The sequence below is a fragment of the Leuconostoc inhae genome, assembly GCF_019656015.1.
GTDB classification, from domain to species: Bacteria; Bacillota; Bacilli; order Lactobacillales; family Lactobacillaceae; genus Leuconostoc; species Leuconostoc inhae_A.
Window position 1 is genome coordinate 1 of record NZ_BPKW01000014.1, and the last position, 40,682, is coordinate 40,682.

The following is a 40,682-nucleotide window of genomic DNA, read 5'->3' on the forward strand; positions in this document are numbered from 1 at the left end:
TATTTAACCCCAGTGGCCTTTGAACAAAAATAGCAAATCAAAGTAGAATGCGTGTCCGATTTATTGACGTAGATCCAATAGTTGGTGTGACATATCTAATCGCTGTATCTACATTCTCTTTGATAACTTTAACATCTTGATTCAACAATTTATTGTTTACTATTACAGCTTGATTATTAGAATCATCAATTAAGACATCTGAGTTTTGGCTACTTCTATTTTGCCAGTCTAATGCATAAGAATTACCATTCGAAATCATGTTAGTGTAAAGCAAAATATCATCATCAGAAATAAATGCACCAGCGTGATTATCTTTATATATTGGAATATAATCATTATCATTTAACATAGTATCTAGCAGTGCATAATACTGTCTAGGTTCTAACTGTGTGTCACTCATGTTTTTGAATGACACTTTATGAACAATATATCCAGAATCGTTGACTAATAATTTCTCTGATACCTGGATACTGCTACTTTCAAATGAATGTTTCACTAAAATAAAATTATTATTTTTAGATACACTGTAATCTTCATCAGTTCCTGTGCTGTCTATCTCTACTGGTGTTGTATCAATGTAACCAAATCCAGATGTCTGGGCGCTCCCTCTCGTATAACTATATGTGTTATCTGTATTCGATGTTATATCTATTACATGATTTGCTACCATTAAATTGTCTGAAGAGTTTGGTGCATTCAAATTAATCTTATAATTAACGTCATTTCTCAAAAATACATATTCATCGAGTTCATTAGCGTTAACAGAATACCAATTGGCTTGGTTCATTAATTTATTAATTTTATCTATAATATTTTGCTGACTGACACTATTAGTTAGTTTATTTTGATTAACATGGCGACTGACACTACTGTCGATTAGATCGTCATTTGTAGTTGGGCTACTAATGTTACTGTCGGTTAAATCGCCGTTTGCATTTGGACTACTGACACTACTGTCGGTTAGATCGTCATTTGTAGTTGGGCGACTGACACTACTGTCGGTTAAATCGTCACTTGCAGTTGGGCGACTGACACTACTGTCGGTTAAATCGTCACTTGCAGTTGGGTGGCTGACACTACTGTCGGTTAAATCGTCACTTGCAGTTGGGTGGCTGACACTACTGTTTGTCAAATCGTCATTTTCAGATGGGCGACTAATATTACTGTCGGTTAAATCGCCGTTTGTATTTAGGTTACTACTATTACTGTCGATTACATCGCCGTTTGCATTTGGACTACTGACACTATTGTCGGTTAAATCGTCATTCGCAGTTGGGTGGCTGACACTATTGTCGGTTAAATCGTCATTTGTAGTTGGGTGGCTGACACTGCTGTCGGTTAAATCGTCATTTGTAGTTGGGCGGCTGACACTACTGTTTGTCAAATCGTCATTTTCAGATGGGCGACTAATATTACTGTCGGTTAAATCGCCGTTTGCATTTGGACTACTGACACTATTGTCGGTTAAATCGTCATTCGCAGTTGGGTGGCTGACACTGCTGTCGGTTAAATCGTCACTTGCAGATGGGCTACTGGTGGTTCCCCCACTACTAAATACTTTAATTTCAGTATTATTAGAATTCGAAATATCGGCTTGCACCGTTCCTAATCCACCTAGTAATGCCATACTAGCGGAACTCGTCATAACGCATAGAAATAATATATGTTTTCCTTTTTTATACATTTTATAATGATTTTTTATCTGTTCCATATTTTTCTCCCTCAATCCCTATATATTCTTTTATTGTGAATTCATAGCTGCTTACACTGTAGATGTAGTCATCCCAATAAGAACCAAACCTGCTCCTGAAATAACCGCCATTGAAACTACTGTTTCTTTTATAATTCTTTTCTCCTTTTTTCTTCTTAAAATCCAAACTAGTGGCTAGATTTATAAGAGGCGTTTATTACAGTCTATTGTTCTTGTAATAAACGCCTCTTATATGATATCATATAACTTTGCGGCTTACCTCAAAAATAATGTGAACCAAAAATCTACTTTTAATAGTAGGCTTTAATAATAAGGAGAACATGGGAGATTTTAAAATGACATTGAAAGATATCGTGAACACGTTGCAGAAGCTAATCAAGCAAAAGCCTAAATTGGTTGGCGGCATTGCTGCCATCTTAATTTTAGTAGGTGGTATTGGACTAACACAGAAAAGCCATACACAATCACAACAAATTGAAACACCACAGTCTCAGCCCAGTGAATCAACTAGTGACCTGGGTACTGTTCCAAAATCAAATGATAACAGTGAACCACTTAAACCTGATTCAAAGTCAGGCAGCCACGCGTATACTGGGAAATATATGTTGGACACAGACGGAAAAGAAACCACAACCGTTGATCCTAGCTATCACGAGTGATAGCCTCGGTCCGTTCTTTAATACACAAACAACACAAAAGGAATCACATATGAAAACTAAAACATTGTATACGACACTATCTGCTGGCACTGTTGGCGTAGCGGTTATCGCAGGTGTTACATTTTACTCTGGACATCAAGACAATAAAAGCCAGCAGGCAAGCAGCGCTGTAACAACTAAAAAAGCCACCAGCGCGACTTCAAAAAAAGCAAAATCATCAACAACAAGTAGTGCAATAACAGAACAAGTAAGTAGTAGCAGTAGTGCGCCAAAAGAACGTGTTTTGGTAGCTAGCGGTACTGATTATCATATCGTTATACAAACTGGTGGTCTGGGTGGTGCATTCGGTCACATCACACCAATAACGCAATTACTTGATGAAAATAGTATTTTAGACGTTGCCGCATCAGTCCCCAACTTAAACAATTCAACTTTAATTAGCATTGTGCCTAACGATAATAGCTGGAAAATCAGCTTAAAACACAATGACAAGACTTATAATTTAACGATTATTAGAGCCACCCCAAAGTACGGTATGATTACCGTTGCATCTGATGGGCAAGCCGACGCACCATATCTATTCAACATTCCTGCGTCAATAGTAGACGCGGACACAAAAGCTACGCAAGACATTACCGAAGAAGAAGCCATTAAAATTGCTAATAAATATGGTCAAGTATCTGAGCCATTCACATTAAACACAACGCATGTCAACGATAAATCAGAAACAGAGTTCTATCTCAACACACCACTAAGAAAAGGTACCGCTAAGGATGTCAATGATTTGAGTGGTACACCTGATGCTCGTGAATATGCTGTCGTGTCACCAGTTGATCGTGGGCACGCCCACCTTAAAGTTGGTAACTGGACATCTAGAACAGCAACCCATTCGCCATTTTTTGATGAAGACGTCGTCAGATAAATGATACTCAAGCACGCCAACTGGTTTAGTGGTCAAGAACGTTTTGAAATTAGAAAAGAAAATTAAAAAGCATTATGATCTGCGCACAAAAAATTGTAGCGCATCGCTTGATACATCAAAAAGGCTACGCATCGTTAATATACCGATGCGTAGCTTTTTAATTTTATCTATTATTTAACAATACGATCGACGATCGCACGCCAAATTTTAGGATGATTACGTGCAATATAAACCGTTAGACGATCTGCTATTGAATTGAAATAACGTTGTTTAGGCTTCACGTCTGTTGCTGCACGATAAAATACCTTCGCTAAATCAGCCGACGTTGCACCAGAACTGGCACGCTTAAAGAATTGGCTGACTTTACCAATTAATTTTTCGTAAGGCGAGTTTGGTTTCAGATTATTTCTGGCATTAGTAAACGCAATATCACTCCACGATGACTTAGTCAATCCTGGTTGAACCACGACTGACCGCACACCAAATGGTTTCATTTCAGCATCTAACACATCGCTCCAAACACTCAAACCAAACTTAGTCACATGGTACCAGCCACCCAAAGGGGTATACATATTTGCACCGATACTAGAGATATTAACAATGCGACCTGATTGTTGCTGACGCATACTAGGCAACACAAGTTGTGCTAAATCAGCGGCCCCGAATAAATTTGTATCGAGTTGTTTTCTCGCAGTATCTAACGAAACTTCTTCAAGCGGGCCATATTCACCATAACCGGCATTATTAATCAATACATCAATGTGCCCTTGCTCCTTTAAGGCACGTGCGACAAAATCAACATTAGATTGATGATCCGTCACATCTAAGATTGACGTTTTGACCCCACTGTTTTCTAAAGGTGCCATTTTTTCTAGTCGACGTGCCCCTGCGTAGACAATCCAATTGTTTGCCGCAAATATCTTTGCCGCTTCAAACCCCATGCCATTTGATGCACCAGTAATTAAAACTACTTTTTCCATTCGTGTTACTCCTTTATCTATTAAATGAACGTTCACTTTTAAATAATAACTAAAAACCAATTAGTAAATCAAGCGATCAACAATGTGATCAACAAACACTGCCACATTTGCACCACCATTTTGTAGATAATCTGATAAACTGCCAAAAGTTAACGCCTGTAATTCCAAGATATCACTTGTAATCAATAATTCTTCTCGAATCGCAGTGCTAATTAGCTCGACAACAACGGCCGCACGCTGACGACAAAATTCATTTGCTTCGTCACTGACTTCCGTAGAATTATGTAACATTGTCCACATAAATAAAATTTCTTTAGGATGCTTTTCATAATATTTAGCAAAGTGCAGTAATGCCAACTTGAGCTTACTAGTCACGTCAATGCCTTGGTCTAATGTTTCTGTCAAACCTTGATCCAGTGATGACTTAACAGACATATACATTTGCGACAATAAATCCTTTTTATCAGCGTAATAAATGTAGATCGTTGCTGGACTGACATGTGCGTTTTCAGCGATTTTACTCATACTCAAATTAGTTAATCCATCTGCATCTACAAGATCATACACAGCTTGTTGAATAGCTTGTTGTTTTTTCGTGTCAATTTTCCTCATGCTTTAATAATAAATGATCATTCATTTAATGTCAAGAAAACATAAATTTGTAAGCAAACTTAAAACAGTATATACTTACTTAAAGTAAAACAAATAAATTATTTTAAGGTGGTTCTTATGAAAATAACAATTATTGGCGCAAGTGGTTTTGTCGGCAAAGCCACTGTTCAAGCGGCATTAAAAAATCATCATCAAGTTTACGCTGTTTCACGAAATGGCGTGTTTGATAGTCACGAAAATTTAACTGTTATTCATCATGATATCAATGATGTTGACGGTCTAGCTCATAAAATTAAAGACACTGATCTCATTATTTCTACCTTCAATTCTGGTTGGCAGAATCCAAATCTTTACGCTGATTTCATTAGAGGTGCACATGCTATTAACACACTCGCACAAAAATTAGCAAAGCGTGTCATTATTGTTGGCGGTGCTGGTAGCTTGTTTGACCGCAAAACAAACCGGCAATTGTTTGTGGACGCGGATGAATCATTTCAAAACATGGTGCGCGGTGCCTATGAACTTTATGAGAAACTAATTAATGATCATTCTTTCGACTGGACATTTGTTAGCCCAGCAGTCAATTTGAACGACAAAACACCGAAGTATAATTATAATATCGGTGGCGACTATGTCCTTTATAATGCTCAAGGTGAAAGTCAAGTTAGTATTTATGATTTAGCGGATTTATTGGTTAACGTTGCCCCAACAGCAGCAATGTTACATAAGCGAATTACTTTAGCTGACAAATAGTTTACCAAAACAAACCATTAAATAATATTAAAGTGTTTCAAACCTTCCAAAACACCATAATTTGTTGTTGCTGTATACGCAGCAACTTTTTTTAGTTCGGGTATCGCATCTTTCATAGCAACGCCATAATCAACTGTCTCAAACATTGATAAATCATTATTTTGATCGCCAAAAGCATAGGTTGGTATATCTGACAAGTTATTATTTATAATCATTTTTTCAATGGCTTGTGATTTGGAAATGCCTCGTGGCAAAATATCAATTGCTAAAGGCGCATAACGTATAATATTAAGCTGCTTATTAAACAAATCATGATATATCTGCTCTTGTGTCTCATTTAAATAAATGTTTAAAAAATTAGTCGTGTGATTTTGGTAAAAAAGTGGGTCAATGCGCGTGTGTGCTAAATGCATGGTAGTCATATGGCTTTGTGTCACAGCATTCATACCGGTCACAGCGTACTCTGACTGATTAAAAAAGCCCACATCATGCTGGTGCTCGCCAGCTACATGTAAGATTGATTGAATAAGCTCAGTAGGCATTTGATAATCTTGTACGACCTGTCCTTGAGATACAACATAACAACCATTAGATAAAATAAAAGAGTCAACTTGTAATTGCTCTAACAATGGCTCAACTTCATAGAAACTACGGCCGCTGGCAATCACTGGTAACGTTCCTTCATTTTTAAATTCTTGAAATAAAGGAATCAATTCTGGTGAAACTTGCATATCTTGATTCGGACATAACGTCCCATCTAAATCGAAAAATAAAATTCTCTTAATTCTCATGTTAATTATCTCCTAAATAACCATGCACAATACACCTAACGACTTGATATTTTAATTATACGCCAAAAAAAGCTAGCCATTGTCACGTTATTTTGACTAATGATGGTGTACAAACATCTTTTAACGTGTTAGCATGAAGTCAAAATCATAGAAAGAGGTTTCACTATGGCAGCAACTTTTTTAATCGGCGCGCACGGTCAAATCGGCCAACAACTCGTACCAAAACTAATCAACAAAGGCATCACAGTTCATGCAGGTTTAAGAGATTTAAACCAAATAACAGATTTTTCTGAGAACAATTCATTGATACCTGAATTGTTTGATTTAACGGTATTACCCGAAACAATGGCTAAACAATTTAAGGCCGCAAACGTTGATTCAATCATTTTTTCAGCCGGTTCTGGTGGTAATACTGGTGATGATGCAACCTTGATGATTGATTTAGATGGCGCTGTTAAAGCCATGGAAGCCGCACAATTAGCTGGCATCAAACGGTTTATCTTAGTGAGCTCAGCAGCTAGTAATGATCGTAGCGCCTGGGATCAAACAGGTATCAAACCCTACATGATTGCTAAATATTATGCGGATAAACTATTGATACAATCACACTTAGAGTATACAATTTTACGCCCAGGTGCCTTGCAAAATAAACCTGGAACGGGTCATATTGCCCTTGTAACTGATGGTCAAACAAACTTGGGGCACTTAATGATTTCACGTGAAGATGTGGCGGAAGTCATTGCCACAATTATTGATATGCCAACGACTTATCGTCAAGCATATACGTTAGGTAGCGGTTCTCAAGTGATTGCAACTGCTTTCTAACTAACTATTGTCCCTCAGTAATTTTCAAGTACTATTACACTAAAAAAACGACTCTTTCTGAAACATATTTCAGAAAGAGTCGTTTTTAGCATTTATGCCCAATACTTAAAAACGTGGCTCACCAAGTGCATGTTGTGCAGCTAAATTCAATAAACTCCACTGTCTGTCAAAACCTGGTTGGAAAAAGAAATCAGCTTGCGCCAAATCCTCCAAAGAAATTTTTTGTTGAATGGCTAGAGATAAAACATTCCCTTGGGCTGTGATATCGTGCGTTGAAAGAACTGCCCCACCTAATAGACGATGTGTTTGTGGATCATAAGCTAGACTAACATAAACATTGGGATTACCCATCTGATTTGGCACATAATCAGGGCGCAATGTATCCTGATAAAAGGCTGTTTTGATTGTCACACCAACTTTTTTAGCAGTTGTCGTATTTAAGCCAGCAGTGGCAAAATGATAATCAAAGACGCTCAACGCTGAAGAACCAACAACGCCACTAAATGGTACTGCAGGTGTCTTTTCAAATAAATGAGCAGCTATATAGCGCGCCTCACGACGAACAACTGAAGCCAAAGCAATGGGCATTTTAGTTTGCGCTGGAATCGAGTAAGCTAGAACGGCATCCCCAACAGCATAAACATCTGGTACGTTAGTTTTAAGGTACTCATCTGTCTTAATCCAACCCTGCTCATCTAAATCAATTGTGCCTTTTAACCAATCCGTATTTGGTTTGATTCCCGCAGCTTGAATCACCAAATCACTTGGATATTCGCCTTCATTCGTCTGAACTGAAACCACTTGATTATCTGTATCGCCTTCGTAACGTTCAATCTGAACATCAGTGACTACCGTGACACCTTTATCAAGTAATTTTTGACTGATAAGATGCGTCATATCTGAATCCAAATAATTACCTAAAGGTCGATCAATCATATCAATTAAGGTCACATGTTTCCCAGCCTTGACACTCGCTTCAACAGCCTCAACGCCGATATATCCTGCACCTACAACCGTTATATTTTTAACTGTGGGATCTTCCAATTTAGCTTTTATCTTTGTTGCCCAATCTTTACCACGCATGAGATAGACGTTCTCTAACTCATTGCCTGGTACTGGTAAATGATTAGGCGTGACACCTGAACTAAGAATTAACTTGTCATAGTCGTAATTTTTGGCGTTACCTGTTGTCACATCTTTAACCGTAACGGTTTTATTGTCTGAATTAATTGCCGTGACTTCATGGTTATTATAAATTTCTGCCCCAAGTTTTTCAACATCTTCAGGCCGAAAATTACGTACATCATTCACATCCGTAACACTGTTTTCGAGATAAAGTTCCATGCCGCATGACATGAATGAGATAAAGTCGCCAGCTTCAAATAATTTAATATCAATGTTTTGATACTGACGCGTTAACTCCAAAATAGACTGATGGCCACCATGTGACGCACCAACAATAATAATTTTTGTTTTTAACACTGCTATTCCTCCTTGTTCATTCGCAATTAGCAACAAGTGGATAGCTATTATCTTTTTATATGACAATAGCTATTCATCTTCTATTCTATTTTAGAACAATTCTAAACAATAATCAAATATTTTATAGTCACCTAAGTTAAATACAGTAAAAATCGATATCTTTTAGTTTTTTTGATATGAAAAAAAGCACAACTTCAGGGAAGAGTTGTGCTTTTCAACTGTAAGTACAGAACACAAAATCAAGGGAGATTTTGTAACAAACTTATTATAAGTTAAAACTATCGTGTGATATTATCAGATTTTCTTAAAAAATGACGATTACATGATACTCACTGATTAACTGCCATTAAAAAAATTTATTTCAGGACATAACAGTCAGTTTATCTATCATGTTAACTTAATATATTGCGACAATATTAATTTTACATTTTCAGCATCGTGAATCGGATCATATTTTTTGACTTAAATCACCATCCCGCAAATTTTTCGCCTTCTCAAAATCATCTGTAAATAAACCACCTAAATGCTGTTGAAATGCCATATTCATGTCACTTTCAGAATTAACCGTCCAAATACGTTGAAAAACAGGCGCTTCTGACCTAACTGTGCGATCTAAATGCAAGGCTTTTAAATGATTATCCGTCATAAATTGCTGTGGTTTATTAATCTTATTACTGCTTAAAAATGCCAAATTTTGAGTATGATCTAGTTGATATAAACGTTGTAATGTGAATATATTAAACGATGACAATACAACTCGCCGACTTAAATCGTATTTTTTAAGCAAATTTAATACGATTTTTTCGATGCCAGGATATGATAAATAATCTGTTTTTAACTCAACATTTAAAAAAATATTAGTATGGTTAAAAATTTCAAAAACTTCTTCTAACGTTGGGATACTCTCATGTTGACTGACAAGTTGCTGATGTCTGTTACTATCATTAATCAGCTGAACCTTCTTTAAATCTCTGATATTAAAGTTTTTAATATAGCCTGTGCTGTTCGTTGTGCGATCTAATTGTTCATCGTGCATGATCACAGGTACATTGTCCTGAGTTAAATGGACATCAAACTCAACAGCTTCGCCATTTTGAGCTAAATATTCAAATCCGGTCCTTGAATTTTCGACAAATTTTACAGGAATACCTCGGTGTCCAAAAATGGTTGTCTTCATTTTACGTTATTCCCCAGATTGTTCATTAGCATCTTTAATATCAGCCGTTGTTTGCTTGACGGCTTTACTTAGTTCAGAATCGACATCTTTACCGTTGATAACATTTTCCATTGCATTTTGCGTGTTCACACGTTCCTTAGGCATAGATGTAATCAAGGCACCAGCACTAGCAGCATTAATTTTTGTGGCCTTCAATTGCTCAACTGGTGCTGCCAGAATAGGTGTGTTTTTGAAAGCATCTTTCAAAATTTTAGTATCATAAGATTTGTTATTAATCGCAAAGTAACCCGTGTCGATGGACCATTGTGCTTGTTCTTTAGCTGATGTCGCAAATTTTAGAAAATCAAATGATCCCTTCTGTGCTTTAGTAGACTTACCCTTAGAAAGCCAAATGCTAGCACCGCCAATGACAACGCCGTTAGCTTTAACGTTTTTAGGACGAGGCAAGTAAGTCACGCCAACATTAAATTTAGCATCTTTTTTAATGTTACCTAATGACGCTGATGAATTCATAAACATGTCAATTTGATTAGATGTAAAGGCCGACAATTCTGTGTCTCCCGCATTAGCACCCGTCCCATAATCAACCAGTGTCCCGGCGTCAGCATTTGTTTTAATCCAATTTAAGATATTCTTACCAGCTTTATTATCAAAAATTGCTTTAGTCGCTGTTTTTTTACGACCATTGCCATGATTCACCAAAGTCTGATTTTGATTGGCTAGTAACTCTTCAAAAGTCCAACCATAAGGCAGAATCGACAACTTTGCACGACCACTCTTTTCCTTTAGTTTTTTGGCAGCATCGGTTACCTGTTCGTATGTGGGACTTGTAGGTAAGTCAGCAATGCCAGCATCTTTAAAGGCGTCTTTATTATAATATAGGACTGGTGCACTCGAGTTGAAAGGCATAGAATATAATTTACCATTAATTGTATAGTAGTTTAAAATATTTTTACGCAAATTTTTTGTACTGAAGTTATATTTTTTTATGAGCGTTTGCATCGGCTCAATCATGCCTGATGTTGATAATTGTTTTGTCGAAATTTCGTTTGATTGAAATAAATCAGGCGCTTTACTCGTGCCACCTACTGAAAGAAATTTTGGTAATGCTTCAACATATTGCCCCTGAAACTCAGGTATCACTTTATATTTCGTTTGTGAGGCATTATAATCATTAACAACACGATCAATAGCCTGTGCGTTCTGGCCTGTCATCGAATGCCAAAACACAATATTTTGACGTTTAGTATCAGCAGCATGAACTTGCGTTAGTGGCAACACTGCTCCCAAACCAATTGTTGCCAGTGCCACATACTTCGTTGTATTTCTAAACATGTGATATTCTCCCGTTTGTATAATGTGTCATCATTATTTAATAACACCGTTTGTTAGGCCATTTTTAAAGTATTTTTGACCCAAGAAAATGATCAATAGTGTTGGTATAACTGAAACTATCGTAGCGGCCATAATGAGGCCCCAATTGCTTGCAGTGTCTTGCGAACGTAATTGTCGCAAACCAATTTGTACGGTTCTAACATTGTCATTCGTTGTTGCAATGAGTGGCCATAAATACATATTCCAGTTCGTTAAAAAGCTGTATAAAGCAAAGGTAATAATATTTACTTTGGTATAAGGCATAACAACACGCGTCGCAAACTGCCAGTGATTTAATCCCTCAATGTCACTTAGATGTTTGAGTTCAATCGGCACTTGTTCAAAACTGGTCTTCATCATGAACGTACCAAATGCCGAAGCCAAAAATGGCAAGCCGATTGAGGCATAAGTATTTAGTAAATTTAGGTCACGAATAGTCGCGAAATTAGGAATTATTTGTGCTTCAAATGGCAACATCATGGTGCTTAAAAATAAAATGAATAGCGTCTTTTTAAATCTGAAATTCAAAAATACAAACGCATAAGCAGCCATAATCGACAGTGCTATTTGGCCAACCATCACCATACCGGATACAATCAGACTGTGTAGCAAAAAACTAGCCATTGGCGTGTTAGTGAATACCTTGATATAATTACCAAATTCTAAGTGCCGTGGTAAAAGATTACCTTGCGCAATTGACTGACTGGATGACAAGCTCAACGATATACCTAAAAATAACGGTAATAACAATAGTATTGCGACTATCAACAATAATACAAAACGGCAATTTTTTTGAAGACGACTATTTTGCATTGCGACCTTCTCTCTTGTTTTTCACATAAAATTGAATCATCGTGAACAACATGATAATTAGCGTTAAAATAACCGATTGCGCACTCGCACGACCAACACTGTGATTAACAAACGCATCTTGATAAATGGCATACACAAGTAGATTAGTATGATAATCCGGTCCACCTGAAGTTAAGATATCAACCTGCCCAAACGTCTGAAAAGCATTAATCAAAGTCACAACAGTGACGAAAAAAATAGTGGGCCGCGTGGCAGGCAGCGTTATTTTTCGTAATCTTAACCACCAAGAGGCACCATCTAAATCAGCAACTTGGTATAAATCTTGTGGAATTGCTTGAATGGCGCCTAGCAAGACTAAAAATGCAAAACCAAGATTCATCCAGACTGTTGTGCCAATGATTGCGACTAGTGACCAAGTCGGATCAGATAACCAATTAATTTGCGGCAAATGCAATATTGTCAGTATTTTACTAAATAAACCAATTTGAGGATTAAACATGAATAGCCATAAAATGGAGGCCACCGTAACTGATACGCCCATCGTGGATGAAAACATGGTTCTAAAAATTGCGATCCCCTTCATTTTTTGACTAGCCGTAATAGCCATGATATAAGAAATAAATAAGGTCAGCACTGTAGAAAACAAAACAAAAATCAACGTAATTGTAAATGAGGTGATGAAGCTATCTGATCGTATCAAATTGGCAAAATTTTTTAAGCCAATAAATTTAATCGGGTTTCCGACAAGATCAGTTAACTGTGTACTGAGGTAAAATGTTTTAATCATCGGATAAAAAACAAAAATACCTAGAATAATAAGCGATGGTAACAGTAATAAAAGTGCTAATAAATTTTGATGCGCTGTTTGCGTTTTTGTCATATTCTTCAAGCCAATTGCCCGCTAACAGCTACTAGTTCAGACTGTCCCACTTTGATTAATTGGCCATCTTGTGTGAATAATAATACTTTATCCAATAAAATATCAAAATTAACCGCATCGCCAACCACCAAATGAATTTGCTCATTCACTTTCACTCTAAAGGTCGCATCTAGACCAAGGTTAATTTCTAGGTTTGTCCCATCACCTAAAGGTTCAATATGAACAATCGTTCCTGACATTTTCCCAGATCGTGTCATCACAATATTTTCTGGTCGCACACCGAGTTTAAATGTGCCATTAATGTGTTCCCAATTAAATGGCATCGCTATGCCATTTTTCATTTTCAGAATATCATTTTCAATATTGACATCAATGAGATTAATTGCTGGCGAACCAAAGAAATCAGCGACAAATGTATTGGTGGGTACATTGTAAAGCTCAAGTGGTGACCCTATTTGCTCGATTTTTCCTTTATTGAGTAGCATGACCTGGTCACCCATTGTCATTACTTCAGTTTGATCGTGTGTGACATAAATCACTGTAATGCCAAGTTGTTGTTGTAATAGTCGGATTTCTTTACGCATTTCTGCACGTAATTTGGCATCCAAATTAGATAACGGTTCGTCCATCAGTATGATTTTGGCATCCGATACAAGTGCCCGGGCTAAGGATACACGCTGCCTTTGACCACCTGATAAGTTCCCTGGTTTTTTATTTTTGTAGCCTTCTAAATGCACTAAGTCTAGTACTTCTTGCAGCTTTTTTTGTCTCAAGGCTTTAGCTGTGTGTCGTGCTGTTAAGCCAAATATTATATTTTCAGATACTGTTAGATTAGGCATTAATGCATAATTTTGAAAAACCATTGATAAGTTTCTATCTTTTGGCGGTAGTCTCGTGACATCTTTCCCATTAATCGTGATCGTCCCCTCATCTATCGGAATAAATCCTGCAATCGCATTTAAAATCGTGCTTTTACCTGACCCAGATGCACCCACTAATATATAAAATTGCCCATCTGCAATTGTCGTATTAATATCTGTTAGTACCTCTTCTCCATTTTCATACGTCTTTTTCAAATGTTGCAATTCAATTGACATATTTGCTAGCCTCTTTCGTTCTGCATCGATGACACTATATTTGTTAACACGTCAACTATAACAAGTGTTTGTAAATGCTTAGCTTGAAATTTGTAAATGTTTTTGAAGCGTATTAAACGATTGCATCGTGTTTCGTAGTCTACACCCTACTGACTTCACAAAAAAACATACCTGACTCATAACGCAAACAAAAAACAGGCTGAAAATTTCAGCCTGTTCTTATGTTGTTAATTATTCAAAAAGAAAACGATTCAATGCGCGATCTACGACCTTGTTTTCATGTAACTTGCTATGTTGCGCACCTTTTCCAGTGATTTTTAACTCTTTATAAGACTTCGTACGACCAGAAATCAGATAACGCAATGATTGTGACGACGCATTACTGACTGAACCGTCAGAATGGCTACCATCGTTTTTATCACCAAATATATTTAGAACACTGACTTGGTTTTTAGGATAACTTGTCCTTAGTTTCAGTAATTCCTGATAAGTAGCATTCATTTTTTGTGGTTTGCCTTGGCTATCCAACACCATTTGATTCGCTTTATCATCCATTCTTAAAATACCATTGAAATGCCCTGCAATATTAACTTGCTTTGCTAGTTTAGGTAATTTATCATTACTTGAATGATCTAATACATAAAAGACAATCGACATATTGCCCATGGAATGACCAACCGCATTAAATTCCTTAATCTCATACTGCTTTTGTAGCGCAACAATGACATTTTTCATCCATTGCCCATCTTGATGATAATTCGTATTTCTATTGTTTTCATAATTCACTTCAACTAAAGGATTTTTTGCTTTTTTATCAATCACACCACTGAGTGTCACCGTGCCGTTTTTAGAGACATTGGCTCTAATAACGGTATTTGAATCGCCCTTTTCCACCAAATAATGGGTCATCTGTTGCTCAGCTTTGTAACTACTACCATATCCGTGAAAAAAGAGGGTCGGTGTAATGGTGCTTTTTGTTGCATCCCCAACAGTTTTAGTTACCCCTTTGCTAGTGCTAGCATGAACATACCCTATTAAACATATGAGCAACACAAGTGCAACTGGTATTAAAATTTTCTTATATTTTGTCATCATTTTCTCCCCTGTGATTACTTGTAACATCTTAGAATTCTTAAGTTACCAGTAACAATTTCAACTACTTAATTAATAGCCTGCTAAAAGCTTACCACAAAAAAACAATTTAGAATAATAGCCTCTAAATTGTTTTACTTTTCTTTCCCTAAGGGCGATAATTTAGCCATAATTCCTGCACATGTGCGAATGATGCCAGCAATCATAATGATTATAAACATTGTATAAATAGCCAGCTGCATACTTGATTCTAAAATTCAATTAAATGGATTCCCATACTTAGCACAATATTGATAAAAACCTATTTTATATAAATCAATATTTTTATCTATTTGTGCACTATTCTTAAAACAAATCATTTTTAATACTGCTTGGGTGAATTCTAATGATGCAGTCCCGTTCGCCGTTACTAAATTTTGATCTCTTACTACTTGTTTTTCAATAAAATCATTTTTATTTTGATATTGGTCAAAATTTTGCCATAGATATTGCGCATTACCAGTGTGTTTAAAATGTGTCAGTAAACCATTTTTAGCTAGGTAATCGACCGCTCCACATATTGCACCTACCGGTTTATTATTCGCTAATCTTTCAGCAATTAATTGCCTTAAGCTGTTATTTTCGAGAGACCAAGAATTACCACCAATTAATATCAAAAGATCACCGTTAATAGGTATTTGTTCTAATTGATAATCAACTAATGTTTTGAAACCACCAATCGAAACAACTTCTTTTTTAACGGAGGCAGTTTTGACGTCCCAATCTGATTCTGCGTTCAACATACTTGAAAGATGCGCACCTTCCCAATCCGCATAGTCATCTAACATTTAAAAAATTGCTTGTTTCATAAAAAACGCCCCTATTAAAAAGTTATTAGTTTGCAGTGGCTCTCAAAAATTAAACATTTGGTGTCACTACAATTTACTTACACCATTTAGTATAGTCTAAATGGGAACTTAGAACAAACGTTCGCGAAATTTATGTAAACTTAGCATATCCGATTAATTTGTGAGAAAACAGCTTTCTACAAACACTACTTATTGACTGACGTTTTTAATTTGCAATGAAAAAATGATACCTAACATTGAAAACCCTGCCGCACATAGCATAGCTGCCCGAAAACCATTTGTAAATAGACCCACATTAACAATGCTCCCAAACTTATAAAACACTATAACAGCAAGGGTAGTTCCGACAGCACCGCCTAATAGGCGAAATACATTATACACGCCTGATGCTTTACCAATGGCTATTGGATCAACTGCCCCTAACACTGCTTTTTGTAGTGCTGGTCCAGCCATAGAAAGTCCCACACCAGCAAGTGCCAATGGGATAACCATCACAGCGTATGAACTACTAGCTGTAACAAAAAAATTAATAAATAAATAGCCGACCCCTTGAAAAATCAATCCCATAGTTGCAATAGACTTCTCTCCAAATTTATCAACTGCTTTGCCTGCAAAAGGTGCGACAATGACTAAGGTGCCTGTCCACGGTAGAATTTCTAATCCAGCATGCAATGAATCTACCTTACCAACTACTTGTAAAAATTGCGGTAGAAAAAAGACGACGCCATACATTGCTGCATATAACAAAAACGTAGCAACATTACCACCAGTAAAGGTCATTGATTTAAAATATTGCAAAGGAATCATAGGATTAGTTTCGATTTTTTGTCGCAAAACAAACCAGACACCCAATAATAGACTAACGCCACCAAGAATAATTGTCGTAACTGCTAAACTTGCCGAGGTCATCTCTGAAAGTGCCCAGAGAATACCTGCTGATGACAATATAATTAAAATGGCATCTAAAGGATTAATTCTTTCACTGTTTCCAGTACTCTCCGGTAACAGTTTATGTGACAAGTAAATAGCAATAACACCAACTGGTACATTAATCCAGAAAATCCATTGCCAGGCCAGTGTAGCAACAATCAGTCCACCCAACGACGGACCAACAATGAGCGCCAATCCACCAATACCACTCCAAATTCCTAATGCTTTCCCTCTTTTGGATGCCGGTATAGCATTTGTTAAAATTGCCATTGACATGGGTGTCATGACCGATGCACCAACTCCTTCAACGATACGCGAGATAATAAGCATAGTAATGTTATTAGACAGTGCACAGAAAATTGATCCTACGGTAAAAATAAACATACCAATATTATAAATGTGTCTTCGCCCTATACGTTCGCCTAAAGAGACGCCAACCAAAAGTACCGCTGCAATTGTAATGTTATAAGCATTTAAAGCCCATTGTAGTTGGCTTACCGAGATGTGGAAATCTGTTCGAATGGCAGTTGACGCAGTTGTTATAATCATTGAATCCATCATGGACATAAAAAAGCCTACCGATGTTAAGATTAATATCCATTTCGAGTTAAATTGTTTATTTTCCATTTTTTCTCCCTTAACACTTGTTTTTCGATTATAGAATATTTTGTTCAAACTTTGTTGAACAGTTCAATATATTTTGAACAATTTAATACTAGCATACTAAAAAAAATATAACAAGGCACGTACCAATCAAAGTATTAAAAAAAAGAAGCATAATAAAAAATGATGTGTTATCACATCATTTTTTATTATGCATAGATGATATTAATGATTTTTTTTTAATAATACTGTTATTTACATGCTTTTGTAAAAATTAGTCACATATTTATCAAATGTTTGCTCATTAAGCGTGACATATTTTTCCCTTGCCTCCCTTCTTGTGTTGATTAATCCTGCCAACTCTAATAATTTGAAATGATATGAACCTGAAGTTTTGCTAATATTAATGGCTTTCCCAACCTCCCCACACGATACCTCATGGTTTAATTGTTTTAAATATTTAATTATTTTAAGTCTTACGGGATCTGACAGGGCTTTAAACACCAAAATTTGATCATTATCAATTTGATTTTGTTTTTTATTATCTAACATATTCATCATTATACTTGAATGTCGTTACTAAGTTCAAGACAAATGCACACCGAAAATAATTCTGTAACACAAATTGTGCATCAATTATATCTATATATGCTATAATTAGTGCATAAGAAAAGCACCTACTAGTAATAGATGCCCTGGTTGTCTTGAGATAACCGCACATGTTAATCAATAGTGAAAAACAACCTTGTACGGCTAAATACGTGGGTTGTTTTTTATTGATTACTCTTTAATACTTTTAATCAATAAAACAACAAATATCAATAACGATATCATGAGTACTAACGGACCATAATAATCATAGTTTACTTCGTGACCTGACATTATGCCATTTTTTTTGGAAGTGACACTAACAAATAAACCATCACCTTTCAGCGACTACTATGTGACAACCATACAATTATTTTTTCATATATTAATATGACTTCATTTCAAATTATACCAACCTAATTGTATTACGCCTCGTTTTTAGCAGTGATTTGTGCATAATACTGCTTTTTCTTTTGTAAAAAATCAATATGTCCTTGTATTTTCGCCTGTTCTTCATGAAGTATCTGCTCTTGTTGTTCTAAAATGGCGATTCTTTCTTTAATTGTTTCATGTCCTTGCTCACGTAATTTAGCATATGTCATAATTTTAACCAGGGGCATACCGGTCGCTTTGGCGCGTTTAATAAAATCAATCCAATTTAACTCCTTGTCTGTAAATACACGATAATTATTTGCTTGCCGCACTGGTTTTAACAGGCCTAATGTTTCATAATAACGTAAAGTTGGGATTGACAACCCTGTTATGAAAGCAACTTCTGATATTTTATAAGTTTTGATCATCATTTCCTCTTGCTATAAAGTTTACTTGATAGTTTATACTTATTTTATCATATGAAAACAGGAGAACATATTATGGATAACTACGAAAATGGTTTAAAAATACGCGAATCAGTCATTGGCAAAGAAGCGAGTCAACTTGTTTCAGATAGTTTAGCAGACATCGCACCGCTTTTGAATCAAAAAACCTTATTGGCATTTGATGAGGCTGATAAACGAAAAATTTTAGATATGAAACAACGAGAAATGATTACCCTGGCGGTATTGCTCACCCAAGGCGACACAGCAAGTCAACTTAGCATTCATATTCAAGGCGCCGTAAATGTTGGCGTGACACGTGATGAGATTGTTGAAATGTTTATTCATTGTTTACCCTACATCGGCTTTCCAAGAGTTTTAAATGCTATTGCCGTGGCAAAGCAAGTGTTTAGTAACTAATAAACATTTTTAAGCCAATAAAACCCTGCTACTTGAACATAATGTACAAGTAGCAGGGTTTTATTTGTTGAAACGATCAAAATAAATCATTTACTACGTTCGTGAAACACATTAAATACAACAATAATCAAATTCAAACCAGCAATAATAAATAGACTGGACATTATACTCGTTAGGTGTTTCGTAGCAAACAATCCGGTAATGATTGGCATTAAGAAAAATGCCACACTACCAAAGAAAAAATAAAGGCCTGTGAGTCGACCGGCAAATTGTGAGTTGCGCCCAATTAATTGGCTCAATCCTAACTGTAGTGACCCACCTGCAGCAGAAATACCAAAAATAAAGCAACCTAAACTAGCAAGCCACATCTCTCGACTTGAAACAACGACAGCCAGCCCTATTATTGTCCCAACAGCTGTTACGACAAGTAATGTCGCTTCGCGTACCCATCTTTGATTCGTAATTAAGAACAATACGCCCACACCAACTAACGACCCAATACTATAAAATGTCATCAGCAAATGAGAATTAACCGTCGTAAATGATTGCACAACATGAAAGTATCGTGTGACCCATTGTGTAAAATGTATCATTAACCACATCGAACTAAAGCCATAAATCAAGAAAATTATTTTTGTGATATCCCACTGCCATTTGATGTTATTTTGACTCACTTTTGACATGACTTGAGATTTTAACGTATAAAATTTGTCAGATTTAATAGACAGCATGATACCAAGATTTACAATTAAGATCGCAGTTGCTAGCCAATATAACCAACCAAACCAAATATTTTGATTAAGCATTGTTACCAATATAATAGGCAGTAACCCTTCACCCAATGAAATCATAGCTTTTATTAACACATTACCACTCGATTTACCGTGATTAATCTCTAATAATGTTGGATATGCAACTGCATCCAAGGCTGCATTAGCCAATCCTGCCAAAGTTGTAACAATAATCGCCAAAAAAATGGTGTGTGTTAATGGCAATAATGTAAAAAACAAAATATAGGTCATGGCCCCTATACTAAGTAGCTTTTTACGCTCTAAATGATCAGATAGTTCGCCTAAAATTGGATAAGCGATAAGTTTTCCAATACCAATCGCCGAAACAACAGCAGTAGTGCTTGCAATCGAGCTCTGCCACAACGTACTCAATTGTTGAACAGTCTGTGCTAAGATAATTAGTGCAAATCCTTGTACAATATAACTCAAATAAATCACTAATCGTACTTTTATATGACTATTATGCTGCCCAGTTGTTGGTTGCTTTATTTCTGTCATTTAAAATTCCCTTGATCGGCTTGATATGTTTATTTGTTAATCAAAACGTTGCTTAACAATTCAAATGACGGCTACTTCCAAAATATCGTGTCTACGATGTTAATACATCACTTTCCCTAATCATTTCAATCAGCTCAGCTTGAGAAATGTCGGTATCATTAACAGTAACTGTATTCCAATGCGCTTTATTCATATGATACCCCGGAAAAACACCTTTATACTCACGCATCATTTCACCGTGTTCTGGTCTTAGTTTGAGATCAATCATTAATTCGTCGTTTTTCTCAAAAATCAATGCAATCATTTTGTGATTACTTTTTTGTTTCATGACAGTCCAAACGATTGTTTCATGACGTTGCTTGTTATTAAACGGATAATCTTCAAATGAATCAGTGCAAGCATTAACTAACTGAATAAGATCTTGTCGGTTCATGTCATCTCCTGTTCAATAATGAGAACTATAACTAGTATTTCAAAATTGTTTCACGTGAAACAATTAACACGTTATTGGAATTCTGACCACAACTTAACAATCGCTTGCACACCTTCATCCCCGTGTTCTTGACTTAGTTTAGCAAATAATTGTTCTGCTAATTTTGCACCTGGCAAATCAATCTGCATGTCAGCTGCCGCATCAAGTGCGATACGAAGGTCTTTTAACAAATGCTTAGCATAAAATCCGGCAGCAAAATCACCGTTCATCACACGTGGCATATAATTTGTAACAGACCATGAGCCTGCTGCACCGCTACGCCACACATTGTAAGCATCGGTCATATTTAGACCTGCCGATTTTGCGTAGACCATAGATTCTGCCATTGTAATGACAGTGGCTGCAACACCAATATTGTTACTCATTTTCATGTGTTGCCCTTTGCCAGCTGCGCCCGCCAGAACAATTTGTTTCCCAACAGATTGAAGAACTGGCAAAATTTGTTCAAAAGTTGTGGCTGACCCACCAACCATGATAGATAACGTGCCATTTTTAGCGCCAATATCACCACCTGAAACAGGCGCATCTAACACTTGAAAGCCTAATTTTTCACCTTTTTGAGCCAATTGTTCTGCTAATTTCGGTGTCGATGTTGTCATATCAACTAAAATATCACCACTTTTAGCACCAGCAAAAACACCATCTGCTCGTGTCCAAACATCTTCAACATCTTTTGGATAACCAACCATCGTAAAAGTGATGTCTGAGGCACGCGCAACATCGGCTGGCGTATCAGCCCAAATAGCGCCATGAGAAATAACGTTATCTGCCTTGGATTGTGTCCGATTATAGACCGTCACTTGGTGACCCGCATGCAAGAAATTATTAACAATTCCCGTGCCCATGACGCCAGTCCCAATAAAGCCAATTTTCATTTTTTTACCTCAAAATTTCATTTTCAGTGTGTCCACCATTTGCCATGGTAACCGCATCATCTAGTGCAATTTCAACCATATTTTTGATAGCCGTATTTGTGTAAAATGCAATATGTGGTGATAAGTAAAAATTATCTAATTGAACGAGACGTTGGATATTTTCCGGTAATTCCGCTACTGTCTGCTTTTGGTCCATAAACTCATTTTCGTTTGGCGCTACATCAAACGCAGCACCATAAAGTTGACCAGATAACAAAGCTGACTCCAAGGCATCCATGTCCACAATACCGCCGCGGGCCATATTAAGCATAATCGTCCCTGGCTGAACCTTGGCAAAAAATTCTTGGTCTGCTAATCCTTGCGTTTCAGCATTTAATGGTGTGTGAAAACTAATCACATTCGCACGCGATAAGGCATCATCTAACGTTGTATATTCCACAAACGCTTCATTTTGAGCATGGTACACCGGATCCACAGCAAGAACCTTGGCACCCAATGCATGCAACATCTGTGCAAATGCTGTGCCAATCCGACCAACACCAATCACTGCAACCGTTAATTGATAAATCTCGCGCGCTTGGCCACCCGCAGCCCATGTATAGTCTCCAGTGGCCATGGCACGATCAAACTTTTTATTGTTACGTAGGATATTAAATAATTGTGTTAATGTATATTCGGCAATCGCACGGGGCGAGTACGCAGCGACATTTGACAAACGAATATGATTACTAAAAGCAGCTGGCAAATCAAACACATCATACCCAACTTGGCGTAAAGCAATTTGCTTAATGCCATAACTAGCAAGCTTTTGATAGATAGGTGCTGGCACATCAGTTGTTTGTTGTGTCGTGACAGCGTCAAATCCCTGTGCCTTATCAACATTATCTACCGATAATGGTTCAAATACCGTCACAACCTCATGTCCTGTCTTAGCCGCCCATGTCTTAACGTAAGACGCCTCTTTATCCACACCATTGTACATTAAAATTTTCATCATATGCTCCTTTTATTTATCCTGTTACTAACGCTATCATACACTTTAAATCAAAGGTTTGCTTTTCATTATTGTACTTTGCCTAAGAAATACTTTTTCTTACCACGACGTACCAATACAAACTTACCATCATAATGGGCTGATGGCGTAATTTCAGTAGCCACATCTGTTACTTTTTCACCATTAATTGTAATAGCACCATTATTAACGTCTTCACGTGCTTGTCGCTTAGACTGATCTACGCCACCATCAACCAAAAAGTCAATAATGTTCTTACTTTCAGCGGTGATATCAAAACTTGGTACACCACCAAATGCATCAGCAATTTGTGCTGCTGACAAGGTTGCAACGTCACCGCTAAACAGTGCTTTTGATAATTGTTCAGCTTCGTCAACAGCTGTTTGACCGTGAACAAATTTGGTCACTTCTTGTGCCAAGCGACGCTGTGCTTGACGTGCACCAGGATTAGTATCAATTTCTTTGGCTAATGCGTCAATTTCTTCAACAGTTAAGAATGTAAAATATTTCAAATATTTAACGACATCAGCATCGTTTTGGTTCAACCAGAATTGGTAGAATGTGTAGGGTGACGTCTTTTTAGGATCTAACCAAATCGCATTACCTTCTGACTTACCGAACTTTTTACCTGTTGAATCAATCATCAAAGGAATTGTCAAACCAAATGCTTTTGCTGTATTTCCCTCAAGCGAATGAATGAGATCAATACCTGAAGTGATATTTCCCCATTGATCAGAACCACCAATTTGTAATTTCACGTCTTCTCGACGCCATAATTCATGAAAATCAATGCCCTGTAGCACCTGATAAGTGAATTCAGTAAACGATATACCCGTTTCCAAACGTGACGCCACAACATCCTTTTTCAACATCACATTAATGGAGAATAATTTACCATAATCACGCAGAAAATCTGTGAGTGTTAGTTTTCCTAACCAGTCATTATTATTAACAATGCGTGTGTCATTATCACCAAATAGTTTAGTAACCTGCGCTGTAATCCCTTTTTCATTTTCGGACAACTGTTCTTGCGTCAACAATTTACGTTCTGTGGTTGGCCGTGGATCACCAATAGCACCTGTTGCACCACCTATAATGATGACAGCCTTACCACCAGCATTTTGGAAACGCTTTAAGACCATAAATGGAATTAGATGGCCTAAATGTAATGAATCAGCCGTTGGATCGGTCCCAACATAGGCCCCAATTTTGCCATCTGCCATGGCTTCAAGTAACCCTGCTTCATCCGTCACTTGGTTTAACGCGCCGCGCCATTTTAATTCTTCAATAAAATTCATTTTTTCTCCTTATTTATGTATAATAAAAACCGCCCTATAAACATAGGACGGTTTTTACCGTGGTACCACCTAAATTGTAAGTCATCGGACCTACCACTTAAAATGCCTTATCGCGGCATACGTCATCTTTTTTATGTTGTGTAACTCAAAACAACGGCGGGTTAGTTTACAGCAACCACTAACTTTCTTTGACGCGCTCATCTGCCTCTTTATCAACTCATGATACGTTCATTATACCAGATAATATCTGTGATATGTGAACTTTCAAATTTTTTATACGTTAATATCACATGAACAAATGCTTAATCCGTCAATGGTGTGAGTTTAACGTAACTCCCTTTAGCCACGCCAGAAAATGAAATGCTCAATAATCGATGTTTTTGCCATATCAATAAACAACGATAATCACCACAATTTTCCCATTATTAACGGCTTTAGCTTGCAAATGTTTCTTTTTATTGTTACCATTGTGTTACATTAGTGGGAGTAATTTAAACAATATGATAACTAACAGACAAATTAAAAAAACCGCGTGGTCTCGTGTGACAACACATTTTAAGGCCGCATTCTTAATATCGTTAGTGCCGATGATATTCACTGTATTCGGTGTCATGTCGGATCATAATTCTCGCGATATGACATTTTCGCAAGATGTTAATCCTACAGCACAAACAATCACCAAAGCAGCCAATGATATGGGACACTTTCTCCAAGACAATTGGTTCACCGTTATCGTTGTTGGCTTAGTTTCTTTCGTCGTTATTATGTCATTCGCTGCATTAGTAACTGCCATTAGTGATTTCTTTACTGAAAGTACAGTGAGTGGCTTTATTGATTGGCACGAATCTGATAGAACTCCTGAATCACCGATCAAAGCCGGTTTAAACTTATTAACTAGCACAGCATTTAAGATTGCTTTTTTACGCGCCATCTATACATTATTATGGACACTATTGTTCATCATACCAGGCATCATAAAAAGCTTTTCCTATTCACAGGCGGTCTATCTATATCGTGATGACTTACGCACGGGCCGTGATATTCAATCAGCTAAGTACTATATCTCACAGTCTCAACAGTTAATGACAGACTATAAAGGTCAATTATTCATGATGTACTTAAGCTTAATTGGCTGGTACTTCTTAAATTTTGCGACTTTTGGTCTAGCTAATCTATTTACTTTACCTTATACCTTGGCTATTCGAGCAGAGTTTTATATTGCTCGACGAGGCAAGCAACCTGAAAAAACAACGATATTATAAAAAGACGAGAAATTGCATTCTCGTCTTTTTATGTGGCTATTATTTGTTTTGCAAAGCACGCTTTTGATCATTGTATCCTTGAACAAATCGTGTTATTTCAACTAAATTACCCCGTAAAATAAAATTTTCAAGTCTTAACAACATGCTAGGATAATAATACAATTGATGATTTGCAAAGTCTTGCCTAGCTTGTTGACGGCCTAAATCATAATCACTAACTTGCTGTTTTGTTTGCGCTTTATACTAGCTATACACCCCAGACTCATACTGGTTTTTCACATATTTATGCAAATTAATCATTGCTAACCTCGTCTACTGACAAGCTAGCGGCAAACTTTTGATGTTGCACAATCATTATAATCATAAATGGTATCACAATGAGTAAACAACTTAATAGAAACCTTAATAGTGTGTCGTTAAAATTTTGTTTTAAAATCATTTTTTGTACGATATCAAATAAATAATAACCAGGGAAAAACTTTTGCACCACCGTGATCACCTCTATCACAGTACCAGACAACCATGTGTCCAGTCGAATCATGAGCATACCAAACACCATACTTAAAGGCATACTGAGCGCATCAAGCGTTCTACTGTCTATATAAATACCTAATAAAAAGCCGATTGCGCTTAAATATATTCCCATCAAAGAAAACAGTACTAGCATGATAACAATATTCAAATTGAACACTAACGACTGCATCAATAACCCAGCCGCTATAATCACAACACAAATGACAAGATTTAAACTAAGTTGCACTGCCATTTGATCCATCAACCAACGTCGCACACTATAGTTAGATGTCTGCGCTTGTAATTGATAAAATTTTCTAGTGTGACTAATTTTTTTAGAAAAAGTGACCACAGCATTGCCAGCAATACCAATTGCACAGGCAGCGCTTAACCACAGGTAAGCGTTTGCCGTGGTGAAAAATCCCGATGCCTTAGCCATGCTAATCATCATCACATACCACGCCAATGGAAAAATAAGTGTAAATAACAAAAAACGTTTATTGCGCGCTGTTTCTTTAATATCTAACCATATCATTATCATGTTTTACCCGACCTCCTGGTTGTTAATGCGATACCATTGTTCAATGGTCTGGTTGTTAGCATGTATTGTTGCAACTGATTCTTCTTTTGCAATCACACCATCTTTTAACAAAACGACACGCGTAAAATATTGATCGATTTGATTAAAGTCATGCGTAATGGTTATCACACTACCACCAACATGATCTAAATAACGCCAAAAGAAATCAATTGATTCCAAATCCATCCCCACTGTTGGTTCATCTAAAATCAATAATTTTGATGGTTTCAACAAACTAATCAACAAGGCTAATCTTCTTCTTTGACCACCAGACAATTTGCTAATAATAACCTGCGACTGGTCATTAAGATTAAACTTTTTAATCATTTCAGTCACAAATAAGGGTGAATATTGTCTTTGAATTTGTGCTGATAACATCACATGTTCTCGTACTTTTAAGGTTTCAATCAATACATTTTCTTGCGGCATCACACTCAAATCATGAATTGGGTTAAAGAAGCGTTGTATTTGGCCACTATCCGGCTTAACTAACCCAACAATTGTATTAACAATCGTTGTCTTTCCTGATCCGTTAGCACCCAACAGTGCAATACGATCACGACCATAAACTGATAAATTAATTTCTTTCAATACCATCTTTTTGAATTTCTTGCTAATTTTTTGCAATTGAACAATCAAATCCTCATTACTCTGTTGACCTGATAGTAGAAAATCTAAATCAACCGCTAAAATTTCTGCCAATGAAATTAATTTATCAATATCTGGTTCCGCATCACCATGTTCCCATTTCGACACAGACTGTCGCGACACGTATAATTTTTGAGCTAACGCTTCTTGCGACAAACGCCGTTTTTGCCGTAACAAGCTCAATTGTGATTTAAAAACATTTTTCATGTACTCTTTTCTCCTAGCATGTTTAGATGATAACACCTATAAATTTGATTATACATGAAAGATCATTTTTTGAAATTTTAGAAACAATATTGCTGTAACCCTTTATTTGCTGTGCTTGCAACTGTTAGTTGCGATCGTTTTTACAGCTAACAAGTCACTGACCATGCTCAATATAAACCTAACGACAATAAAATCGCCTGCATGAGCTAGCAATATACCTCATGCAGGCGATTTTTAGTTTTTTGTCCACTCGGTGCTCTTTACATCAACAGAATGAGCTACATTATCTTGTGACTAGTGTTAAACATTCTGGAAGTTTCATCGACTTTTTTCATCACCTGTACAATATCATGCGTTGTCAATTTGATATTCATTTGATAAATGGTCTCTTTTGGATTCAGTGTTTCTCGTGCGATTTTCTCGAGAATATGATCATCATATGTTAAATCAAGATCAGCAAGTGTCACTGGTAACCCTAACGTTAACAGCAACTCTAAGTATTTTTGATATGTTTGCTCTGAAACTTGAGATAACATCAGCTGACAAAGTAAACCAAAGGCAACTTTTTCACCATGCATGCTAGATTGATTAACATATTTTGTTAAACCATTAGCAGTAGAATGCGCTGCAGCCTCACCAACACTTTCAAAACCTAAACCACTTAACAAAATATTAGCTTCAACTATTTTATCAAAATGTTCATCAACAATTCCTTGTTCATTGGCCTTTACTGCAAGTAAAGCATGTTGAAAAAGTGTTTCTTCTGCTTTTTCAGCGATTGCTATCGCAGTAATTGTTGGTTGGCCACCTAACATGTTAGTACCATGTCCGGCACGTACTGCATCTCCCTCTATCTTTGTTGCTAAAGCATCTGCAATGCCGGCAATCAGTGTTCTTTTAGGCGCATGCACAATAATTTCTGTGTCAACAATTATTAAATCTGGGCTTCTTTGAAAAAATTGATATTTTTGAAAGGACCCATTATTATCATATATTGCTGAAAGTCTTGACGTAGGGGCATCTGTTGAAGCAACTGTTGGTACAATAACTAATTGAGAACTCACGCCGTTAGCCACAACTTTCGCTATATCAATTATTTTACCACCACCTACACCAATAACAATTTGCGTATTGTTTTTTTCAGCAACTGATATCAAATATTTTGTCACTTCATCATCACTACCATCAGCTATATCTTCCAACATAACATGATCTTTTTGCTGTTTTAAACGTCTCATCAAGGGTTCGGCCGCCACTTTTGATGCAATACCGTTACTAATGATTAATATATTTTCCCCAAGTTGTGTGATCTTTTCCGTGTGCATTAACAGTGCGTGTTTTCCTTGTAAATACAAAGACGGACTCGAAAATATTTTCATAGTGTTCTCCATATTAAATACTTTGTCCACCGTCAATCACAATTGTTTGCCCAGTGATGTATTGACTACTTGCTAAAAATAAAGCGACGTCAGCGATTTCATCAACTTTTCCAAAACGCTTTAACGGAATTGTTGACAAAATAGCGTCTTTTATTTTATCAGATAAATCTTTCGTCATATCTGAATCAAACATACCTGGTGCTATTGCATTAACACAGATATTTCGCAAAGCACCTTCTCGAGCTAAGGCCTTGGTCATACCAATCAATCCAGCTTTACTAGCTGCATAATTAACCTGACCAATATTACCACTGAGACCAACAATAGAACTCATATTAATAATTGTCCCTTTTCGCGATTTGATCATTTTTTTAAATATTGGTTGTGTCACATTAAACGTGCCATTTAAATTTGTATCAATCACAGTTGAGAAATCATCAGAAGACATATTTATGGCTAAACGATCCCTAGTTATGCCGGCGTTATTAACCAAAATATCAATACCAGGAAATTCTACATCATTATAAAGTGTCAATATTGCCTTTTCGATACTCTGTGAACTATTAATGTCAAATTTTAATATGATTGGTTGCTGTTTAAACGTCTGAATAATATTCTGATCTATGCCATTTCTTGAATGTAATATGACTTTGGCGCCAGCATCATCAAATTTCTTGGCAATTGACAACCCAATGCCACGTGACGATCCTGTTACTAACGCCACTTTCCCTGCTAATTTTCCTACCATACTTTTCTAAGCCCCTATGCTCTTGATATTATTTTTTTATTTAATAAACCACGACGAATCAAATCTAATGCGACACAAACTGCGTCCTCTACATTATCCATATGATCTTTCGCAAATACTTGTGAGGTCACAAGTGCTTTATTTTGGCCTTGTGTCAATGCAAACCACACTTTTTCTGTGACATATTGATTATCATTTGACTTAGTCGGATTTTCTGCAATAATAGCTAGACCGAAATCTGCCACCAGACGTGATTTTGTCAATTCCGCTAAACGCGTAACGATTGCTTCACCATTGTTACCTGACGTTTCTATTTCTTCATCTGTTAAATCAAGAAGTGCACTAATGCCAGTAAATCCACCTTTAATAAGGTCATCACTATCGTCAAGTTGACGTAATTTAGTTTGCACCATGCCTTGTGTAAATACTTCCGTTATACCAATAGTTTTTGTCAGTTTTTTTAAGAGCATCGCTACCGTTTGTTCTAACGAGTTATGTTCCCCATTACCATAAAAATAGTCACCCACACGTTGATTGATTATTTTAGCCGTCTGATTATTCAGCTGTATTGCCTCATGTTCCGAGTTGCTTTTTGCCATTAAACGAACAATCACTTCATGTTTTTTAGCGTATGTTGCTATCGTGGGGTTCTCTTGATTATCAATCAAATCACTAATTATCGTCGATAACCGCGATTCACCAATCCCAAAGTATCGCATCACAACGGCATTCAAAATTTGACCACTTAGATAGTGACTACTTAAAATAGGTCTCACATGATTATCGAACATAGGTTCCATTTCCCATGGTGGTCCAGGTAATAGTAAAAAGTCTGCACCATTGGGATTACTATAATATGAACCAATAGCAAATCCAACATCATTAACAACGGCAATGCCGCCTTTAAGGTATAGCGCTTGTGCCTTGTTATTTTCAGCCATATCAATATTAGCATTTTCGTGCCAATTTTTGAGTTTGCTAAGTGCTGATTGATCACTGACTAATTCTGTCTTTAAAAATTGAGCCGAAATTTGTTTCGTCAAATCGTCTTCAGTTGGCCCTAACCCGCCAATCAAAATAATTAAATCAGACCTTTTATTTGCAACATCTAAAGCCTCTAACAGACGGCTGGCATTGTCTCCCACAATTGATTGATGATAGGATTCAATACCCATTTCACGCAATGCACGTGCAACATATGGTCTGTTAGTATCTATGATCTCTCCTAATAATAATTCAGTACCAACAGAAATAATTTCAGCTTTCATATATATTTTCCTCCTCTACTATAGTGCTATCGCTTCGGTAATTACTTTAAATTCATCAATATTTTGATACCTATCGCCAATCAAAACGCCGTCATAACCAATTTTATCAGCCAACTTAATACCTTCTTCATCAACATGACCACCCATAATCAGTTTAAAAGTTCTAGGACCATTTCCAGAAATTTTTAAATCTTCTAAATACTGATGCAACATCATATAAACAGCTTCCATTTCAACATCTGAGTAAGTTGAATACCCTAATTTAATTGATTGCAATGATTCATAAACCACAACAATATCTCGATTAATTAAAGACGTTTTTTTGATAATACTTTTAAATTCTCTCAACACCAAATCAGGACCACTATGTACACCTAAACAAATTATGGGCGTGATATCATGTTTAAAACAACTGTTTAAACGACCATTAATAATTGTTGTTGATTCATTTAACAATTGACGTCTTTCTAAATGTCCAATAATACTATATTGAATTCCTAAATGATTCAATATATCTCCAGATATTTCACCTACCGTACGCTCTGTTACACTGATATTTTGTGAAACTATCTGCACCCCCGCATAATTGTTTAGTTCAGGTAACGTTGGTGCTAACCATAAATCAAAGTCACGATATTGTTCTGCTGCATCTTTTAGCCACTGCTTTTGTAGCAAATAACTCATCTGCGTTTTAAAATTAACAATACAAATCATGTATTAACCTCATTAATGTATGATTTAAATTTCCTTTTGCATCGATATGATTTTCATAACCATTTATAACTAATATTTTCATACTTTTTGTCCTCTTTATTTGAATTCTGGTGATGCTGTGTCGTGTGTCGTCGTTGGATTCACGACATCAACTAGTATTGAATCTGGATGACGATCCATTTTAAGTATGGCTTGCCCGACAGCTAAATGACCATAATTTGCCATATTGTTTAAAGTAACTATTTGTTGTAATTCATCTGGATTATTTAATTGGTGCACCAGCACACTACCAAATTGCCCGCTTAATTGTGCCGGTATGTCTAATGGCGATTGTGTTGAAACCACTGAATAAATACCATATTTCCGCCCTTCGCGCAATATTTTAAATAAACCAGTGTCATTAAGTTGTGCTTGGTTGTCTGGCATGTAACGGTGTGCCTCATCAAGAAAAATTGTGATTGGAAAACGTGATATGCTGGCAGTTCTGATTGCCAACAGTTTTTTAAGTAAGAGTGATAACACTAACCGACTCACCGCACTTCCTGTTTTCAACTGACTAACATCAATGACAAGTGTGCGTTGCTGACTGCGACGTTCAGAAAATAACTTTAAGATATAAAATAAATCTATCTGCGTTGCCTGATGATCATCCTGATTGTGGTGCATGTTAAATACGCGATTTAAAGTAGGGTTCCCCACACGAGATTGCCCACTTAATAGTTCATGCCATTGTGATCTAATCGCTGCGTGATTAATTTCTTGACCTAATAACTCATAATTTGCCTTTGCATCACCATATGGCACGGCAAATTCTTGAATAACTTGTGACATCAACAGTGTCGCATCGTAATCAGAGCCAAAAACTGACAATTTTTGTTGTTCCTGATTGAATGCCGTTAATTTTTTATTGACTTTGATATAAGTGCCATTCTGTTTGATAACATTTTTCTGAATTCTAAGTGATTCGATTGCCATCGCTATTTTTGGCATTAAATGATCGCTATTGATACCTAATATGTGGGCAACATCATAAGCGGCTAGTTCTGCAAAGTCTAAATTCGCATCTTCGCCCAAAGTATAGGTCATGGCATGTGGTATTTGGCTATATTCACCTGTTGCATCAAAAATAATACTCGTTTGTTGCAACTGCTGTAACGATTCGACCAATGATAATAATGATGTTGACTTGCCATTACCTGTCGCACCAACAATCATTAAATGATGCGATAATAAATCATTTGGATCAAGAGACAGGAGATCATCTGTCCCACTTTTTTTCACAAAATTATCTAAAACCATATGTTTAACCACAACGCTCACCTCTCGCTATTTTATTGATAGTTTCTCTATCTCATTGAAACTATTACACAACTCGTTTATACTATGACTATGTGAATAATATTACTATATTGTTTGAATTTTTTAAATAACGCACTTTTATGTGCCTTATACCTTGGGGGGTGTTTGCTATTATTTCTGACCAATCAAAAAAGACCATTAAGCTCTTTGCTGCTAAGTGGTCCATTGACATACTTGTTTCAATTAATGATTTTAAAGTGACTGGCTTCAATCAATTAAATCAGAGTTTACCAAGCCTATCCCACAAAGTTCTAACAGAACGGCTACAAGATATGGTAAAAGACAGCATGATCAGTCGTACTGTTGTTGAACGTATTCCTTTGCGCGTGATTTATAAACTTTCTCCAAAAGGGCAAGCTATTTTAGAATTATGTACCAAATTAAACGATTTTGATTAGTATACGACAACTTAATGACCAACAAAGAATCGCATTGGTATACTGACGTCAGAGTTTGCAAGTTGACGCCATAATATCAAGCCATTTTCAGATAAATGTTGTTTAATTAATAACGCCCTAAAACTACGCGCCACGTCACGCTGCACTTTGCTTGCCGCAACGTTATCTCTGATATGTCCACATGCCTGATCAACTATTTGTTGTTCGGACATATTACCGTTTTTAAATGCCGTTAATACTGCCAATAACTGTGTTTTGTTCATGATTTCCCCTTATTATTATGATTGTAAATTAAAAAAACCTATATCTGCCCATCTCAAATGCAACTTTTAAATGGCATTATCAAATTTCAAGTATAGGTACCCCTAGTGAGAACTTCGTTTCAATTTTTATCAGCCTCTAACACACATTATAGCAAAAGGAAATAACGGATTTTACACAAGTTTTTTGATTTTTAGGTCAAAATATATTATTGACTTTTTTAAAAAATATGTTAGATGGGTGCTACCAATTATTGCGTTATCATTAATAGCCATACCTTATTTGACTCAGTTCAGTTAATTTCTTCATCGTTTGTTGCGCGTCTGCTGGTAACACGATATGATTTTTTAGCATTGCACTTGATAGTTCAAGATTCATTCTGCTGAGTATCACTGGTATCGATCCTGATTCTGTTTTGATTTCATTAAAATACTCTGATAAAACATGTTGCAACTCACTATACTTCACATCATCTAGTTGCTGACGTAATTGTATGAGCAGCGCTAGCGCAGATTTTCCTCTCTCTTGACCACCTGTAAACCATTTTATAGCTGACATTATGATTCTCGCCTTTTAGTGTTATCTATTTGATCATAATTTCTTTTGAACTCTGCGTTCGACTTTGACAAAAATTCTTTTCCATGTCGCGTTTTTGTCAAATAGAGATAGTATAAATAATAACTAACTGTCGCAAGAACTAATGACAACAGAAATGACCAAACAAACTTCATTGACCAAATATTGAATTTGAACACCTCTGGTACTATTGTGATGATAAACATCATCAACGCTATATTTAATGCACGGTATTTTGGTAAATAACGGTTTTTCTTGTATTTTTTCATATCATTACGCTAACTAATTACAATCCTTGGTTGTTCGTCTCTGGATGTGATAATAACACATGTTAATTATTTGAGGTTTGAAGGTACTTCTCCCTTGACGAGTATCATACTAACAACAATTGCAAAAATAGCTACCTTATCAAACTCAGCAATCAAAAAATCATGAGATATCATGTTCATTCCTAATTGAATTATCCCAATGACAGTAAAGACCTGTACGAAAGATTTTATAAATAGCGCTTGGTTACTAGGTATTCTTTCCCAACTACTTTTTAATAACTTATTCATTTTCTATCCCCTTTTTAATATTACTATCTGTATAAATTATATCACTCTTATACTCATCTTGCTAGAAACATTTTTTCATGAAAAATTCATCCATATTTTAATTATACTTTGCCAGTTTGTAAATAAATGTGCCATAATGGCATTTGCTTGTTATAAAAATCACGACTATAATACAGTTATTAATTAAAATTGGGGAACTGAACAGTGGCTAAAAACGATAAAGAAATTGACATATTAAATGACATCATTAACTTGCTAATACAGGTAGACTTAACAACAGATGAACGATCCATCTTACAGTTTGCTAAAAAGCAATTAGAAAAGCACGTTTATTTTCCAAAGATTATTAGCGGCTTAGAACTATCACTAACACCTTTAGCGATGCAACAACAATTATCTAAAAGCCTATCACCATTTTATTTAAAAATAACAAGTCAGGAATTTAAAAATAAATATCAGGGCTTTGGTACTGGCTTAGGTATGAGTTTTGGCGGCGGCAATTTTTAAAATTTTGTGATATAGAAAGGTATTGATCATGGATACAGTAACGAAGCATAGTCTTTTCTCAGGTATTGTTTTTGGCATATTATTAATCATATCCAACTTCGTGATTGATCCCGTAAAAAATACACGTATTATTCCTATGGCGATTTTTATATTATTTGCCAGTTTAGTCATGGGATTGTATGTGTATTGGTATGGTAAAAAGACTAAAATTGGCCAAAAGCATTACAATAATCTAGCAAGAAAAAAAGCTAACAAATAATAAATTAAGCTTAATGAACCCATCATCAATGTGAACTCGATGATGGGTTTTTATATTGTCTGTATTAATTACATGTCATGTGACCGCAGTAATTCTTGATGGTTTAATTTTAATCATTCACAAACTAATGTTATCTCTTCTACCATATCCCAAGTATAATCTTAATAATTCAGATTGGATGGGAACTAATCTTGCGGATAGACTTCCCTGCGTTAAAAACTGTTCTGAAAGTTTATATTTAAGGTTCTCAGCGACTTTGATATCATCAATACCATCTTTCATGCTTTGATTAGCATGCGCTAAAATTTCGCGCTCTTGCCTAGACATATCGCTGTTCGAGTCTGTGGCAACTTCATTAACCATCTGCCAAAATTTTATTTTTTTGTTGTTCATGTTAAATGCCCTCATTTTTTTGTTGTTCATGTAATAATCCACTGACTAATACATATATTGATACTGTCAAAACCAAACATAAGCCCCAATTACTCCACCCCAAAATAAGACCAGCTATAATAGAAAAAAAGAACACAAATAATTTTGTTTTCATAAAAACTCACCCCTCAATAATATATTTTTCTCAGTTATCAAAATGGCACGAAAATCCCATAAATACCTGCTAGTAATGGCACAATAATTGCGAATATTACGAGTTGGTAATTATTAAACGGCTTTTTGTCCTCAATCAATCGCAATTGATTACTAAAGTATACTAACGCCACAGCATTAGTTAACATGGCCACAAATACCACAATAGACACCCACATAGTAACATGACCTATAATAACAAACATAATCAATGATGTCGTTGCCGTCAATAATCTAAGCAATACAATATTTTGCTTTTTAGCTTTATCCTTAATATTATTGATCATTTTTTTATCCTCCAAAAGTAATTGATCTAAAGATATGTTTAGCTTCTTTGCAATCAAGACAACATTATCGATGTCTGGCAATGTTCGACCACTTTCCCAATTCGATATTGTTTTGCTAGAAACCATTAATAATTCAGAAAAATCGACTTGTGTCATCTTCCTTTCTTTACGTTGTGATTTAATTAACTCTGAAAAATTCATATCTCTTACTCCAAATAATAGATTGATCTTGCTACTCTGTAAAGGAAATAGGGTTCTAATTAACAAGAAATCAACTAGAAACACCTGTCTAATCCTCGTTATTAGTTCTTTATTATCAACCACCCTAACTTAAAATATCAAATCATTTATTTCGACTAACACCACGGATACTTACCGTCTTTTTGAACATGCGCAATAAATGGATATGGCAAATCTTTCTGATCAAATATAGAAAGATCTGCCCGAACAGGCGTGGTATCAAAGTCAAGTGCTTGTGCTGCCCTGACAATCCCTAATGCTGTGGTACCCTCCATGTCTGTCTTGGCTATTTCTCGTAAATGTGCCAGGGATACTCGTGTCTTGTAATGCGCAGCAATCATTGCCAACGCTGCAACACCACAATCACGTTCATCGACTTGAGGAATGTAATTAATCTTTTTGATAAACATTTATCATCCTCCACAATACAGTGTATCAAATTGCAACCCCTGATTTTTCACATATTCATCGTATCTTTTGCTGAAATATGTTAGTGACATTTATTAGTTTTTGTGGTAATAAGACGTAGTCTGGTTGACAAGAACAATACCAATAGATAAATTCATCCATTTCTAAAAATAATATTTCAGTAAAAAATGCAATGATTACTCACCTGTGGCATACGGGTAAGTAATCATTGCATTTTTTAGTTAAACCGTTAAATCTGTTTTATCTAACTTTCGAAATTCATTTCAGTTGAGATTTTTTTATAATGCGATCAATCATTAAAGGTGTTATAGGTACCGCTGCAAGAGAAACGATACCTATATAGGGTATTGACGAAATTAGACGTAAACTTGACAGCACATAGCAGATAAAAATAATGATATCTACAATAATGACCATTCTAATTAACCGAAGACTTGTTCTTGACATATTTTTTTTATTAGGCATCGTACCACATCCTTTTTTAATATTATTGAAACACGCTATCGCATATTCGGCATGATGTATTTTATTAATTAATTTAATACTATCACAAAAATTCACATAAACACATTCATAATTATAGGTGTAATGAACGATTCAATTATTGCAGCTATAATTAGTAATGGTAACGTATATACAACAAAGGATTTCAGCAAAGTATACAACAACGATCCAATGAATTTATAATTCAAATGTTGTCGCTTCCATATGCGCTTTAAAATGTTAATAGATATATCATTAGTTTTTTTGGCTAAGATCAATACTATAATATATGAAGTTATTTCCAGAATACCATGTGGCAATATACCTGTAATAGCTAACTTTAACCCTACAACTAAGCCCTTATCATACACTACATACCCAACAACTTGACCCATTGTTGAAATCGTTCCGATTGCCGGTAAAGCGTACAGGTAGGGAACTGGGATTATCGCAAACAAAATAATCGAACCGGTCGATATAACATTCATAATTATAATATTCAAAAAGTCTATGCTACTATAATTTGTGACAACTTTAGCGTTCAAGTATTCTTTTATGCCATTTATCTCGCTAGGGTTAGATTTAATCTTAAAATACACATATACAGATAGCAAAACAACATATATCATTATATATAGCAATAGTAATAACATTGTTTTTGTATACTTATTTTTAATGACTTGCCATTTAGCTAATTGATTTCGCATTTTAAAAAAGTATATCCTTTTCTGTATTCATATCAGATAATTTTTATAATCAAACTATTTTATGCCAAATATTTCCCGTACTTAATTATTTTGTAAGTCAATCCACCCAATTTAACTATCTTCCCTACTTTTTTCCCAGCATCATATGCCCCTTGATTAAATCCGCCAGTCACATATTGCAGGTCCGAATCGGTAATCTTTTGATACTTATCTAGTTGTTCAAACTTATTATGATTTTTCATTTTTTCCTATATCCTTTTTTCATTTTTTACGCAGTTACTTATCCATGAATCACGCCACGAATAAAGCTAACAACAGCATCTGCATCTCGTTCCGTGCCTTTATTCATGTAAAAAGCACCTCTGGAAACCATTTTATAGCCACCGCTAATTCCTGATAACTGCTCTTCGCTCAACGTTTTAAAACTTGTTTGATTCAGCATAACTATTCCTCTTTTCTTATACATCAACTAATCACAATTAGTTTTTTATACTAACATCAACATATGGTCAGTACACTCTTCATCATACAACAGCAACGTCAATTTCACATTGCCAAAATGGCACTTTTTGAAACCAGCTAACTTATGCTACACTAACACTATGACATCTAGAAAAAATTTACTGATACAAATTTTGTTAGTATGGCTTGGTAGCCTCTTATTCACAATTGGTTTTGAGAACTTACTTGCCTATTCGACACAGTTATCACAATATACGATCGTGGTTCTGAATTCTTTATTAAGTATAGGTATCTTATACTTAGTTAATCACAAATACAAATTAACCAAAATATTCATAAAACCAGCACATGATACTTGGTTAGATAAATCAGTTTATATCATACCAATCCTTCTGTACGCTTTACGCTTATTACTATTTTTTGTTGATGAACCTGGCAAATTGAGTCTGATCGTGAATCACATGCCACACTATCTCATGATTTTACTGGTTATTGTCACCAGTGTTTTTTTCGAAGAGTATATCGATCGTGGCCTTATTTTTGGCGCATTACTGGTTTATTTTAAAAATCATAAGTGGCGTGTACCACTCAGCATCTTATTATCTGCTTTTATGTTCTCATTGTCTCATTTGATGAACTTATTGCATCAAAATGCGATACAAACACTCGGCCAGCTAATTTATACTTTTGGTTTTGGCTGTTTAGTCAGTATGCTGTATATTCGATCACGAAGCCTACTAATCCCATTTGCAACCCATTTATTATTCAACTTACCGTCATTTTTAGATGATTCAGCATTTAGTGCAACGCATGCGGTTACACTCACATCCCTAATAGGACCAATCATCTTACTAATTATTTTCCTAACTTACACCTTTGTTTTTATCAATAAAGATGAAACAAAGCATTATCAATTTTAGGGCTTATGTGACACCTACGCGCACATTTATGGCTGTTAATGTAACAATTTTTAAATGACTATTTATGTCAACAAGACTAATAAATTATGCAGACTATGAAACATGATTGTATACTGCAATTTTTTAGTCACAACTCTAACAATCATCAAAACCCCACCAGCCGTTAAATAAGTTGCCCACTGTGCTAATGTCGATGGTGAATGCACTAACGCAAATACCACTGTTGGCCACAAAATTTGCATCGCCCTCCCAAGTGACTTAGCTTCTTCAAACATAATACCACGAAAATATATTTCTTCAATAATCGGCGCAATAACAACAATATTAAAATTAAATAACAGCAGTGGCCACCAACTTGTTAAATGATTTAATATCTTATCAATAGCTTGTTGATTACTGCCAGTCAACTGATTACTTCCAAATAATGCAGGTAACCCATAAGTTATAAATAACCAACTTATAATAAATATAGCGATGGTTATACCCACTTTTCTGCTATTCAGACGCTCAAAAACAACATCTGATCGCTGAGATAAATAGCGATACCCAAAATAGGCAATTACCCCACTTACGATAACATTCGCCAATAAAGCTACACCAGCATATTGATTTAAATCACCCATAAAAAGAAAAAAATCTGGTATGACTAAAATAACGAAAATTAATATGGTAACTAAGATAAGTTCAAATAATTCCCTAGCTTTTTTGATAATAGGCAATACAATATTTTTTATTGGCATAATTCCACTTTCTATTTATTCGTATATTGGATACTCGTTTATTTTGTCACACCAAAAGGTCAGTGATAGACACTAATTTCTAACTCGTGTCTATCACTGATCTTTTGTTGACATGCAATTAATATCTTTTATTTAACAGTCCCAAAGTATGCACGATGCTTTATTCTAAGTCTAGCCGCTGGATCTACGTCAATAAATCGGACACGCATTCTACTTTGATTTGCTATTTTTGTTCAAAGGCCACTGGGGTTAAA

General features: G+C 35.8%; 46 protein-coding genes and 1 pseudogene. 10 read left to right on the forward strand and 37 right to left on the reverse strand.

What is annotated here, in order from left to right; all coding sequences use genetic code 11:
• Positions 1 to 37: 37 nt before the first annotated feature.
• A complete protein-coding gene (locus tag K5Q14_RS08045) occupies positions 38 to 1,711 on the reverse strand; it encodes a KxYKxGKxW signal peptide domain-containing protein (RefSeq protein WP_220735285.1) in 1,674 nt (557 codons plus the stop codon).
• 335 nt (positions 1,712 to 2,046) lie between these two features.
• Between K5Q14_RS08045 and K5Q14_RS08050 the strand changes: the two genes are divergently transcribed.
• Positions 2,047 to 2,370 carry a hypothetical protein gene (locus tag K5Q14_RS08050; RefSeq protein WP_220735286.1) on the forward strand — a complete coding sequence of 108 codons (324 nt, stop codon included), beginning with the start codon at positions 2,047 to 2,049 and terminating at the stop codon, positions 2,368 to 2,370.
• 49 nt (positions 2,371 to 2,419) lie between these two features.
• Positions 2,420 to 3,292 (forward strand): glycerate dehydrogenase, encoded by an 873-nt coding sequence (locus tag K5Q14_RS08055; protein ID WP_220735287.1) that lies wholly within the window; start codon positions 2,420 to 2,422, stop codon positions 3,290 to 3,292.
• Positions 3,293 to 3,462: 170 nt separating this feature from the next.
• Here the strand turns inward: K5Q14_RS08055 and K5Q14_RS08060 are convergent, their stop codons facing one another.
• Together K5Q14_RS08060 and K5Q14_RS08065 are read right to left on the reverse strand one after the other, a co-directional pair.
• Positions 3,463 to 4,272, reverse strand: coding sequence for an SDR family NAD(P)-dependent oxidoreductase (locus K5Q14_RS08060; protein WP_220735288.1), 810 nt, complete (start codon positions 4,270 to 4,272; stop codon positions 3,463 to 3,465).
• 60 nt (positions 4,273 to 4,332) lie between these two features.
• Positions 4,333 to 4,884, reverse strand: a complete 552-nt coding sequence (locus K5Q14_RS08065; protein ID WP_246587624.1) for a TetR/AcrR family transcriptional regulator — start codon at positions 4,882 to 4,884, stop codon at positions 4,333 to 4,335.
• Between the two features lie 117 nt (positions 4,885 to 5,001).
• On the opposite strand from K5Q14_RS08065, the gene K5Q14_RS08070 reads away from it, so the two are divergent.
• Positions 5,002 to 5,637 carry an NAD(P)-dependent oxidoreductase gene (locus K5Q14_RS08070; protein WP_220735289.1) on the forward strand — a complete coding sequence of 212 codons (636 nt, stop codon included), beginning with the start codon at positions 5,002 to 5,004 and terminating at the stop codon, positions 5,635 to 5,637.
• Between the two features lie 17 nt (positions 5,638 to 5,654).
• Here K5Q14_RS08070 and K5Q14_RS08075 read toward each other — a convergent pair whose 3' ends face one another.
• Entirely contained in the window at positions 5,655 to 6,428 is a 774-nt protein-coding gene (locus K5Q14_RS08075; protein ID WP_220735290.1) for a Cof-type HAD-IIB family hydrolase, read from the reverse strand.
• 165 nt (positions 6,429 to 6,593) lie between these two features.
• On the opposite strand from K5Q14_RS08075, the gene K5Q14_RS08080 reads away from it, so the two are divergent.
• On the forward strand, positions 6,594 to 7,253 hold the full coding sequence (locus K5Q14_RS08080) for an SDR family oxidoreductase (protein ID WP_220735291.1): 660 nt from the start codon (positions 6,594 to 6,596) through the stop codon (positions 7,251 to 7,253).
• Positions 7,254 to 7,358: 105 nt separating this feature from the next.
• Here the strand turns inward: K5Q14_RS08080 and K5Q14_RS08085 are convergent, their stop codons facing one another.
• The 11 genes from K5Q14_RS08085 to K5Q14_RS08135 all read right to left on the reverse strand — a co-directional run bounded on the left by K5Q14_RS08085 (position 7,359) and on the right by K5Q14_RS08135 (position 18,937).
• Complete coding sequence (locus K5Q14_RS08085; protein ID WP_220735292.1) at positions 7,359 to 8,735, reverse strand: FAD-dependent oxidoreductase; 1,377 nt, start codon at positions 8,733 to 8,735, stop codon at positions 7,359 to 7,361.
• A 448-nt stretch (positions 8,736 to 9,183) separates the two neighbouring features.
• On the reverse strand, positions 9,184 to 9,912 hold the full coding sequence (locus tag K5Q14_RS08090) for a glycerophosphodiester phosphodiesterase family protein (RefSeq protein WP_220735293.1): 729 nt from the start codon (positions 9,910 to 9,912) through the stop codon (positions 9,184 to 9,186).
• Between the two features lie 6 nt (positions 9,913 to 9,918).
• Complete coding sequence (locus K5Q14_RS08095) at positions 9,919 to 11,247, reverse strand: ABC transporter substrate-binding protein (RefSeq protein ID WP_220735294.1); 1,329 nt, start codon at positions 11,245 to 11,247, stop codon at positions 9,919 to 9,921.
• 33 nt (positions 11,248 to 11,280) lie between these two features.
• Complete coding sequence (locus K5Q14_RS08100; protein ID WP_220735295.1) at positions 11,281 to 12,099, reverse strand: carbohydrate ABC transporter permease; 819 nt, start codon at positions 12,097 to 12,099, stop codon at positions 11,281 to 11,283.
• On the reverse strand, positions 12,089 to 12,979 hold the full coding sequence (locus tag K5Q14_RS08105; protein ID WP_220735322.1) for a carbohydrate ABC transporter permease: 891 nt from the start codon (positions 12,977 to 12,979) through the stop codon (positions 12,089 to 12,091). Before K5Q14_RS08105 ends, K5Q14_RS08100 begins: the two co-directional genes overlap by 11 nt.
• Positions 12,980 to 12,984: 5 nt before the next feature.
• On the reverse strand, positions 12,985 to 14,076 hold the full coding sequence (locus K5Q14_RS08110) for an ABC transporter ATP-binding protein (RefSeq protein ID WP_220735296.1): 1,092 nt from the start codon (positions 14,074 to 14,076) through the stop codon (positions 12,985 to 12,987).
• Positions 14,077 to 14,307: 231 nt separating this feature from the next.
• Positions 14,308 to 15,171, reverse strand: coding sequence for an alpha/beta hydrolase (locus K5Q14_RS08115; protein WP_220735297.1), 864 nt, complete (start codon positions 15,169 to 15,171; stop codon positions 14,308 to 14,310).
• Positions 15,172 to 15,425: 254 nt separating this feature from the next.
• On the reverse strand, positions 15,426 to 15,995 hold the full coding sequence (locus K5Q14_RS08120) for a type 1 glutamine amidotransferase family protein (protein WP_246587626.1): 570 nt from the start codon (positions 15,993 to 15,995) through the stop codon (positions 15,426 to 15,428).
• Between the two features lie 210 nt (positions 15,996 to 16,205).
• The gene (locus tag K5Q14_RS08125; RefSeq protein ID WP_220735298.1) at positions 16,206 to 17,573 is read right to left on the reverse strand and encodes an MFS transporter; all 1,368 of its coding nucleotides are present in this window, start codon (positions 17,571 to 17,573) and stop codon (positions 16,206 to 16,208) included.
• Positions 17,574 to 17,804: 231 nt separating this feature from the next.
• Positions 17,805 to 18,101, reverse strand: a complete 297-nt coding sequence (locus tag K5Q14_RS08130; protein ID WP_220735299.1) for an ArsR/SmtB family transcription factor — start codon at positions 18,099 to 18,101, stop codon at positions 17,805 to 17,807.
• A 461-nt stretch (positions 18,102 to 18,562) separates the two neighbouring features.
• Positions 18,563 to 18,937: a MerR family transcriptional regulator gene (locus tag K5Q14_RS08135; protein ID WP_220735323.1), complete on the reverse strand. Its 375-nt coding sequence runs from the start codon at positions 18,935 to 18,937 to the stop codon at positions 18,563 to 18,565.
• Positions 18,938 to 19,009: 72 nt separating this feature from the next.
• On the opposite strand from K5Q14_RS08135, the gene K5Q14_RS08140 reads away from it, so the two are divergent.
• Entirely contained in the window at positions 19,010 to 19,372 is a 363-nt protein-coding gene (locus tag K5Q14_RS08140; RefSeq protein WP_220735300.1) for a carboxymuconolactone decarboxylase family protein, read from the forward strand.
• 86 nt (positions 19,373 to 19,458) lie between these two features.
• Here the strand turns inward: K5Q14_RS08140 and K5Q14_RS08145 are convergent, their stop codons facing one another.
• The 5 genes from K5Q14_RS08145 to tyrS form a co-directional block, all read right to left on the reverse strand.
• On the reverse strand, positions 19,459 to 20,661 hold the full coding sequence (locus tag K5Q14_RS08145; RefSeq protein ID WP_220735301.1) for an MFS transporter: 1,203 nt from the start codon (positions 20,659 to 20,661) through the stop codon (positions 19,459 to 19,461).
• A gap of 91 nt (positions 20,662 to 20,752) precedes the next feature.
• A complete protein-coding gene (locus tag K5Q14_RS08150) occupies positions 20,753 to 21,094 on the reverse strand; it encodes an MmcQ/YjbR family DNA-binding protein (RefSeq protein WP_220735302.1) in 342 nt (113 codons plus the stop codon).
• Between the two features lie 71 nt (positions 21,095 to 21,165).
• Positions 21,166 to 22,029 carry an NAD(P)-dependent oxidoreductase gene (locus K5Q14_RS08155; RefSeq protein ID WP_220735303.1) on the reverse strand — a complete coding sequence of 288 codons (864 nt, stop codon included), beginning with the start codon at positions 22,027 to 22,029 and terminating at the stop codon, positions 21,166 to 21,168.
• Between the two features lie 4 nt (positions 22,030 to 22,033).
• On the reverse strand, positions 22,034 to 23,023 hold the full coding sequence (locus K5Q14_RS08160; protein WP_220735324.1) for a D-2-hydroxyacid dehydrogenase: 990 nt from the start codon (positions 23,021 to 23,023) through the stop codon (positions 22,034 to 22,036).
• Positions 23,024 to 23,091: 68 nt separating this feature from the next.
• A complete protein-coding gene (gene tyrS, locus K5Q14_RS08165; RefSeq protein ID WP_220735304.1) occupies positions 23,092 to 24,339 on the reverse strand; it encodes a tyrosine--tRNA ligase in 1,248 nt (415 codons plus the stop codon).
• A 500-nt stretch (positions 24,340 to 24,839) separates the two neighbouring features.
• Here tyrS and K5Q14_RS08170 point away from each other — a divergent pair, with 500 nt between their 5' ends.
• Positions 24,840 to 25,601 (forward strand): DUF975 family protein, encoded by a 762-nt coding sequence (locus K5Q14_RS08170; protein WP_220735305.1) that lies wholly within the window; start codon positions 24,840 to 24,842, stop codon positions 25,599 to 25,601.
• Positions 25,602 to 25,893: 292 nt separating this feature from the next.
• Here K5Q14_RS08170 and K5Q14_RS08175 read toward each other — a convergent pair whose 3' ends face one another.
• The 7 genes from K5Q14_RS08175 to K5Q14_RS08205 form a co-directional block, all read right to left on the reverse strand.
• Positions 25,894 to 26,652, reverse strand: coding sequence for a multidrug ABC transporter permease (locus K5Q14_RS08175; RefSeq protein ID WP_220735325.1), 759 nt, complete (start codon positions 26,650 to 26,652; stop codon positions 25,894 to 25,896).
• A gap of 6 nt (positions 26,653 to 26,658) precedes the next feature.
• Positions 26,659 to 27,549 (reverse strand): XRE family transcriptional regulator, encoded by an 891-nt coding sequence (locus tag K5Q14_RS08180; RefSeq protein WP_220735306.1) that lies wholly within the window; start codon positions 27,547 to 27,549, stop codon positions 26,659 to 26,661.
• A 278-nt stretch (positions 27,550 to 27,827) separates the two neighbouring features.
• Positions 27,828 to 28,928, reverse strand: a complete 1,101-nt coding sequence (locus K5Q14_RS08185) for a glycerol dehydrogenase (RefSeq protein ID WP_220735307.1) — start codon at positions 28,926 to 28,928, stop codon at positions 27,828 to 27,830.
• A gap of 13 nt (positions 28,929 to 28,941) precedes the next feature.
• Positions 28,942 to 29,676, reverse strand: coding sequence for a 3-oxoacyl-ACP reductase FabG (fabG, locus tag K5Q14_RS08190; protein WP_220735308.1), 735 nt, complete (start codon positions 29,674 to 29,676; stop codon positions 28,942 to 28,944).
• Between the two features lie 14 nt (positions 29,677 to 29,690).
• Positions 29,691 to 30,944: a CinA family nicotinamide mononucleotide deamidase-related protein gene (locus K5Q14_RS08195; RefSeq protein WP_220735309.1), complete on the reverse strand. Its 1,254-nt coding sequence runs from the start codon at positions 30,942 to 30,944 to the stop codon at positions 29,691 to 29,693.
• Between the two features lie 18 nt (positions 30,945 to 30,962).
• Positions 30,963 to 31,658 (reverse strand): triose-phosphate isomerase, encoded by a 696-nt coding sequence (locus K5Q14_RS08200; protein WP_220735310.1) that lies wholly within the window; start codon positions 31,656 to 31,658, stop codon positions 30,963 to 30,965.
• 96 nt (positions 31,659 to 31,754) lie between these two features.
• The gene (locus K5Q14_RS08205) at positions 31,755 to 32,969 is read right to left on the reverse strand and encodes an ATP-binding protein (protein ID WP_220735311.1); all 1,215 of its coding nucleotides are present in this window, start codon (positions 32,967 to 32,969) and stop codon (positions 31,755 to 31,757) included.
• A 149-nt stretch (positions 32,970 to 33,118) separates the two neighbouring features.
• Between K5Q14_RS08205 and K5Q14_RS08210 the strand changes: the two genes are divergently transcribed.
• Positions 33,119 to 33,415 (forward strand): winged helix-turn-helix transcriptional regulator, encoded by a 297-nt coding sequence (locus K5Q14_RS08210; protein WP_246587630.1) that lies wholly within the window; start codon positions 33,119 to 33,121, stop codon positions 33,413 to 33,415.
• An 11-nt stretch (positions 33,416 to 33,426) separates the two neighbouring features.
• Here K5Q14_RS08210 and K5Q14_RS08215 read toward each other — a convergent pair whose 3' ends face one another.
• The 3 genes from K5Q14_RS08215 to K5Q14_RS08225 all read right to left on the reverse strand — a co-directional run bounded on the left by K5Q14_RS08215 (position 33,427) and on the right by K5Q14_RS08225 (position 34,809).
• The gene (locus K5Q14_RS08215) at positions 33,427 to 33,678 is read right to left on the reverse strand and encodes a hypothetical protein (protein WP_220735313.1); all 252 of its coding nucleotides are present in this window, start codon (positions 33,676 to 33,678) and stop codon (positions 33,427 to 33,429) included.
• Between the two features lie 262 nt (positions 33,679 to 33,940).
• Positions 33,941 to 34,234 carry a bacteriocin immunity protein gene (locus K5Q14_RS08220; RefSeq protein WP_220735314.1) on the reverse strand — a complete coding sequence of 98 codons (294 nt, stop codon included), beginning with the start codon at positions 34,232 to 34,234 and terminating at the stop codon, positions 33,941 to 33,943.
• A 353-nt stretch (positions 34,235 to 34,587) separates the two neighbouring features.
• Positions 34,588 to 34,809, reverse strand: coding sequence for a hypothetical protein (locus K5Q14_RS08225; protein ID WP_220735315.1), 222 nt, complete (start codon positions 34,807 to 34,809; stop codon positions 34,588 to 34,590).
• A 204-nt stretch (positions 34,810 to 35,013) separates the two neighbouring features.
• On the opposite strand from K5Q14_RS08225, the gene K5Q14_RS08230 reads away from it, so the two are divergent.
• Both K5Q14_RS08230 and K5Q14_RS08235 read left to right on the forward strand, forming a co-directional pair.
• Entirely contained in the window at positions 35,014 to 35,316 is a 303-nt protein-coding gene (locus tag K5Q14_RS08230) for a bacteriocin immunity family protein (RefSeq protein ID WP_220735316.1), read from the forward strand.
• 28 nt (positions 35,317 to 35,344) lie between these two features.
• Positions 35,345 to 35,575, forward strand: a complete 231-nt coding sequence (locus K5Q14_RS08235) for a hypothetical protein (protein ID WP_220735317.1) — start codon at positions 35,345 to 35,347, stop codon at positions 35,573 to 35,575.
• A 117-nt stretch (positions 35,576 to 35,692) separates the two neighbouring features.
• Here the strand turns inward: K5Q14_RS08235 and K5Q14_RS08240 are convergent, their stop codons facing one another.
• From K5Q14_RS08240 to K5Q14_RS08265, 6 genes and pseudogenes are all read right to left on the reverse strand, one after another.
• Positions 35,693 to 35,968, reverse strand: a complete 276-nt coding sequence (locus K5Q14_RS08240) for a hypothetical protein (RefSeq protein ID WP_220735318.1) — start codon at positions 35,966 to 35,968, stop codon at positions 35,693 to 35,695.
• Between the two features lie 191 nt (positions 35,969 to 36,159).
• Positions 36,160 to 36,648, reverse strand: a complete 489-nt coding sequence (locus K5Q14_RS08245) for a helix-turn-helix domain-containing protein (RefSeq protein ID WP_220735319.1) — start codon at positions 36,646 to 36,648, stop codon at positions 36,160 to 36,162.
• Positions 36,649 to 36,818: 170 nt separating this feature from the next.
• Positions 36,819 to 37,097, reverse strand: a pseudogene (locus K5Q14_RS08250) (cysteine peptidase family C39 domain-containing protein); the annotation flags it as partial.
• 576 nt (positions 37,098 to 37,673) lie between these two features.
• Positions 37,674 to 38,306 carry a stage II sporulation protein M gene (locus K5Q14_RS08255; RefSeq protein ID WP_246587632.1) on the reverse strand — a complete coding sequence of 211 codons (633 nt, stop codon included), beginning with the start codon at positions 38,304 to 38,306 and terminating at the stop codon, positions 37,674 to 37,676.
• 59 nt (positions 38,307 to 38,365) lie between these two features.
• A complete protein-coding gene (locus K5Q14_RS08260) occupies positions 38,366 to 38,548 on the reverse strand; it encodes a hypothetical protein (RefSeq protein WP_010382783.1) in 183 nt (60 codons plus the stop codon).
• Positions 38,549 to 38,586: 38 nt separating this feature from the next.
• Positions 38,587 to 38,748 (reverse strand): lactococcin family bacteriocin, encoded by a 162-nt coding sequence (locus K5Q14_RS08265; protein ID WP_010382785.1) that lies wholly within the window; start codon positions 38,746 to 38,748, stop codon positions 38,587 to 38,589.
• A 160-nt stretch (positions 38,749 to 38,908) separates the two neighbouring features.
• Between K5Q14_RS08265 and K5Q14_RS08270 the strand changes: the two genes are divergently transcribed.
• Positions 38,909 to 39,688 carry a CPBP family intramembrane glutamic endopeptidase gene (locus K5Q14_RS08270; RefSeq protein WP_220735320.1) on the forward strand — a complete coding sequence of 260 codons (780 nt, stop codon included), beginning with the start codon at positions 38,909 to 38,911 and terminating at the stop codon, positions 39,686 to 39,688.
• 62 nt (positions 39,689 to 39,750) lie between these two features.
• Here the strand turns inward: K5Q14_RS08270 and K5Q14_RS08275 are convergent, their stop codons facing one another.
• Positions 39,751 to 40,428 carry a CPBP family intramembrane glutamic endopeptidase gene (locus tag K5Q14_RS08275; RefSeq protein WP_220735321.1) on the reverse strand — a complete coding sequence of 226 codons (678 nt, stop codon included), beginning with the start codon at positions 40,426 to 40,428 and terminating at the stop codon, positions 39,751 to 39,753.
• Between the last annotated feature and the right edge of the window lie 254 nt (positions 40,429 to 40,682).

Excerpts from the sequence above, each read along its gene's own strand:
- K5Q14_RS08245 (WP_220735319.1), bottom strand. The coding sequence starts at position 36,648 with ATGAATTTTTCAGAGTTAATTAAATCACAACGTAAAGAAAGGAAGATG.
- K5Q14_RS08120 (WP_246587626.1), bottom strand. The coding sequence starts at position 15,995 with ATGTTAGATGACTATGCGGATTGGGAAGGTGCGCATCTTTCAAGTATG.
- K5Q14_RS08170 (WP_220735305.1), top strand. The coding sequence starts at position 24,840 with ATGATAACTAACAGACAAATTAAAAAAACCGCGTGGTCTCGTGTGACA.
- K5Q14_RS08110 (WP_220735296.1), bottom strand. The coding sequence starts at position 14,076 with ATGTCAATTGAATTGCAACATTTGAAAAAGACGTATGAAAATGGAGAA.
- K5Q14_RS08265 (WP_010382785.1), bottom strand. The coding sequence starts at position 38,748 with ATGCTGAATCAAACAAGTTTTAAAACGTTGAGCGAAGAGCAGTTATCA.
- K5Q14_RS08220 (WP_220735314.1), bottom strand. The coding sequence starts at position 34,234 with ATGTCAGCTATAAAATGGTTTACAGGTGGTCAAGAGAGAGGAAAATCT.
- K5Q14_RS08125 (WP_220735298.1), bottom strand. The coding sequence starts at position 17,573 with ATGGAAAATAAACAATTTAACTCGAAATGGATATTAATCTTAACATCG.
- K5Q14_RS08275 (WP_220735321.1), bottom strand. The coding sequence starts at position 40,428 with ATGCCAATAAAAAATATTGTATTGCCTATTATCAAAAAAGCTAGGGAA.
- K5Q14_RS08065 (WP_246587624.1), bottom strand. The coding sequence starts at position 4,884 with ATGAGGAAAATTGACACGAAAAAACAACAAGCTATTCAACAAGCTGTG.
- K5Q14_RS08045 (WP_220735285.1), bottom strand. The coding sequence starts at position 1,711 with ATGGAACAGATAAAAAATCATTATAAAATGTATAAAAAAGGAAAACAT.
- K5Q14_RS08105 (WP_220735322.1), bottom strand. The coding sequence starts at position 12,979 with ATGACAAAAACGCAAACAGCGCATCAAAATTTATTAGCACTTTTATTA.
- K5Q14_RS08240 (WP_220735318.1), bottom strand. The coding sequence starts at position 35,968 with ATGAACAACAAAAAAATAAAATTTTGGCAGATGGTTAATGAAGTTGCC.
- K5Q14_RS08155 (WP_220735303.1), bottom strand. The coding sequence starts at position 22,029 with ATGAAAATTGGCTTTATTGGGACTGGCGTCATGGGCACGGGAATTGTT.
- K5Q14_RS08070 (WP_220735289.1), top strand. The coding sequence starts at position 5,002 with ATGAAAATAACAATTATTGGCGCAAGTGGTTTTGTCGGCAAAGCCACT.
- fabG (WP_220735308.1), bottom strand. The coding sequence starts at position 29,676 with ATGGTAGGAAAATTAGCAGGGAAAGTGGCGTTAGTAACAGGATCGTCA.
- K5Q14_RS08260 (WP_010382783.1), bottom strand. The coding sequence starts at position 38,548 with ATGAAAAATCATAATAAGTTTGAACAACTAGATAAGTATCAAAAGATT.
- K5Q14_RS08235 (WP_220735317.1), top strand. The coding sequence starts at position 35,345 with ATGGATACAGTAACGAAGCATAGTCTTTTCTCAGGTATTGTTTTTGGC.
- K5Q14_RS08130 (WP_220735299.1), bottom strand. The coding sequence starts at position 18,101 with ATGTTAGATAATAAAAAACAAAATCAAATTGATAATGATCAAATTTTG.
- K5Q14_RS08200 (WP_220735310.1), bottom strand. The coding sequence starts at position 31,658 with ATGATTTGTATTGTTAATTTTAAAACGCAGATGAGTTATTTGCTACAA.
- K5Q14_RS08255 (WP_246587632.1), bottom strand. The coding sequence starts at position 38,306 with ATGCGAAATCAATTAGCTAAATGGCAAGTCATTAAAAATAAGTATACA.
- K5Q14_RS08055 (WP_220735287.1), top strand. The coding sequence starts at position 2,420 with ATGAAAACTAAAACATTGTATACGACACTATCTGCTGGCACTGTTGGC.
- K5Q14_RS08080 (WP_220735291.1), top strand. The coding sequence starts at position 6,594 with ATGGCAGCAACTTTTTTAATCGGCGCGCACGGTCAAATCGGCCAACAA.
- K5Q14_RS08100 (WP_220735295.1), bottom strand. The coding sequence starts at position 12,099 with ATGCAAAATAGTCGTCTTCAAAAAAATTGCCGTTTTGTATTATTGTTG.
- K5Q14_RS08160 (WP_220735324.1), bottom strand. The coding sequence starts at position 23,023 with ATGAAAATTTTAATGTACAATGGTGTGGATAAAGAGGCGTCTTACGTT.
- K5Q14_RS08270 (WP_220735320.1), top strand. The coding sequence starts at position 38,909 with ATGACATCTAGAAAAAATTTACTGATACAAATTTTGTTAGTATGGCTT.
- tyrS (WP_220735304.1), bottom strand. The coding sequence starts at position 24,339 with ATGAATTTTATTGAAGAATTAAAATGGCGCGGCGCGTTAAACCAAGTG.
- K5Q14_RS08090 (WP_220735293.1), bottom strand. The coding sequence starts at position 9,912 with ATGAAGACAACCATTTTTGGACACCGAGGTATTCCTGTAAAATTTGTC.
- K5Q14_RS08060 (WP_220735288.1), bottom strand. The coding sequence starts at position 4,272 with ATGGAAAAAGTAGTTTTAATTACTGGTGCATCAAATGGCATGGGGTTT.
- K5Q14_RS08050 (WP_220735286.1), top strand. The coding sequence starts at position 2,047 with ATGACATTGAAAGATATCGTGAACACGTTGCAGAAGCTAATCAAGCAA.
- K5Q14_RS08140 (WP_220735300.1), top strand. The coding sequence starts at position 19,010 with ATGGATAACTACGAAAATGGTTTAAAAATACGCGAATCAGTCATTGGC.
- K5Q14_RS08075 (WP_220735290.1), bottom strand. The coding sequence starts at position 6,428 with ATGAGAATTAAGAGAATTTTATTTTTCGATTTAGATGGGACGTTATGT.
- K5Q14_RS08135 (WP_220735323.1), bottom strand. The coding sequence starts at position 18,937 with ATGATCAAAACTTATAAAATATCAGAAGTTGCTTTCATAACAGGGTTG.
- K5Q14_RS08145 (WP_220735301.1), bottom strand. The coding sequence starts at position 20,661 with ATGACAGAAATAAAGCAACCAACAACTGGGCAGCATAATAGTCATATA.
- K5Q14_RS08185 (WP_220735307.1), bottom strand. The coding sequence starts at position 28,928 with ATGAAAATATTTTCGAGTCCGTCTTTGTATTTACAAGGAAAACACGCA.
- K5Q14_RS08150 (WP_220735302.1), bottom strand. The coding sequence starts at position 21,094 with ATGAACCGACAAGATCTTATTCAGTTAGTTAATGCTTGCACTGATTCA.
- K5Q14_RS08225 (WP_220735315.1), bottom strand. The coding sequence starts at position 34,809 with ATGAATAAGTTATTAAAAAGTAGTTGGGAAAGAATACCTAGTAACCAA.
- K5Q14_RS08115 (WP_220735297.1), bottom strand. The coding sequence starts at position 15,171 with ATGATGACAAAATATAAGAAAATTTTAATACCAGTTGCACTTGTGTTG.
- K5Q14_RS08215 (WP_220735313.1), bottom strand. The coding sequence starts at position 33,678 with ATGAACAAAACACAGTTATTGGCAGTATTAACGGCATTTAAAAACGGT.
- K5Q14_RS08095 (WP_220735294.1), bottom strand. The coding sequence starts at position 11,247 with ATGTTTAGAAATACAACGAAGTATGTGGCACTGGCAACAATTGGTTTG.
- K5Q14_RS08180 (WP_220735306.1), bottom strand. The coding sequence starts at position 27,549 with ATGAAAAATGTTTTTAAATCACAATTGAGCTTGTTACGGCAAAAACGG.
- K5Q14_RS08195 (WP_220735309.1), bottom strand. The coding sequence starts at position 30,944 with ATGAAAGCTGAAATTATTTCTGTTGGTACTGAATTATTATTAGGAGAG.